Origin of the sequence: Streptomyces alanosinicus (assembly GCF_014650595.1) — a bacterium.
In the GTDB taxonomy this organism is placed as follows: Bacteria; Actinomycetota; Actinomycetes; order Streptomycetales; family Streptomycetaceae; genus Streptomyces; species Streptomyces alanosinicus.
This window is the reverse complement of record NZ_BMVG01000010.1, coordinates 113,375-170,264: the sequence shown is the minus strand read 5'-3', so window position 1 is coordinate 170,264 and position 56,890 is coordinate 113,375. Positions and strand designations below refer to the sequence as shown.

Annotated in this window: 49 protein-coding genes and 2 pseudogenes (1 of these 51 only partly in view); 28 read left to right on the top strand and 23 right to left on the bottom strand. The window is 72.9% G+C overall.

Features of this window, described 5'->3' with window-relative positions; all coding sequences use genetic code 11:
- Positions 1–49: 49 nt before the first annotated feature.
- Positions 50–1,240, bottom strand: coding sequence for a glycoside hydrolase family 113 protein (locus IE277_RS22615; protein ID WP_189955200.1), 1,191 nt, complete (start codon positions 1,238–1,240; stop codon positions 50–52).
- Between the two features lie 215 nt (positions 1,241–1,455).
- On the bottom strand, positions 1,456–2,406 hold the full coding sequence (locus IE277_RS22610) for a helix-turn-helix transcriptional regulator (RefSeq protein ID WP_189955198.1): 951 nt from the start codon (positions 2,404–2,406) through the stop codon (positions 1,456–1,458).
- A gap of 224 nt (positions 2,407–2,630) precedes the next feature.
- Between IE277_RS22610 and IE277_RS47360 the strand changes: the two are divergent.
- The 3 genes and pseudogenes from IE277_RS47360 to IE277_RS22595 all read left to right on the top strand — a co-directional run.
- A pseudogene (locus tag IE277_RS47360) lies at positions 2,631–3,143 on the top strand (Gfo/Idh/MocA family oxidoreductase); the annotation flags it as partial.
- Positions 3,144–3,148: 5 nt separating this feature from the next.
- Positions 3,149–3,930, top strand: a pseudogene (locus tag IE277_RS22600) (sugar phosphate isomerase/epimerase family protein).
- 178 nt (positions 3,931–4,108) lie between these two features.
- A complete protein-coding gene (locus tag IE277_RS22595; RefSeq protein WP_189955196.1) occupies positions 4,109–5,251 on the top strand; it encodes an acyltransferase family protein in 1,143 nt (380 codons plus the stop codon).
- Positions 5,252–5,535: 284 nt separating this feature from the next.
- Here the strand turns inward: IE277_RS22595 and IE277_RS22590 are convergent, their stop codons facing one another.
- From IE277_RS22590 to IE277_RS22575, 4 genes are all read right to left on the bottom strand, one after another.
- Positions 5,536–6,891: an FAD-binding protein gene (locus tag IE277_RS22590; protein WP_189955195.1), complete on the bottom strand. Its 1,356-nt coding sequence runs from the start codon at positions 6,889–6,891 to the stop codon at positions 5,536–5,538.
- 44 nt (positions 6,892–6,935) lie between these two features.
- Positions 6,936–7,751, bottom strand: a complete 816-nt coding sequence (locus IE277_RS22585; RefSeq protein ID WP_189955193.1) for an inositol monophosphatase family protein — start codon at positions 7,749–7,751, stop codon at positions 6,936–6,938.
- 70 nt (positions 7,752–7,821) lie between these two features.
- A complete protein-coding gene (locus IE277_RS22580; RefSeq protein WP_308433414.1) occupies positions 7,822–9,618 on the bottom strand; it encodes an RICIN domain-containing protein in 1,797 nt (598 codons plus the stop codon).
- A gap of 132 nt (positions 9,619–9,750) precedes the next feature.
- Positions 9,751–10,932: an FAD-dependent oxidoreductase gene (locus tag IE277_RS22575; protein WP_229881904.1), complete on the bottom strand. Its 1,182-nt coding sequence runs from the start codon at positions 10,930–10,932 to the stop codon at positions 9,751–9,753.
- A 194-nt stretch (positions 10,933–11,126) separates the two neighbouring features.
- On the opposite strand from IE277_RS22575, the gene IE277_RS22570 reads away from it, so the two are divergent.
- The 6 genes from IE277_RS22570 to IE277_RS22545 all read left to right on the top strand — a co-directional run bounded on the left by IE277_RS22570 (position 11,127) and on the right by IE277_RS22545 (position 17,250).
- Entirely contained in the window at positions 11,127–12,134 is a 1,008-nt protein-coding gene (locus IE277_RS22570; RefSeq protein ID WP_189955188.1) for a Ppx/GppA family phosphatase, read from the top strand.
- A 139-nt stretch (positions 12,135–12,273) separates the two neighbouring features.
- Positions 12,274–13,242 (top strand): ABC transporter substrate-binding protein, encoded by a 969-nt coding sequence (locus tag IE277_RS22565; RefSeq protein WP_189955186.1) that lies wholly within the window; start codon positions 12,274–12,276, stop codon positions 13,240–13,242.
- Entirely contained in the window at positions 13,239–14,039 is an 801-nt protein-coding gene (locus IE277_RS22560; protein WP_189955184.1) for an ABC transporter permease, read from the top strand. Before IE277_RS22565 ends, IE277_RS22560 begins: the two co-directional genes overlap by 4 nt.
- Positions 14,036–14,893, top strand: coding sequence for an ABC transporter permease (locus tag IE277_RS22555; protein ID WP_189955182.1), 858 nt, complete (start codon positions 14,036–14,038; stop codon positions 14,891–14,893). The genes IE277_RS22560 and IE277_RS22555 overlap by 4 nt, the downstream gene beginning before the upstream one ends.
- Positions 14,890–16,497 carry a benzoylformate decarboxylase gene (gene mdlC / locus IE277_RS22550; protein WP_189955180.1) on the top strand — a complete coding sequence of 536 codons (1,608 nt, stop codon included), beginning with the start codon at positions 14,890–14,892 and terminating at the stop codon, positions 16,495–16,497. The genes IE277_RS22555 and mdlC overlap by 4 nt, the downstream gene beginning before the upstream one ends.
- A gap of 3 nt (positions 16,498–16,500) precedes the next feature.
- The gene (locus tag IE277_RS22545; protein ID WP_189955178.1) at positions 16,501–17,250 is read left to right on the top strand and encodes an ABC transporter ATP-binding protein; all 750 of its coding nucleotides are present in this window, start codon (positions 16,501–16,503) and stop codon (positions 17,248–17,250) included.
- Positions 17,251–17,308: 58 nt separating this feature from the next.
- On the opposite strand, the gene IE277_RS49230 is transcribed toward IE277_RS22545, so the two are convergent.
- From IE277_RS49230 to IE277_RS22530, 5 genes are all read right to left on the bottom strand, one after another.
- Complete coding sequence (locus IE277_RS49230) at positions 17,309–17,572, bottom strand: hypothetical protein (RefSeq protein ID WP_308433413.1); 264 nt, start codon at positions 17,570–17,572, stop codon at positions 17,309–17,311.
- Between the two features lie 134 nt (positions 17,573–17,706).
- Positions 17,707–18,429, bottom strand: coding sequence for a beta propeller repeat protein (locus tag IE277_RS49225; RefSeq protein ID WP_308433412.1), 723 nt, complete (start codon positions 18,427–18,429; stop codon positions 17,707–17,709).
- 22 nt (positions 18,430–18,451) lie between these two features.
- Positions 18,452–18,667, bottom strand: coding sequence for a hypothetical protein (locus IE277_RS49220; RefSeq protein WP_308433411.1), 216 nt, complete (start codon positions 18,665–18,667; stop codon positions 18,452–18,454).
- A gap of 132 nt (positions 18,668–18,799) precedes the next feature.
- A complete protein-coding gene (locus IE277_RS22535; protein WP_229881903.1) occupies positions 18,800–19,918 on the bottom strand; it encodes a GNAT family N-acetyltransferase in 1,119 nt (372 codons plus the stop codon).
- 276 nt (positions 19,919–20,194) lie between these two features.
- Complete coding sequence (locus IE277_RS22530; protein ID WP_189955175.1) at positions 20,195–21,067, bottom strand: helix-turn-helix transcriptional regulator; 873 nt, start codon at positions 21,065–21,067, stop codon at positions 20,195–20,197.
- A gap of 141 nt (positions 21,068–21,208) precedes the next feature.
- Here IE277_RS22530 and IE277_RS22525 point away from each other — a divergent pair, with 141 nt between their 5' ends.
- The 7 genes from IE277_RS22525 to IE277_RS22495 all read left to right on the top strand — a co-directional run bounded on the left by IE277_RS22525 (position 21,209) and on the right by IE277_RS22495 (position 29,045).
- Complete coding sequence (locus IE277_RS22525; protein WP_189955173.1) at positions 21,209–21,964, top strand: SDR family oxidoreductase; 756 nt, start codon at positions 21,209–21,211, stop codon at positions 21,962–21,964.
- A gap of 56 nt (positions 21,965–22,020) precedes the next feature.
- Positions 22,021–22,236, top strand: a complete 216-nt coding sequence (locus IE277_RS22520; protein WP_189955172.1) for a 4-oxalocrotonate tautomerase family protein — start codon at positions 22,021–22,023, stop codon at positions 22,234–22,236.
- Positions 22,237–22,439: 203 nt separating this feature from the next.
- Positions 22,440–25,088 carry a glycoside hydrolase family 31 protein gene (locus IE277_RS22515; RefSeq protein WP_506005343.1) on the top strand — a complete coding sequence of 883 codons (2,649 nt, stop codon included), beginning with the start codon at positions 22,440–22,442 and terminating at the stop codon, positions 25,086–25,088.
- 143 nt (positions 25,089–25,231) lie between these two features.
- Entirely contained in the window at positions 25,232–26,446 is a 1,215-nt protein-coding gene (locus IE277_RS22510) for a carbohydrate-binding protein (RefSeq protein ID WP_189955168.1), read from the top strand.
- Positions 26,447–26,572: 126 nt separating this feature from the next.
- Positions 26,573–27,349, top strand: a complete 777-nt coding sequence (locus tag IE277_RS22505; protein ID WP_189955166.1) for a polysaccharide lyase family 7 protein — start codon at positions 26,573–26,575, stop codon at positions 27,347–27,349.
- 94 nt (positions 27,350–27,443) lie between these two features.
- Positions 27,444–27,908 (top strand): hypothetical protein, encoded by a 465-nt coding sequence (locus IE277_RS22500; protein WP_189955164.1) that lies wholly within the window; start codon positions 27,444–27,446, stop codon positions 27,906–27,908.
- Between the two features lie 180 nt (positions 27,909–28,088).
- On the top strand, positions 28,089–29,045 hold the full coding sequence (locus tag IE277_RS22495) for an SMP-30/gluconolactonase/LRE family protein (RefSeq protein WP_189955162.1): 957 nt from the start codon (positions 28,089–28,091) through the stop codon (positions 29,043–29,045).
- A 45-nt stretch (positions 29,046–29,090) separates the two neighbouring features.
- Here the strand turns inward: IE277_RS22495 and IE277_RS22490 are convergent, their stop codons facing one another.
- Both IE277_RS22490 and IE277_RS22485 read right to left on the bottom strand, forming a co-directional pair.
- Positions 29,091–32,465: a pyruvate carboxylase gene (locus IE277_RS22490; protein ID WP_189955160.1), complete on the bottom strand. Its 3,375-nt coding sequence runs from the start codon at positions 32,463–32,465 to the stop codon at positions 29,091–29,093.
- Positions 32,466–32,702: 237 nt separating this feature from the next.
- Positions 32,703–33,620, bottom strand: a complete 918-nt coding sequence (locus tag IE277_RS22485) for a hypothetical protein (RefSeq protein WP_229881902.1) — start codon at positions 33,618–33,620, stop codon at positions 32,703–32,705.
- Between the two features lie 250 nt (positions 33,621–33,870).
- Here IE277_RS22485 and IE277_RS22480 point away from each other — a divergent pair, with 250 nt between their 5' ends.
- From IE277_RS22480 to IE277_RS22470, 3 genes are all read left to right on the top strand, one after another.
- Positions 33,871–34,263 carry an NAD-binding protein gene (locus tag IE277_RS22480; RefSeq protein WP_229881901.1) on the top strand — a complete coding sequence of 131 codons (393 nt, stop codon included), beginning with the start codon at positions 33,871–33,873 and terminating at the stop codon, positions 34,261–34,263.
- A 29-nt stretch (positions 34,264–34,292) separates the two neighbouring features.
- Entirely contained in the window at positions 34,293–35,459 is a 1,167-nt protein-coding gene (locus tag IE277_RS22475) for an iron-containing alcohol dehydrogenase family protein (protein ID WP_189955158.1), read from the top strand.
- A 100-nt stretch (positions 35,460–35,559) separates the two neighbouring features.
- Positions 35,560–36,717, top strand: coding sequence for a PP2C family protein-serine/threonine phosphatase (locus IE277_RS22470; protein ID WP_189955156.1), 1,158 nt, complete (start codon positions 35,560–35,562; stop codon positions 36,715–36,717).
- An 82-nt stretch (positions 36,718–36,799) separates the two neighbouring features.
- Here the strand turns inward: IE277_RS22470 and IE277_RS22465 are convergent, their stop codons facing one another.
- The 3 genes from IE277_RS22465 to IE277_RS22455 all read right to left on the bottom strand — a co-directional run bounded on the left by IE277_RS22465 (position 36,800) and on the right by IE277_RS22455 (position 39,375).
- The gene (locus tag IE277_RS22465; protein ID WP_189955154.1) at positions 36,800–37,306 is read right to left on the bottom strand and encodes a hypothetical protein; all 507 of its coding nucleotides are present in this window, start codon (positions 37,304–37,306) and stop codon (positions 36,800–36,802) included.
- A 324-nt stretch (positions 37,307–37,630) separates the two neighbouring features.
- Positions 37,631–38,446, bottom strand: a complete 816-nt coding sequence (locus tag IE277_RS22460; RefSeq protein ID WP_189955294.1) for an SAM-dependent methyltransferase — start codon at positions 38,444–38,446, stop codon at positions 37,631–37,633.
- 53 nt (positions 38,447–38,499) lie between these two features.
- Positions 38,500–39,375 carry a Sco1979 family transcriptional regulator gene (locus IE277_RS22455; protein WP_189955152.1) on the bottom strand — a complete coding sequence of 292 codons (876 nt, stop codon included), beginning with the start codon at positions 39,373–39,375 and terminating at the stop codon, positions 38,500–38,502.
- Positions 39,376–39,690: 315 nt separating this feature from the next.
- Between IE277_RS22455 and IE277_RS22450 the strand changes: the two genes are divergently transcribed.
- The 4 genes from IE277_RS22450 to IE277_RS22435 all read left to right on the top strand — a co-directional run bounded on the left by IE277_RS22450 (position 39,691) and on the right by IE277_RS22435 (position 43,063).
- Positions 39,691–40,434, top strand: a complete 744-nt coding sequence (locus IE277_RS22450; RefSeq protein ID WP_229881900.1) for an ATP-binding protein — start codon at positions 39,691–39,693, stop codon at positions 40,432–40,434.
- Positions 40,435–40,851: 417 nt separating this feature from the next.
- Complete coding sequence (locus IE277_RS22445; protein ID WP_189955150.1) at positions 40,852–41,514, top strand: GNAT family N-acetyltransferase; 663 nt, start codon at positions 40,852–40,854, stop codon at positions 41,512–41,514.
- A gap of 146 nt (positions 41,515–41,660) precedes the next feature.
- Entirely contained in the window at positions 41,661–42,398 is a 738-nt protein-coding gene (locus tag IE277_RS22440; protein ID WP_189955290.1) for an SAM-dependent methyltransferase, read from the top strand.
- 113 nt (positions 42,399–42,511) lie between these two features.
- Positions 42,512–43,063 carry a GNAT family N-acetyltransferase gene (locus IE277_RS22435; RefSeq protein ID WP_189955148.1) on the top strand — a complete coding sequence of 184 codons (552 nt, stop codon included), beginning with the start codon at positions 42,512–42,514 and terminating at the stop codon, positions 43,061–43,063.
- Here IE277_RS22435 and IE277_RS22430 read toward each other — a convergent pair.
- The 3 genes from IE277_RS22430 to IE277_RS22420 form a co-directional block, all read right to left on the bottom strand.
- Entirely contained in the window at positions 43,032–43,346 is a 315-nt protein-coding gene (locus IE277_RS22430; RefSeq protein WP_189955146.1) for a hypothetical protein, read from the bottom strand. The genes IE277_RS22435 and IE277_RS22430 overlap by 32 nt on opposite strands.
- A gap of 34 nt (positions 43,347–43,380) precedes the next feature.
- Positions 43,381–45,444, bottom strand: coding sequence for an acetoacetate decarboxylase family protein (locus IE277_RS22425; RefSeq protein WP_189955144.1), 2,064 nt, complete (start codon positions 45,442–45,444; stop codon positions 43,381–43,383).
- 244 nt (positions 45,445–45,688) lie between these two features.
- Positions 45,689–46,147 (bottom strand): flavodoxin family protein, encoded by a 459-nt coding sequence (locus IE277_RS22420; protein WP_189955142.1) that lies wholly within the window; start codon positions 46,145–46,147, stop codon positions 45,689–45,691.
- Positions 46,148–46,251: 104 nt separating this feature from the next.
- Here IE277_RS22420 and IE277_RS22415 point away from each other — a divergent pair, with 104 nt between their 5' ends.
- Both IE277_RS22415 and IE277_RS22410 read left to right on the top strand, forming a co-directional pair.
- Positions 46,252–47,277, top strand: a complete 1,026-nt coding sequence (locus IE277_RS22415; RefSeq protein ID WP_229881899.1) for a GNAT family N-acetyltransferase — start codon at positions 46,252–46,254, stop codon at positions 47,275–47,277.
- 87 nt (positions 47,278–47,364) lie between these two features.
- Positions 47,365–48,069 (top strand): lipoprotein, encoded by a 705-nt coding sequence (locus IE277_RS22410; protein ID WP_189955140.1) that lies wholly within the window; start codon positions 47,365–47,367, stop codon positions 48,067–48,069.
- On the opposite strand, the gene IE277_RS22405 is transcribed toward IE277_RS22410, so the two are convergent.
- Positions 48,063–50,099 (bottom strand): DUF1996 domain-containing protein, encoded by a 2,037-nt coding sequence (locus IE277_RS22405; RefSeq protein ID WP_189955287.1) that lies wholly within the window; start codon positions 50,097–50,099, stop codon positions 48,063–48,065. The two genes, IE277_RS22410 and IE277_RS22405, sit on opposite strands and share 7 nt — an antisense overlap.
- A gap of 384 nt (positions 50,100–50,483) precedes the next feature.
- Here IE277_RS22405 and IE277_RS49590 point away from each other — a divergent pair, with 384 nt between their 5' ends.
- Positions 50,484–52,241, top strand: a complete 1,758-nt coding sequence (locus IE277_RS49590; protein ID WP_373310848.1) for a C40 family peptidase — start codon at positions 50,484–50,486, stop codon at positions 52,239–52,241.
- 24 nt (positions 52,242–52,265) lie between these two features.
- Here the strand turns inward: IE277_RS49590 and IE277_RS22395 are convergent, their stop codons facing one another.
- Positions 52,266–53,303: an NAD-dependent epimerase/dehydratase family protein gene (locus IE277_RS22395; RefSeq protein WP_189955138.1), complete on the bottom strand. Its 1,038-nt coding sequence runs from the start codon at positions 53,301–53,303 to the stop codon at positions 52,266–52,268.
- Positions 53,304–53,432: 129 nt separating this feature from the next.
- Here IE277_RS22395 and IE277_RS22390 point away from each other — a divergent pair, with 129 nt between their 5' ends.
- Complete coding sequence (locus IE277_RS22390; RefSeq protein WP_189955136.1) at positions 53,433–54,797, top strand: FAD-dependent oxidoreductase; 1,365 nt, start codon at positions 53,433–53,435, stop codon at positions 54,795–54,797.
- 132 nt (positions 54,798–54,929) lie between these two features.
- Here the strand turns inward: IE277_RS22390 and IE277_RS22385 are convergent, their stop codons facing one another.
- On the bottom strand, positions 54,930–55,931 hold the full coding sequence (locus IE277_RS22385; protein ID WP_189955134.1) for a hypothetical protein: 1,002 nt from the start codon (positions 55,929–55,931) through the stop codon (positions 54,930–54,932).
- Positions 55,928–56,317, bottom strand: a complete 390-nt coding sequence (locus IE277_RS22380; protein ID WP_189955285.1) for a PadR family transcriptional regulator — start codon at positions 56,315–56,317, stop codon at positions 55,928–55,930. The genes IE277_RS22385 and IE277_RS22380 overlap by 4 nt, the downstream gene beginning before the upstream one ends.
- Before the next feature lie 420 nt (positions 56,318–56,737).
- On the opposite strand from IE277_RS22380, the gene IE277_RS22375 reads away from it, so the two are divergent.
- Positions 56,738–56,890 carry the start of a hypothetical protein gene (locus tag IE277_RS22375; protein ID WP_189955132.1) on the top strand. 1,083 nt of this gene lie beyond the right edge of the window, so only the first 153 of its 1,236 coding nucleotides appear in the window; its start codon is at positions 56,738–56,740; its stop codon lies off the right edge, out of view.

The window sequence follows — 56,890 nt, the reverse complement described above, 5'->3', positions numbered from 1 at the left end:
GCGGGCGGGGTCCGGCCCCTCGTCGACGGCCCGGCCGTGCCTTCGCGGGTCAGTGGGCGTGGCCGCGGCCGGTACGCGCGCAGCGGTAGCGGTGGGCCAGGGCGTGGAAGGCCTCCTTCGGTTCCCAGTGCCAGCCGGAGGCGGGGTCGTCCGGGCGGTCCTTGACGGTCCTGGTGATGGCGTAGCTCGCCAGGTCGAGATCGTGGCGGGGATCGTCCGGCCGGTGCGGGGCGTCGGGGGTCACGAACTCGAAGGCCATCGCCGCGTACAGGTTCATCGAGGAGAAGACGTCGAGGAGGTGCGTGAGATACGTCGCCTGGGTGCGCTCGCTGCGCACCGGGTGGCCCTTGATCTCCGGGGGGTTCTTGTCCTGGTCGACGATGTCCCAGCCCATGCCGGCGGTCTTGGGCGCCCCGACGTACGCACAGGTGCCGAACTCGGTGATGGCCAGCGGCTTGCCCCAGCGCAGATGGCGGCTCAACTCCCTTGTGTAGTCGGCCTGGTGGGGGAAGTACGAGTAGTAGTCGATGCCCACGATGTCGAAGAGGCGCCAGTCGACCTCGTCGTCCTGGGCGGCGGCGTAGCTCAGCGGGCCGTGGAAGACGGAGCGGCCGACCGCCGCCGCCTTCGCTGTGAAGCGGTCCAGACGGCGCTGCATCGCGATGGGGTCCACCGTGCCGTCGAGCAGGTTCCGGATGCGTTCGAGGACGGTGTCACCGGGGATGATGCCGGGCACGTACAGCCAGAACTCGCAGCCCACGCTGAGATCGACGGCGGCACCGTGCCTGCGCAGCCGCTCCGCGAACCGGCCGGTCTCGGCGAGGTGTTCCAGGATGTCCCGTTCGGGGGCGTCACCGAGCGTCGGCTGGAGCCAGATCCGCAGCCCCTGTTCGGCCGCCTCCGCGGCGGTGGCCGTGAGCCGTTCCACGCCGTCACCTGTCACGTCGACGGTGTCGGCGCACAGCTCGTCACGGATGGCCCGGATGTCCTTGCGCATCCGGCTCGCGCTGAAGGCCGTCCCCGGCGTCTCCCCCTCGCCCACGGTGTACACGACCCCGTGCCGACGCAGCCCGCCCCGCGCGGCACGGGTCCGGCTCGGGCCGCCCCGCACGGCGCGTATCCGGCCCGGGCCCTCCTGCGCGGCGTGGGCCCGGCCCGAGGGCAACACGGCCGCGGCGAGCCCCGCGGACGCCATACCGGCCAGGAACTGTGCGCGCTTGATCCCCTTGGTCCTCTGCATACGGCCACCCTGCCGGGCCCGGCCGCACCGGCGCCCTCCGCCGACGGTCTACGGCGTGGGGCCAAAGGATGGGAGCCCGTCGCCGAAGGTTGGACATCCGGCACCGAAAGTCGCGGCACGTCCCCTTCCAGTGGCACCGAGTGACCCCCGTGGCACAGAGTCCCCACGGCAAGCAGGAAAACAGCTCCTGCCGATCGCCGGCCCAGTGCCGCACGTCAGGAACGCGAGGTGGGCGAGCGCTCAGCGCCGGGCGCGGTGGAGCCGGCGGCGGACTCCGGACCGGTGTCGGCGTCGGCCGCCTCCCGGTCGGGGGTGGCCGGCCACGGCGGCGGCGCGGACGGGCGACCCGTCTCGGTGGCCGCCGTCGAACCGAGTGACTGGAGGGCGCGGGCCGTCGCCGAGCCCGCCTCGGCGTGGTAGATCGCCAGGATCTGGCCGCCGGAGTCGCTGAGGGGCAGTTTCTCCCGGCGCAGTTCGAGCATGCCGGCGCGCGGGTGGCGCAGCCGCATCGAGCCGCCGGCCAGCGGGGAGACGTCGTGCCGGGCCCACATCCGCCGGAACGGTTCGCTGGCCAGCGACAACTCGCCGACCAGCTGGACGATCCGCGGATCGTCGACCTCGCTGCCGACGGATGCGCGGAACCCGGCGACCAGACCGCCGGCCGCCTGTTCCCAGTCCGGGTGGAGTTCGTGCTCGTCGGGGTCCAGGAAGATCGCGCGCAGCCGGTTGACGCCCGGCCGTATGTTGGGCGATACGGCGGTGGCCAACCGGTTCGCGGCGAGCACCTCGAACATCCGGCTCTCCACGAACGCCGGCAGGTTGATGACGTCGAGGAGCTGCCGGATCCCGGTCGGCACCACCTCACGGCGCGGCCGCCGGGTCGCGGCCGGGCGGGCGGTGGACAGGCTCAGCAGATGCTGTGTGGCGGTCGCATCCAGCCGGAACACCCGGGCCAGGGCCTCCAGCACCTGAGGGGAGGGGTTGCGGTCGCGGCCCTGCTCCAGGCGGAGGTAGTAGTCGGCGCTGATCCCGGCCAGGGTGGCGACCTCCTCGCGCCGCAGCCCCGGGGTACGGCGGACGCCGACGACCGGAAGCCCCACGCCCGCCGGGTCGGTCAGCTCGCGTCGGGCCCGAAGGTACTCCCCGAGCGCGTTCGGCCTGCTCATACGGCCGATCCTACGAGCCCGAGCGGCGCCGCGCCTGGCCCTGTCACCCCCAGGCTGGGGCGCCCGCCCCCGATCGAGCCGCCCCGCCACGGGCGACCGCTGGACGGGGAGGGAAGGTCAGGCCGGCGGCGAGCCGCTCGTGCCCCGCACCACGGGCTTGGGGTCCAACTCCTCCGCCCTGGATCCCAGTTCGGGATTTACGGCGAACCGGACGGCGTGTTCGGATGGCGGCCCTGGACACGGCGGTGCACGAGGTGGACGTCCTGCGCCGGCTGCTGGACGACGAGATCGTCTCCACCCAGGTGGTCACCCCGCGCGCCACGAGCAGGCGGTTCGCCCATCTGCGGGACCCGCAGATCATGCTCTTCGAGACCGCCGAGGGCGTCCGTCTCGACCTGGAGGTCTTCGTCAACTGCCGGTACGGCTACGACATCCAGTGCGAGGTGGTCGGCGAGGACGGTCCGGTCCGGCTGCCCGATCCCGCCGCGGTCGGCGTGCGCACCGGCGGAGCGCACAGCACCGGCGTGCCGGCGGACTGGGTGGGCCGCTTCGCGGACGCCTTCGACACGGAGTTCCGCGAGTGGATCGCGGACCTGGCCGCCGGCCGGGAGCCCGTCGGCCCATCGGTCTGGGACGGCTATGCGGCCACCGTCATCACCGGTGCGACGGTCGAGGCACTGGAGTGCGGGCGGGTCGTCGCCACGGACCTCAAGCCCCGCCCCGCGTTCTACGGAGGTGCGGAGTGGAGATCACCCTCGATCCGTACATATTCCGCTCTTTACCGATCGACGACATGGTGCGCACGGTGGCCGAACTCGGCCATGAATACATCGAGTTGTCGCCGCACGACGACTTCATGCGTGCTGCCGCTGTACCGGTGGTCCTCGCCCGACGAGCGAGCGCCAGGCGGTCGTCCGCTACTGGAAACGGATGATCGAGATCACCGCCGAGCTCGAATGCCCGCTGATGAACTCGGAGTTCAACGGCCGGCCCGGGCAAGCCGCGCAGAGCGAGGCCGCGTTCTGGCGCTCGCTGGAGGAACTGTTTCCACTGTTCGAGCGGGAGGGCATCGCGCTGAACCCGGAGGCGCACCCGGACGACTTCCGCGAGGAGAACACCGCCGCGGTCGGCCTGGTCCGCGCCATCGACAAGCCATGGGTGAACTACCTCTACCGCGCCCCGCACACCTTCCATCTGCCGGGGGCGGACCCGACGGCGGACATCGCGGCCATGACGCGCTACGCGGGCGACAAACCGCATCATGCACACATCGCGGACACGTTCGACCACAAGGGTTCCCCCGGGCTGCGGTACATCCTCAACCCGCCCGGCACCCCGGCCCGGATCCGCCGGCATCCGGACATCGGGCAGGGCGAGATCGACTGGGCCGCGTTCTTCGATACGCTGCGGGAGCTGAAGTTCGACGGCGTGGCCACTGCCTGTGTGTTCGCATGGGATGAGCGGGCCCGGGATTCCTCGGCGTTCATGCCGGAGCGGATCTCGAAGGAGCTGCCCGCAAGCTGATCAAGGCGGTGCACGGGATGTCACTCGTACGGGTGCACCCAGTCCGGCCTTCCGTGGCATATGGGAGGGTCTGTCGTTCGGCAGCAGTGTGATGTTTGCCATGTGACGTAATGGATCTGGGGTAAACGGGCATCCTTCCCCGTCATGCCCCAAGCCAACCCTCTGCGCAGGTGATTCGATGACCACGGCGACGACCCGGGCGCTCCGGACGACGCCGCCCGCCCGTACCGGCGATACAGCCGGCCGGGACTCCCCAGCCGCCGCCATGCCCCCGCTCCCGTCCCTGACGGGACTGCGGTGGATGGCGGCGCTGCTGGTGTTCGGACTGCATGTGAACAACTTCGGCTATTTCGGAGGTACCGGCGGCCGCCTCGTTTTCTGGGGATTCGGTGCCGGTGCCACCGGAGTGTCGTTCTTCTTCGTGCTGTCCGGATTCGTACTGACCTGGTCGGCCCGGCCCCGCGACCGCGCGCTCGCCTTCTGGAGACGCCGTATCGCACGGGTCTACCCGGTGCATCTGGTCACCCTGATCGTGGCGCTGGTCATGGCGTACACGCTGGCGCACCAGCCGGTGCCGTCGCACAGACAGGCCCTGTCCAATGTGCTGCTGCTCCATTCCTGGTGGCACCCCTGGTGGCAGACCCTGAACCCGGTGAGTTGGTCCCTTGCCTGCGAGGCGTTCTTCTACGCCTCCTTCCCGCTGCTGATCCTGCTGCTGCGCCGGGTCGGCGTGCGCGGTTCGGCGCTGCTGGCCGGTCTGTCGGTGGTGGCGGTACTGGCGCTGGCCTGGACGGACGCCCACCACTGGTGGACCTACACGCTGTACTCGTTCCCCGCCGCCCGGCTCCCCGAATTCGTCCTCGGCGCGGCGACCGCGCGGCTGGTGCTGCTCGGCCGCTGGCGCGGGCCCGGCCTGGAGGCGTCGCTGGCCCTGGCGGTCATCGGCTATTTCCTCGTCCCTCAGGTCACGCCCGGCTACTCCGCCACGGTGTGCACCATCGCCGGGTTCGGGCTGCTCATCCCGGCCGCGGCGGTCGCGGACGTCCAGGGGCTGCCCTCGCTGTGGCGGCGCCGGCGGCTGGTGCGGCTCGGTGAGCTGTCGTTCGCCTTCTACATGATCCATCTGCTGGTGCTGCGTGCCGGTACCGAGTTGCTCGGGACGAAGCCGCACTTCGGGCTGCTGGCGGGGGTGGCCGTGACGACGACCGCGTTCGCGGTGTCGCTCGGGCTGTCCTGGGTGCTGTACGAGGCGGTGGAGAATCCGGCCAGACGTCTGCTGCTGCGTCGCCGGCGGCGTCCGGCGCCGGCGAAGACGCCCTGACGGACGGGCCGGGAAAATGCCCTCGGCTCCTCGGCGGCAGGCCTCGTGCCGACGCGCCACGAGGCCGTGAGGGCCCCCGGCCACCCTCTGAGGGGAGCGACCCCCGGCTCCCCTCCCCCGCCGCCCCAGGCATCCGCCGACGCCCTCGGGCCCGCCCCGACGCCCTCGGGCCCGCCCCGACGCCCTCGGGCCCGCCCCGGCGGCCTGGCTCCCCGACGCCGCCGTCCACCACGAGCCGGGCCTGCACGGCGGGCTCGCCGACACCCGGGTCACTGCGCGGGCCTTCAGAACCGCATGCCGTGCCCCCGCGCCAGGACCAGGTGGGGGTCGTGGCGCCGTTTGGCGTCGGCGAGGGCCGGCCAGGCACTGCCGTAGTGGTCCCGCCAGTCGGCGTCTGTCATCGGCAGGGCGTTGACGGGGTAGGCGACGGCGCCCTGGGCCCGGGCGAGTTCGTAGGCGGCGCGGTTGGCGGCCACCATCGCGGCGGCCTTCTCGGGGCTGCCCGGCTCGCCCGTGCGCAACAGGGCGAGAAGGTAGAGGACCCGACCGGGCGGGCGGCGGAAGAGGGGGGCGCGCAGCCGGTCCGAGAGCAGCGGGTACAGCAGGACCAGGCCGGTGTCGCGCAGGTCGGCGAAGGCCGGGTCGGCCAGTACGGCACGGACCACGGACTCGGCGCTGTCCTGCGGCAGCAGCAGGTTGAGCCATGGGTGCGGGTGGTGCCACTCCCCCGTGGCCCGCAGGACCTCCTCGTCCGTGTCCACACGACGGGCGAACTCGCCGTGTTCGAGGTCCTCCGTCTCCACGGCGGCGGGGTCGTGCGCGAGTCCGTCGAGCAGGGTGGCGTCGTCGGGCGGATACGTCCCGGCGTGCGGGGCCACGGCCTCGATCATGTACTGCCAGCCCTGTGCGCCCGCCGGCCGGGCCTGGCCCTCCAGATACGCGAAGCGCTGCTCCTCGGCGAGCCGTCGCTGGTCGGTGAGGTAGCGGGTGAGGTCGGCGTAGTACAGGCAGTAGCGGCGGATCCGGGTGGGCGCGGGCACCAGTCGCAGGGTGACGGCCACGAGAACGGCGCACTGGCCGAGGCCGGCGAGTACGCAGTGGAACAGCTCCGGATCCCGGTCGGGTGAGCAGACCCGGTGCTCCCCCGCCCCGGTCACCACCTCCAGCTCCAGGACCTGGTCGGCGACCAGTCCGTGCCGGTGGCCGGCGCCGCCGAGTCCGCCCGCCGACAGCACACCGCCGACACCCGCGCCGAGATAGTCGGTGAGGACCGGCGGGGTGCGCCCGTGCGGCAGGGTGGCGGCCAGTACCTCCCGCCACAACGCGCCTGCCTGGACGGTCACTTGGCCGTCCGCCACGGGACCGACCCGGTTCAGTGCCCGTAGATCCAGCACGATCCCGCCGCCCGCCTGGCCCTGCCCGTACATCGAGTGACCGCCGCCGCGCACGCTCACCGGGATGCCCCGGGGCCCGGCGAACTCCAGCAGCGCGGCGATCTCGGCGGCGGACCGCGGCCGCAGGACACCGAGCGGCTCGGCACGCACGAGGTGGCCGAAGTCCTGTGCGGCCTCGTGGAGGGTCTCGGGCCGGGTGTCCAGGGCCGGTCCGAAGCGGGCGGCGAGATCGTGGGCCGTCGTCATGCCGGAATCACATCAGAGGGGCGCGGGGCGCGTCGAGATCGCCCTCAACTGCCGTGCGGTGTCCGGTTGTCGACGAGACTGAGGAGTGTGGCGTGAGTCTGCGGATCGGCCGCGGCGATCAGTCCGTCCGCGCCGGTGAGCACGGGCTCGCCGTGCAGACCGGTGACCGTGCAGCCCGCCGCCCGGCACAGGGCGATCCCGGCCGCGAAGTGCACGCTGTCGCGCAGGTCGCCGTCGGTGACATAGGCGGCCCGGCGGCCGGCGGCGACCCAGGCCACGGCGAGCGTGCTGGAGATCACCCGGGGCCGGAACCGTTCGGCGAAGCCCGGGTCGGCGAGCAGTCGGGCGGGGTGGAATCCGGGCGCGTTGGGGAAGGGCGGGTCGAGGTTGACGTCCACCAGCGCGGATCCGGCCGAGGGCGTCAGCCGCTCGTCGGCGTCGTCCCCGCGGACCCAGGCCGCCTCGCCGTCGGTCCAGAACACCTCGCCGCTGAACGGGTCGGCGGTCGCGGCAGCCGTGGTGTCGGGTCCCGTGCGCAGGGCGACGTTCACGCCGACGAGCATGGTGCGGACGGCGTAGTTGAGGGTGCCGCACAGTGGGTCGACGAGCCAGCGGCGGTGGGCGTCGGCGGCGCCGGAGCGCCCGCTCTCCTCGCCGGTCACGGCGTCGTCGGGGCGGGCGGTGCGCAGCACGTCCAGGATGGCCCGCTCGGCGGCGAGGTCCGCCTCGGTCGCGAAATCGCCGGCGGACTTGTCATAACGTGCGAGCCGGCTGCCGTAGAGGTCACGGACCACGGCGGCGCCCGCCTGGGCCGCGGTCAGCGCAAGGCGGGCGTCGGATTCCCCGTTGATGATCGACATGGGCGCAGGGTAGCCGGAAGTTCCCTGACCGCTTGAGGGGTTGGGCGGCGGTGTGGCCGAGGCGGAGCCGCTACGCCACGGCGAAGGACAGGTTCTGTTCCGCGGCGGAGCGTCCCGATCCCACGGAACTCCCGCTGTGGTCCGTCCAGTTGCGCGCCGGTGTGGTCTCGGCGAGCCGGCCGGAGCTGCCGGACAGGCCGAGCACGAGACCGCTGTAGCGGTTGACCAGGCGGTAGCCGCCACCGGAGGAGTTCGGGAGCACGAACCACTGCTGCCCGGCGGTCGGCCCGCCGGCCGGTGCCCTGGTGACCGTGGGCCTGGCACCCCAGGCACGTCCGGCGGCGGAGGAGGAGTCGACGCCGAGCAGCCGGCCGCTCGCGGAGTTGGCGAGGGTGAAGGCGCCGTCGCCGGTCGGGGTGAACATCCAGGTGTCGCGGCCGGATCCGGTGGGCCTGGCGAGCGAGGTGGTGGCGGTGCCGCCGGCGGTCTGGGCGAGGATGCGGCCGGCGCCGCTCGCGATGCGATAGCGGCGGCTGGTGTCCATGGGCGCGGCCGCGGGTTTCCCGGTGTCGACGGTGAGGTCGACATACTCGCCGGAGGCGTCGTGGGAGCAGCCGAAGGCGCAGTAGGAGCGGAAGGACTTGCCGAGGATCGTGGAGCTGGTGCGGTTGGCGCTGTCCAGGAACCAGCGGTACCAGGAGGCGTTGGTGTAGCTGCCGGTGTCCCCGATGAGGTGCCACTTCTGGGTGGTCAGGTCGTCGGTGGCATAGAGGTACTGCGGCGAGTCACCGCTCTGGTCGACGGCCTGCGGTTCACCGATGTACAGGCCGAGATAGGCGTCGTAGGCGATGTTCATGACGAACAGCGGCGAGGTCGGGGGCATTTCGCCGGCCGCGATCTGCTGGGCGGCGGTGCCGGTGTTGGCCGGGTCGTACTCGGCGGAGGCGGGGGTGTGGCCGGTGGGGTGGCCGGCGTCGACGGGGACGATGTTGCTCTCCTTGCCGCCGGTGCCCGGCTGGGACCAGGCGCCGTCGTACCACTTGCGCCAGGAGCCGGGCGCCATCTTGGCCGAGATGGGGGCGCGGGCCACGTGCTCGTAGAACGCCTTCCAGCCACCGCTCTTGTCGATGATCCGGGAGCCGTAATAGACGTAGAAGTAGCCGGAGGCCGTGTCGACGAAGAGGCGCTGGTCGCCGTCGCCGTAGGAGTACGTCTGGTTCGGGAAGGCGGTGGTGTCCCCGCGCCCGGTGCTGTATGGGGAGGTGATCGCGTGGTCCTTGACGGTCCAGGTGCGGCCCCGGTCGGTGGAGACGGCGTAGTCGACGGCGTCGTAGTGCAGTCCGTCGCCGAAGGGCTGCGGGGTGAACTCGTTGTGGACCAGTCCGTACCAGTCACCGGTGTCGGGGTCGACCCACACCCCGGACAGGTCGCAGTAGTTCTTCTGGGCATAGCCCGAGCCGCTCGGGGCGTAGGTGGCCCGGCGGCCGGTGGGGCTGTTGTTGCAGCGCCAGGTGGTGTCGTCGTTGCGGTCGGCGGAGTTGGCGGGATTCACCGCCTTGCTCAGGGTCTTGTCGAAGCTCGCGGAGTCGAAGTCCTTGCCGGTGTAGAAGTCCCAGGTGCGCGGGTCCTTGGCGCCGTACAGGGCGGCGGACTGCTGGTAGTGGAAGGTGCCGTCCCGGTCGAGGTAGGGGACGGCGGGGGTGTCCGTGGGGTGGGTGAAGGGCACCGGGATCCCCACGGTGACGGTGTAGGCGGCGTCGGCGGACGGCGCGGCCGGCGCGGCCGGCGACGGGGAGGCGAGGGCGCCGCCCAGGACCAGGGCGGCAGTCGTCGAGAACATCGCCAGGGCGCCGTGTGCTCTGCTCAAGAGTCGCAACTGTGCTCCTTGTTGCCGAAGGGCCGGTTGCACGGAACGATCCGGCTGCGGTGGTTTCCCCGGCAATGGACTGCGGTGCTCCGCCTCTTGCACTTTCGCGGGCGTCCGCCCGGCTGCGGTCGCTCAGGGCTCCTCGGGCGGGGCGGCGGGCAGCGGGGTGTCCCAGTCCAGCTGGCGGATCAGGGCCTCGTCCGGCGCCGTCGGACGGGCCAGGACGGGTCCGGGGCGGGACGGGGTGCGGCTGCCGCGGGAGATACCGCCGCTGACGCTGATGTTGCGCTCGACCCGTGGGCGGCGGTGCCGTTCGTAGGCGTCGAACGCGGCCGGCGCGTCGGGCTGGTCGCGCAGCGCCTTGGCGAGGACCACGGCGTCCTCCAGGGCCATCGAGGCGCCCTGGCCGGTGGCCGGGGAGGCCGCGTGGGCCGCGTCGCCGATCAGCAGGATCCGCCCCTTCTGCCACAGCGCGCCGAGCGGCATCTCGGTGGCGTTGGTGACCATGACGGGGCCCTGGGAGGCGGCGACGATGTCCGCGGCGGGTGCGGAGTCCTTGCGCAGCAGCGGCAGCAGTTCCTCGCGCCAGGGGGCACGGTGCGCGGCCCGGCCGGCGGGCAGGGGTACCGTGCTCACCCGGGCGAACCAGTACGTCTGCCCGGCCGGTGACACCGCGTACCCGAACGCGGTGTCGCTGCCCCGGACGAAGGTGATGACACCGGTGCCGTCCGCGGCGGGCGCGGTGCCGGAGTAGCCGTAGAAGACCCGCTGGCCGGCGTAGGCGGGCCGCACCGTGGGGGTGAGGGTGCGGCGCACCGCGGAGTTCAGCCCGTCGGCGCCGACGACGAGGTCCGCGTGGGTCGCGCTGCCGTCGGCGAACCCGGCCGTGACGCCGTAGGGGCCGTCCGTGACCGTGACCAGACGGGCGCCGTGGCGCAGCCGGATGCCGCGCCGGGCCGCCTCGCCCTGGAGGGCCGCGTTCAGCTCGCCGCGGCGCAGACAGCGATAGCGCAGCCGGGGGTCGGACACCTCGCCGAGCGGGGCGTGCGTCAGCTCGGTGCCCTCGTGGTCGAGCAGCCGCAGCGACGTCAGCGGAAAGCCCGCGGCCGTGACGGCGTCCGTGGCGTCGAGCTGGGCCAGGGCGCGCATCCCGTTGCTCGCCAGGGTCAGGAACGCCCCCGCGTCCTCGGCCGTGTCGGGGTGTGCCTCGTACACCGTGACGCCGAATCCGGCCTTGTGCAGCCCGAGCGCGGCCGCGGTGCCCGCGATGCCGCCGCCGATGACCAGTACCCTCGTCGCTTGCGTCCCGCTCAAGTGCCGCTCCTCGCGCCGACAGTGGTGGTGACCATCTAAGGGCATCGAAGGGCGGGGCGCGGGCCCGCGCGCGGCCGGGGCGCCGGGATCCGGACAGTGTGCGGCCGGGGGCGGCGCGGCTCGCCGGCCGGTCTGTGCGCGGAAGCACTGCCGGTATGACGGGTTCCTGGCGGTGGAGTGGGTAATCCCCGGCCATGCGGGTGAGTGTGGTGGACGCGGGGTCGAGGACGGTTCGGTTGCTGATCGCGGAGGTGCGGGGCGGTGTTCCGCTGCCGGTGCACACCGTGAAGTGGAAGCTGCGCCTGTCCGAACACGTCGCGGCGGACGGCACCCTCGCCGACGAGGCGGTGGAGCGGCTGGTGAAGGCGGTGGCCGCGGCCGGGGCGACGGCCCGCACCTGGCATGCGCCGCAGCCGCTGGCCTTCGCGACCGAGGTGGTGCGCGGTGCCCCGAACCGGCGGGAGGTGCTGCGCCGGGTGGCGGCCGGGACCGGGATCCGGATGTGCACCCTGCCGGGGGAGACCGAAGCGGAACTGACCTTTCTCGCGGCCCGGCGCTGGCTGGGCTGGCAGGCCGGACCGCTCACGGTGCTCGACATCGGCGGCGGCTCGCTGGACGTGGCCTTCGGCCGGGGCCGGCTGCCCGACTTCGCCGTCGCCCTGCCGCTCGGCGCGAGCCGGCTCACCCGTGAGTATCTGGCCGGCGAGGGCCCGCCCGCGCCCGGGGAACTGAAGGAGCTGCGCCGCCGGATCCGCCATGAGCTGCGGGACGTGTCCTCGCGGATCCGCTGGGAACGGCCGCGTACCGCCGCGGTCAGCTCCCGTACGTTCCAGCAGCTGGCCCGGCTGTGCGGAGCGGCGCCGGGGCGCCACGGCCCGTTCGTGCGGCGGGAGTTGCGCCGCCGGGAGCTGCGCGAGGCGGTGCGCACGCTCGCCGCGCTGCCCGCCGCCGAGCGTGCCCGGCTGCCCGGCATCTCCGCGCCGCGCGCCGCGCAGAGCCTGGCCGGGGCGGTCGTCGGGCACACGGCGCTGAAGCTCATGGGGCTGCGCGGCGCCGTCGTCAGTCCGTGGGCGATCCGCGAGGGTGTGCTGCTGCGCTGCGTCGAGGACGGCGCGGACTGGTGGGCGGATGTCTCCGCCGCCGGCGACGCCGCGTCGCCGTCCCCCGCGGCGGGCCTGCGCGTCGCGGGCCCCACGGTCTGACCGGCCGAGCCGGCACCGGCAGGACGCCCGCGGATCTGTCCGAGGAGCCCGAAGCTTCGAAGACCCCGAAGTTCCGAAGACCCGGAAATCCGGCCGCGATCTGTAGCGATCATGACAATGGGTGGGTAGTCATGCCGGTATGGCATTACGTCGATCACGTCCGGGAACGCAACGGCTCGCCGCGCTCGCGGCCTCGGCCGCGCTGGTCCTCGTGGGCTGCGACAGCGGCTCTCCGTCCGCCTCGGCCGACGGACGGCAGCAGCTGACCGTCGCGGCGCTGCCGCTCACCGACTCCGCCGCGCTCTATCTCGCCCGGGACCGCGGGCTGTTCGCCAAGGAGGGCCTGGACGTGCGCATCCAGCCCGTCCAGCAGAGCATCCAGGCGCTGCCCGCGCTGCTCAAGGGCCAGGTGAACGTGATCGCGAGCGCGAACTACGTCACCTACTTCCAGGCGTACGAGAAGGGCACCCTGGACCTGCGCATCCTCGCCGAGGGCGTGCGGATCGCCCCGCACATGATGGACGTCCTCGTGCCCAGGGACTCCGCCCTGAAGTCGCCCGCGGACCTCGCGGGCAAGAAGGTCGCCGTCGCCGTCCTCAACAACATCCAGTCGCTGACCCTGGACGCGATCCTCGACGCCCGCGGCGCCGGCCGGCCCGTCTACCGGCAGATCCTGTTCCCGCAGATGGGGCCCGCCCTGGAGCGGGGCCAGGTGGACGCCGCCCACGCGGTCGAGCCCTTCGACACCGCGATCCAGGGCGAGTTGGGCGCGCGGGTGCTGCTGGACGGCGGTTCGGGTCCGGCCCGGGGCCTGCCGGCCAGCGGGTACATCACCACCGGCGACTTCGTGAAGAAGCACCCGAAGGCGGCGGAGGGCTTCCGGCGTGCCGTCGAGGCGGCCTCCGAGCTCGCCGCCAGGGATCCGGGCGCGGTGCGCGCGGAGCTGCCGAAGTACGCCAAGGTGAGCGCGGACCAGGCCCGGTCGATCCACCTTCCCGGCTATCCGGTGACCGCCGACCCGGCCGCGCTGCGCCGGCTCGTCCGGCTCATGCGCACCGAGGGGCTGCTGAAGAAGGACGTCGACCCGGCGCCCCTGCTGGTGAAATGACCCGGCGTCAGGACATGTCGCTCGGCCTGCTCGGCGCGGCGGCGGCCTTCGGGGTCTGCGAGGCGCTCTCCCGGGCCGGGATCGTGCGGCGCGGCTATCTGCCGCCGGCCTCGGAAGTCCTCGCCCGCGCCGCCCGGCTGGCGGGTGACCCGGCCTTCGTCGACGGGATCGGGGTGACGCTGCGGGCGTGGGCGCTCGGTCTCGGGCTCGCCTGCGCGATCGCCGTACCGCTGGGGCTGCTGCTGGGCGCGGTGCCCGTCGTGGAGGCCGCCGTGCGCGCGGTGATCGAGTTTCTGCGGCCCCTGCCGTCCGTGGCGCTGATCCCGCTGGTGTCGCTGCTGCTCGGCTCGGGCACCCGGACGGAGGTGACACTGATCGCCTACGCCTCGCTCTGGCCGGTGCTGTTCAACACCGTCTACGGCCTCGCCGAGACCGACCCGCTGGCCAAGGACACCCTGCGCGCCTTCGGGTTCGGGCGGCTCGCGGTGCTGCTGCGGGTGGAGCTGCCGGCCACCGCCCCGTTCATCGCGGCCGGGGTGCGGATCTCGGCCGCGGTCGCCCTGGTCCTCGCCGTGGCCACGGAGATCCTGTCCGGCTTCGGCCAGGGCCTCGGCGTCTTCATCGCCCAGGCCCAGACGGACCCGGACGGCACCCGGGACGTGCTGGCCGGGGTGGTGTGGGCGGGCGGGCTCGGGCTGGTGATCAACGGCGTACTGGTCGGCGCGGAGCGGCGGTTGTTCGCCTGGGCGCGGCAACCGGCGCCGGCGGTGCGCACGTCGCGGCGGAGCCGGTCATGAAGGCGGGACACGGGGAGCCGGTCATCAAGGCGGGACGCGGTGCCGCGCCCGGTGCGTCCCGCGCCGCCGCCGTCCCGTTCCTGCTGCGCTGGTCGGTGCTGACGGCCGCCGTGGTCTGCTGGGAGCTGGCCGCCCGGGCGCGGGGCAGCGTCTACTTCCCGCCGCCGCTGCGTATCGCCCGGCACGCCCGCGACCTGTGGTTCTCGGGCCCCGCCGGCCATCTGTTCCTCACCTCGGCCGGCGCCGGCACCATCCTGCCGAGCCTTGGCCGGATGGCGGCCGGGTTCGCGCTCGCCGGGGTCGCCGGGATCGCCCTGGGGATCGCGGTGGGCCGCTCACGGCGGGCGTACGCGCTGTGCAACCCGGTGCTGCAGTTCGCGCGGGCCGTGCCGCCGCCCGCGCTGGTGCCGGTGTTCGTCGTCGTCTTCGACTTCGGTACGCCCATGCAGGTGGCGTCGATCGCGTTCAGCGCCGTATGGCCGGTGCTGGTCAACTCGGCCGAGGGTGCCCGCGCCACCGACCCGTTGCGCCTTCAGGTGGCGGCCGTGCTGCGGCTGACGGCGCCCGAGCGGCTGTGGTTCCTGATCCTGCCCTCGGCGCTGCCGCGGATCTTCGCGGGGCTCCGGCTCAGCCTGTCGCTGTCCCTGATCCTGATGGTGTTCTCGGAGCTGCTGCCGGGCAGCGACAACGGTATCGGCTTCACGCTCACCGACGCCCAGACCCGCTCCGACCTGCTCACTGTGTGGTCGGCGCTGCTGTTGCTCGGCGCGCTCGGGTATCTGCTCAACACCGGTCTGCTGGCGGTCGAGAGACGGCTCGTCGGCCCACGGACGTCCGCGGGGAGGACGGCATGACGGCGACCACGGTCCGCGACGCGGTCGTTCGGCTGCTGCGCGACACCGGCATGACGACGGTGTTCGGCAATCCGGGCTCCACGGAACTGCGGATGTTCCGCGACTGGCCGGAGGACTTCACCTATGTGCTGGGGCTGCAGGAGTCCGTCGCGGTCGGCATGGCGGCCGGACACGCGCTGGGCACCCGCCGGGCCGCCTTCGTCGGCCTGCACTCGGCGGGCAGTGTGGGGCACGCGCTCGGCGCCGTGTTCAACGCCTTCCGCGACCGGGTGCCGCTGGTGATCGTGGCGGGGCAGCAGGCGCGCTCGCTGATCCAGCTGCGGCCGTTCCTCGGCGCCGACGAACCGGCCGTGTTCCCGCGCCCGTACGTGAAGTGCGCCCGCCAGCCGGAGCGGGCCGCGGACGTACCGGCCGTGCTCGCCGAGGCGTACCGGATCGCCATGACCCATCCGCGCGGCCCGGTGTTCGTGTCCGTGCCCGAGGACGACTGGGACCGGCCCGCCGAGCCCGTCGCGCCCCGCACGGTGCACTCGGCGTTCACGGCCGACCCCGAGGCCCTCGCGGCGCTCGCCGAGCGGCTGGCCGGCTGCGCGCGCCCGGCGCTGGTGGTGGGTCCGGGCGTGGACGACGAGGACGCGCTGGAGCAGGTGCGGGCGCTGGCCGAGCGGATCCGGGCCGGAGTGTGGATCAGCCCGCTCTCCGGCCGCTCCGGATTCCCGGAGTCCCACCCGCTGTTCCAGGGGTTCCTGTCGCCGGTCGCCCGTCGACTGGCCGCGCGCCTCGCCCCGTACGACGTGGTGGTCGCGCTCGGCGCGCCGGTGTTCACCTACCACGTGGCGGACGACGGACCGCCGCTCGCGCCCGGCACCGAGCTGTTCCACCTGGACTGCGACCCCGGTCAGGCCGCCTGGCTGCCCACGGGCACCAGCCTCGTCACCACCCTGCGGCCCGCGCTGGCCCGGCTCACCGGGCTGCTGCGGGAGCCCGACCGCGCTCCGCCGCCGCCCCGGCCGGCCCCCGCCCCGGCCCGCGCGGAGGGGCACATCACCCCGGAGCTGTTCTTCGATCTGCTGCGCGCCCGGCTGCCGCACGACCGGGTCCTGGTCGAGGAGGCGCCGAGCCACCGCGACACGCTGCACGCGCGCGTGCCCATCGAGCTCAGCGGGGGCTTTCTGACCACGGGCAGCGGGGCGCTCGGCTGGGGCCTGCCCCTCGCCGTCGGCCGGGCGCTCGCCGACCGGCGCCGGCTGGTGTGTGTGGTCGGCGACGGTTCGGCGCTGTACTCGGTGCAGGCGCTGTGGAGCGCGGCCCGGCACCGGGCTCCGGTCACCTATGTGCTTCTGGACAACGGCGGTTACGCGGCCGTCCGTGCGCTCGGCCGCCGGATCGGCGTCGCGCCGGTCCCGGGGACGGACATCACCGGCATCGACTTCGCCGCGCTCGCGGAGTCCTTCGGCTGTCCCGCGGCCCGCGTCGAACACGCCAAGGAGCTGCCGACCGCGCTGGAGCAGGCTCTCGGCCGCGGCGACGACGCGGGCCCCTTCCTGCTGCATCTGCGGGTCACCGGCAGCGCCGGCACCCTGTACGAGCCCTGGGCGGGGTGAGGGATGCTCCGCCTCGACTCCGTCAGCCGGCACTTCGGCGACCAGCACGTCCTGGACGGCATCAGTCTCACCGTGCCCGACGGCCAGCTGCTGAGCGTGGTCGGGCCCTCCGGCTGCGGCAAGTCCACGCTGCTGCGCACCATCGCCGGACTGCTGCCCGGTGAGGAGGGCACGGTCACGCTCGACGGGACACCGGTCACCGGCGTACCGGACCGCCTCGCGGTCGTCTTCCAGGAGTACGGCCGCTCGCTGTTGCCCTGGCTCACCGTCCGCGACAACGTGGCCCTGCCGCTGCGCCGCCAGGGCCTCGGGCGCGCCGCCCGCCGGGCCGGGGCCGAGGCGATCCTCGAACGGGTCGGGCTGCACGGGGTCGCCCGGCGCCGTCCGGGCGAGCTGTCCGGCGGTATGCAGCAGCGCGTCGCCCTCGCGCGTGCCCTGGTGTGCCGGCCCGCCCTGATGCTCATGGACGAGCCGTTCGGCTCGCTGGACGCCGGCACCCGGGAGGATCTGGAGGACCTGCTGCTGGAGGTCCACCGGTCCGACGGCACGACGATCGTGTTCGTCACCCATGACATCGACGAGAGCGTGTACGTCGGTGACCGCGTCGTCGTCCTCTCCCCCGGTCCCGGTTCCCGTGTCGTGCGGGACCTGCCGGTCGGCCTGCCGGCCGAGCGCGACCAGATCACCACGCGGAGCCTGCCGGACTTCGTGGCGCTGCGCACGGAGGTGGGGCGGGCGGTGCGCGGGACGTAGTACGGGCAGGGGTGGCCCCCGGTTGCCCAGGGGCGACCCCTGCGGTGCACTTTGGCGGTCAGCGCAGCTCGCGCACCTTGATGGTGCAGATGCCCCGGCCGTGCGCGGCGGCGTACAGCGTGCCGCCGTCGGTGGACTCGAAGACATGGCCGACGCCGGCGCCGGGGCCCTCGGTCCAGTGCCGGGAGAAGCCGTTGACGGCGAGGAAGATGTGCTCGGCGTCGTGCGGGTCGACGGCGAAGCCGCTCAGGTGCCGGTTGGGCACGGTCCCGTCGACGGGCAGGCTGATGTCGTGCCAGCCCGTGCCTCCCCCGGACTTCATCCGGAAGGTTCCCCCAGCGTTTCCCACGGCGATGCCGCGGGCGAAGCCCTGGTTGTTGCAGGGGCCGCACCAGGCCGAGTAGATCCTGCCGCCGGAGGCGGCGACGGAAGTCGCGATGCGGCCGGCGCCGTTCTTCAGGTCGGTGGCGAGCGGGGCGATGAAGCGGGCCTCGCTGGTGACGTTGTCGGGCGGGGCGACGGAGCACGAGGTGGCCTTGCCCGGGTCGGTGCTCCAACTGCCGTCGTTGACCGCGCAGTTCTGGGTGACCTGGACGGCGAGGTAGACGTATTTCTGCGTTCGCCCTGGTGGAGAAGCCGTCGTAGTCGTCGCCGCCGCGCCGGCCGACGGCGAGGACCACCTTGGCCGCCGCCGACGCGCAGCTCGTGGATGGTGGTGCTCTCCAGCTCGTCCCCGCCGACCCGGCTGCGCACGGAGAAGGTGCCGTGATGGGGGTGGGTGAGGACGTGGACGCCGCTGCCCAGACAGGCGTCGGAGTTGGTGGTGGCCTCGCCGGTGCCCAGCCGGAGCCGGCTCGCGCCGTCGAGGGCGAGGGCGCCGGTGGACTGGGCGGGCAGCCCGTCGCTGATGGGCTGCCCGTGGCCGCCGCCGGTGTGTGAGCGCCATACTCCGCCGCCGGCGCTGCCCGCGTAGACGTAGCCGTCGTCGGCGGCGGCGATCGCCGACACCCGGCAGGTGACGTCGCCGCTTCCGCCGCTGGAGTTGGAGTCGATGTCGCGGTAGCGCGGGTCGTCGGAGACGTACGGCAGGTCGGTGATGCTGCGCCATCTGCCGCCCGTGCTGCCGAGGTCGGTGAGGTCACGCCAGGCGGCGCCGCGCCTCGCCCGGTGCGACCACACCGGGCGAGGCGCGGGCCTTGGCCTACTGGTCCGCGCCCTCGGCGATCTCGTCCGCCTCATCGCCGTCGTCATCGTCCGCCGCCGTGTGCGGGGACATGGCGCCCACCGACTGCGCGCGTTCCTCGGCGAGTCGGTGGAGGGCGCGGACGCCGAAGGGGCCCGGCGGGTGGCCGAAGGCGGCGGACGGAGGATCGCGACGAGGGCGGCGGAAGCGGTGAGCGCGCAGAGTGTGAACCACCGTCTTCTGCAGGTCGGTACGGACACCAGGGACCTCCCCGGGTGCATCGACACTGCCGATGCAGGAGGCCCGACCGCTCCGGCGCGAAAGCGTCCGCCGCTTGGCCAATTCTTGACGCGAACCTGCCAGTAACTACCCGCCCGGGGACTGGCTCCTCCGGGCGGCCGCCGGCTCGTCCTGGGTGCGGAACCGGCCGACCGTCCTCAGCAAATGGTCGGCGGGATCGCGCAGGCCCGGATGGGCCAGCACCGTGTTGCGCAGCCCGCGGACCGGGCGGCGCCACAGCCGCTGGGCCAGCGCCACCGGATGGGCGCGGGCGGCGAAGCCCTCGGCGACCCGCAGTTCGCGGGTCTTCAGCCAGTCCTTGTACTCCTTGTCGCCGCGGCCGAGGTCGACCAGGGTCACCCCAGCCCGCGCGGCCGCCTCGGCGGTCCGCAGATGCATCATCAACCCCGGTGAGTAGTAGTGCAGTTCGGGGTCGTAGGCGGTGAACCAGGCCGCCAGCACCGTGCTCGACCGGGGGCCGAAGTGGGCCGCGACGGGCCGCTCGCCCGCGTACAGCACGGACAGCACCCCGGTGAAGTGCTCCTCGTGGACGCGGAAGAGATGGTCGACCAGTGCGACGATCCACGGCCGGGCGAACCGGTCCATGCGGCCGGTCCTGCGGTACTGCGCCGACTTCCACCGCATGAGCGTGCGCAGCATCTCCGGGTCCCGCTCGTCGAAGACGAATCGCACCTCGCCGATGTCCCGGCCGAGCCGTCGCTCCTTCTTCAGGGTCGTCTTGGCCAGCCCCGGGTAGGTGCCGCGCAGCCACTCCGGATAGCCGCCGTCGCCGGGTTTCACATCGATCACCGGTGAGGCGAAGGAGCCGGTGACATGGGGGGCGAACGGCCGCTGTTCCTGGACGAGATGATCGAACTCGAAGATGCTGAGCCCGCAGGCCCGCAGCAGTTCCCCGGGGTTCCAGGTGACTCCGGGACGGTGCACGAGGGCCTGGCAGTCGGACAGTCCGAGCCCGATGGCCCGTCCGGTGCCGAACGGCCCCCGCTCGTACGGGAAGAAGCCGGCCGGCTCCCCGCCCTCGCGCAGGACCGCCACCCGGGCCCCGGGCCGGTACCGGCCGACGCCGACGGCGAACTCCGGCGCGAGGAAGGGGTTGGCGTACTCGGGCGACTCGTCCATCGCGCGGTGCCAGGCCCCGCGCAGTTCGGGCGTCAGCTCGCCCGGTCTGTGGATGGTGATCTCCACCTCAGTTCGACCCCCCTTCCGCAGGCTCCGCAAGCGGTGTGCCGGAGCCGGCGCGGGCCGGTGAGGCGTATGGATCATGGCTGTTGGATCGCATCGGCGATCGCTCCCCCCACGACGCGCCGGGCGCGTCCTGCCACTGGTTCCGATGTGCCCAGAAATCCCCTCCGTGCGCCACTGCCCAAACCTCGCGAAACAGTACGCACGCCGTCAAGGGTGCCTCAGTCGGCGGACGGTCCGCCACGGGTCTGCGGACATCGGTGACAAGTCCCCGTTACGTCAGCGGGGCCGGTGCCCCAGGTCGTCCTCCGTGGCACTCAGGTCCTGCGTGCCGATCACCGACAGCAGTTCGAGCTGGGCGGCGCCCTCGGTGCCGGGCGGGGCGCTGAACCACAGCAGCCGCTGGCAGTTGTCCTCGCTGAAGAGGCTGTGGCAGTCCAGCTCGATGACGCCGAGCGAGGGGTGGACGATCCGCTTGTGGTCACTGCGCCGCAGGGCCACCTCCCGCTGCTCCCACAGCCCGGCGAACTCCGCGCTGCGCCGGCGCAGCGTCGCCACCAGCCGGGTGACATCGGGGTCCTTGGCACGCCGGGCCGCCACCGCCCGCAGATCGGCGGTGAAGACACGGGAGTGGTGCGGATGGTCCTCGACCGGGTACAGGTCGCGGGCGGCGGGGTCGGTGAACCAGCGATGGACGAAGCTCCGGTGCGCCCCCCGTCCGGGCGGCATCGCACCGAGCAGCGCCCTGGCCAGGGGGTTCTGCACCAGGGGCTCATGCAGATCGGTGATGACCTGGGCGGGGGTCGTGGTGAGCCGGTCCAGCAGGCCGAGCAGGGCGGGCTGGACGAGCGCGGTGGGTCCGCTCGCGGCGGGCGGCAGCGGGCGGTCGGCGAGATGGAAGAGGTGGTCGCGTTCGTCGCCGCTGAGCCGCAGGGCGCGGGCGAGGGCGGCCAGCACCTGTCCGGAGGGCTGGGCGCCGCGGCCCCGCTCCAGCTCGGTGTAGTAGTCGGCGGACAGCCCGGCCAGCTGGGCCACCTCCTCGCGGCGCAGGCCCGGCACCCGGCGGCGGGGGCCCGTGGGCAGGCCGACGTCGGCGGGACGGACCCGGTCGCGCCGGGACTTCAGGAAGGCGGCCAGCTCGGCATGGTTCACGCCGTCCATCGTCGCGCCTCGCGGCGCGCGTAACCAGGGGTCGCCGACCCCAGGGTGAGCGCAGCCGTGGTCCGCTCCGGCGCGGCGGCCGAGGGTGGAGTCATGCACCGGGCGCCACGCCCCACAGCCACGGGAGATCTCATGTCCATCGAAGCACGCACCCCCTCGGCACCGCGGGTCGCCGTCGTCACCGGAGGCTCGCGCGGCATCGGCCGGGCCACGGCGGCCCGGCTGGCCGCGGACGGCTTCGCCGTGGTGATCGGGTACGCGGGCAACCGCGACCTGGCCGAGGCCGCCGCCCGGGAGGTCACCGCGGCCGGCGGCCGCGCGGTCGCCGTGCGCGCCGACATCGCCGACGAGGAGCAGGCCGCCGCGTTGTTCGAGGCGGCCGCGACGGAGTTCGGCGGAGTCGACGTCGTGGTCCACGCGGCGGGCCGGATGTATCTCGCGCCGATCACCGAGCTGGATCTCGCGGAGCTGGACGCGATGCACCGCACCAACATCCGCGGCACGTTCGTGGTCGCCCGCGAGGCGGCCCGCACGCTGCGCCGGGGCGGCGCGTTCGTCGGGTTCTCCAGCTCCGTCGTGAGCCTGGCGTTCCCCTCCTACGGCGCCTACTCCGCGAGCAAGGGCGCGGTAGAGGCGCTGACGCTGGTGCTGGCCCGGGAACTGCGCGGCCGGGACGTCACGGCGAACACCGTCGCCCCGGGCCCCACGGCCACCGATCTGTTCCTGGACGGCAAGGACGAGGAGACCGTCGCGCGGCTGGCCGCGCAGCCGCCGCTGGAACGCCTCGGCACGCCCGCGGACATCGCCGAGGTGGTGGCGTTCCTCGCCTCACCGGCCGGCCACTGGGTCAACGGCCAGGTCGTACGCGCCAACGGCGGCATCGTCTGAGCCGCTGCCGGGCCACATCGCAATATCTGACACACCATCACCGAAGGAGCACATCCATGCCGTTCGCGAACTTCAAGGTCCCCGCCGGAACCCTGGACGACGAGCAGAAGGAGCTGATCGTCACCCGCACCACCGAGTTGTACGTCGAGATCTACGGCGAGCGGGCCCGCGCCACCACGATGGTCCTGATCGAGGAGGTCGCCGACGGCGGCTGGGGCATCGGGGGCGACGTACTGACCCTGGCCAAGCTGCGGGAGCCGTCGCGGGATTGACGACCGACCGGCGCTGATCCCCCCTGACCTGGTCGCCTCAGCCGCGCGCACCCCCCGCTCTTGACATGAACCTGCGCCAGCCCCGAGTCTTCGTGCGTGAAGTTGCTCGATTGAAGCTCTTTTCAAGCGCATCCGAGCATCAACCGCAGGAATCAATCGCAAGAACAGTCAGTCCGCAGTGCTGCGAGGGGAGCTGTTCCGCCGTGCAAAGACCGCGAAGACCGCGCCGCCGGGTGCCATGGCCGGCCTGGATACCGCTGGGGCTGGCGACCGCCCTGGCGGCGACCGTGCTCACCGCCCCGGCGGCCGCCCAGGCCGCCACCACCCCCGGCGCCGTACTCGACCCCGCCCACGGCAGCGTCAGCTGGCAGAGCCCGGCCTACGCCAAGGGCACCGGCGGGGGCACCGAGAGCTGCCCCGACGCCGGCGCCGACCCGGACAACAAGGTCTGTGACCGCTTCGACCTGACCGTCTCGGTGCCGGACGGCTACTGGGACGACAATCCCGAGGGCGGCGTACCCCTGTCAGTCACATGGGAGAAGCCCTCCGACGACTTCGACCTGTACGTGTACGACGACCACGGCAGGCAGGTGGCCTCCAGCGCGGGCACCGCCGACCCGGAGGCCACGGTGATCCCGCGGGCGTCGGGGACGTACCACGTGCTGGTCGTGCCGTACGACGTGCACGACAACTCCTTCACGGGCACCGCGTATCTGCCCGCCACCACGGACGTCGGCGATCTCACGTCGTTCTCGGGCGGCGACGGCACCTACACCATCGGCGCCGGACGGCTGACCGCGCGCGCCGACTTCCTGACGGGTGGTCAACTGCGGCTCCAGGCCGACCCGTCCGGCTCGCTCAGCGATCCCGCGGGCACCGCGATCGTCCGCAGGCAGCCCGCCGTGGAGCGGCACACCTCGTCCTTCGACGCGGGTGACTACTACGGCATCCGCTCCCCGCAGGCCGTGCTGCGCGTCTACAAGAAGCCGCTGCGCTTCGGGCTGTACAGACCCGACAACCGCACCCGGATCTGGCAGGAGGACAAACCGCTGCGCTGGTCGACCGGCGGCATGCGGCAGAGCCTCACGCGCGGCGCCGACGAGCAGTTCTTCGGCGGCGGCGAGCAGAACGGCAGCTTCTCGCACCGCGGACAGACCATGTATGTGTCCAACAGCTTCGACTGGGACGAGGGCGGCTACAACAACTCCCAGCCGTTCTACCTCTCCAGCGCGGGCTACGGCGTCTTCCGCAACACCTTCGCGCCGGGCGTGTACACCTTCGGCACGCCGGTGACCACCGGCCAGCAGGAACGGCGCCTGGACGCGTACTACTTCCTCGGTGACGCCAAGCAAGTGATCGGTAAATACACGGCGTTGACCGGCAAGCCGTTCATGCCTCCGGTGTACGGCCTCGAACCCGGCGACTCCGACTGCTATCTGCACAACGCCAACCGGGGCGAGCGGCACACCCTGGACGCACTGAAGGTCGCCGACGGGTACACCGAGCACCAGATGCCGCTCGGCTGGATGCTGGTCAACGACGGCTACGGCTGCGGCTACGAGAACCTGGAGCAGACGGCCAAGGGACTTGAGGACCATCACGCCCGGCTCGGCCTGTGGACCCAGGACGGCATCGACAAGCTCGCCGACCAGGTCAGGGCGGGCCAGCGGGTGGCCAAGCTGGACGTGGCCTGGGTCGGCAACGGCTACAAGTTCGCACTGGACGCGTGCGACGCCGCCAAGAAGGGGATCGAGGACAACAGCGACGCACGCGGTTTCGTGTGGCTTCCGGTGTCCTGGGCGGGCGCCCAGCGCTGCGGGGTGCTGTGGAGCGGCGACCAGAAGCTGTCCTGGGACTACCTCCGCTGGCAGATCCCGACCTACGCCGGGGCGACCATGTCCGGTATCGCCTACAACACCGGTGACGTGGGCAGCATCTACCGCCACGACCCGAAGATGTACACCCGCGACCTCCAGTGGAAGGCGTTCCTGCCGGCCATCATGACCATGGACGGCTGGGCCAGCGACCTGACCACCGGCAAGCCCGCCGACCAGCAGCCCTGGCTGGACGGGGAGCCGTACACCTCGGTCAACCGCACCTATCTGCAGCTGAAGGAGCGGCTGCTGCCGTACATGTACACGCTGTCCGCCGAGGCGGCGAAGACCGGGGTGGGCGCGGTGCGTCCGCTGTGGCTGGAGTACCCGGACGACCCGGGCACCCTCACGGACCAGGCGAAGTACGAGTTCCTGTCCGGGCCCGACTTCCTCGTCGCCCCTGTCTACCAGGGCTCCGACACCCGGGACGGCATCTATCTGCCGAAGGGCACCTGGACCGACTACCGGACCGGCCGCACCTACCGGGGACCGACCACGATCAACGGCTATCACGCCCCGCTCGACACGCTTCCGCTGTTCGTGCGCGAGGGCGCGATCGTGCCCATGTGGCCGAAGGGAACGACGAGTTGGCAGACCCGGGACCGGCATGAGCTGGACTGGGACCTGTATCCGGCGGCCCACGGCACGAGCCGTTACACCCTGTACGAGGACGACGGGGTGACCCGTGACTTCGGCAAGGGCGCCGCCGCCACCCAGCGGGTGTCGATGCGGGCAGACGGCTCCGGGACGACCGTGTCGGTGGGCGCGAGCAAGGGGGACTACGCCGGCAAGGCGGACTCCCGCGCCTACCGGTTCACCGTGCACGGCGACCCGGCGCCCCGTCAGGTGCTCCTCGACGGCCGCCTGTTGCCCGCCTCCGCCTGGTCGTACGACGCCGGCACCCATGTCACGACCGTCACCACACCGGGGCTGTCACTGGACCGGGGCTTCACCGTGCGCCTGGTCGACGAGAGGTAAAGGAATCGCATGGTCTAGTCCAAAGAGGCCGCTGGTCTAGTCCAACTTATTGACGTGACCGCAACACCTCCCGGAGGGTGGGGCTCCCCGCGACAGGGACCTCATCGCGGGGACTCCCCACCCCCACCCTCTGGAGGCACGCAGTGAGACGTCTTCGGGCATGTCTGGGCGCGGCGGCCGCCGTCACGCTCGCCGCCGCCGGCACCACGGCGCTCGTCGCGAGCAACGCCTCGGGCGCGACCACCGCGCTCGGCAACCGGTGGTACGCCGCCGCCCCCTATCTGATGCCGCTGGACAACGACCCGCCGGACCCGGCCGCCATCATGGACGCCACCGGCCTCAAGGCCTTCCAGCTGGCCTTCGTCCTCGCCCCCGACGGCGGCGGCTGCTCGCCGACCTGGGGCGGCACCGCCCCCGTCGGCTCGGACACGGCCGTGCAGTCGGTGATCAACACCATCCGCGCCAAGGGCGGCGACGTGTCGGTCTCCATCGGCGGCTACGGCGGCACGAAGCTCGGCCAGGCCTGCGCGGACGCCGCGTCCACGGCGGCGGCCTACCAGCAGGTCATCACCAAGTACGGGCTGCACGCCATCGACTTCGACCTGGAGGAGCCGGAGTACGAGAACACCGCGGCGATCCACAACGAGATCGGCGCGGCCAAGATCCTCCAGCAGAACAACCCCGGGCTGTACGTCTCCGTGACGACGGCCGGCACCGCGGACGGCACCGGCTGGTTCGGCAAGCAGATGCTGCTGGAGGCCAAGTCCCAAGGCTTCACGCCGAACAACTTCTCCATCATGCCGTTCGACGGCGGCTTCAACGGCGCGGCGAGCCAGACCAGCGCCCTGACCAACTTCAACTCGATCCTGCAGTCGACCTTCGGCTGGGACCAGGCGACCGCCTACGCCCACGAGGGCTTCTCCGGCATGAACGGCCGCAGCGACTCGGGCGAGTACTTCAGCCAGGCGGACTTCCAGACCGTGCTGGACTACGCGACGAGCCACAACATGGACCGGTTCACGTTCTGGTCCCTGAACCGCGACCGGCAGTGCAGCCCGCCCGACAACGGGGGCCGCACATCCGGGACGTGCTCCAGCGTGGCACAGACCTCCTGGGACTTCGCCAAGTACTCCGTGCGGTTCGCCGGAGTGACCCCGCCGACCACGACGCCGACCCCCACTCCGACGCCGACACCCACCCCCACCTCCTGCAAGACCGCCTGGAGCGCCTCGGCGGTGTACACGGGCGGCGACGAGGCCTCGTACGCGAACCACAACTGGAAGGCCAAGTGGTGGACCCAGAACGAGGCGCCCGGCGCCTCGCAGTGGGGGCCGTGGCAGGACGAGGGCGCCTGCTGAACCTCTTGACGTGTCTGGTTCAGACCTCTAGCTTCTCGGGTCACCGAACGACCAAGGATGCGTTCAGCGTTCAGCATGTTGAACGCATCCGCCGGTCCGACATCCGGTCCGACGAAGGGACCCCCCATGACCCGAACCCGGCTCCTCGCACTGCCGACGGCCGCGGGCCTCGCCTTCGCCCTCTTCCTGCTCGGCAGCCCCAGCGCCCTCGCCGCCCACCCGCATACCGCCCCCGGCGGCACCTTCGACCTGTCCGTGTGGGAGCTGCAGGAGCCCGTCGGCTCCCCCGGCAGCCCGACCACCATCCCGTCGTCCCGGCTGCGGGGCGCGAACGGCTACCAGGACGCGTACTTCTACACCGACACCCACGACGGGGCGATGACCTTCTGGGCACCGGAGAAAGGCGTCACCACGCCGAACTCCGACTACGCCCGCTCCGAGCTGCGCGAGATGAACCGCGACGGCAGCCCCGCCGACTGGGCGCTGTCCGGCGCGCACAGGATGAGCGCGACCCTGCGCGTGGTGTCCGTGACGAAGAACGTGTGCGTCGGGCAGATCCACCTCGGCAGCGGCGGCTCCTCCACCAAGCCGCTGCTGGAGCTGTACTACCACGCGAACGGTGACATCGTCCTCGGCACGGAGAACTCGCCGTCCGGCGGCCAGACTCCGCACACCGTGGGGCATGTGCCGACCGGCAAGACCTGGAGCTACAGCATCGCCGTCTCCGGCGGCAACACCATCGATCTGACCGTCAACGGCACCGTCACCCACTACGGCATCCCGTCGTCCTTCAAGCAGTACAAGCAGTACTTCAAGGCCGGCTCCTACAACCAGTCCTCCTCGGACAGCACCACGAACGGCGCCCGTGTCGCGTTCTACGGCCTGACCGTCAAACATGGCTGACACGCGGTCCGACCTGCGCGACTGGTGCAATCGGGCGTAGGGTCGTAGCGTCAGGTGAACGCGGTCGGACACAGCACAAACGGTGGGAGCGACCATGCGCGGATCAGTGATGGGAACGGCGGTCACCCTGGCAGCGGGCACCTTGCTGACAGCGGCGATGACGACGACAGCGGCGGCCAGTCCGCCGACCGCGACCACCACACCTGTCAAGGCCGCTCAGACACACACGGTGCTCGTCGACTGCTTCTTCCATCGCAACGTCCGCCCGGAGGACTTCATTCTGGCGTGCGGCGACGGCAACAGCCGGCTGGTCGACCTGCACTGGACCCAGTGGGGCCCGGACGGTGCGCAGGCCTTCGGTCTGAACATGGTCAACGACTGCAAGCCGTACTGCGCGGCCGGGACGTTCCACGCCTACCCGGTCGTCATCCGGCTCAGCGGACAGAAGACGTGGCAGCGGCATCCGTCCTTCGAGCGGTTCGCCAACATCAGCCTGACCTACACCAACGCCAGGCCGGACACGTTCAAGCAGGTCATGACCTACCCTCTCTGGGACTGACAGCTCCTCTGACGGACAGCTCCGCTGCGGGACCGACAGCCGGGCACCCCGCCACCGGCCCCGGCCGGTGGTCCACTCGGGCGATCTTCCGCCCCGGCTCCCCGGATCGGCGGCCCCTGCGCCCTCATCTTGGTGTGACCCTGTCCGCGGCGCCGCGTGCGCCGTCCGAAGAGAGGTCACATGCCCCGACTCCACCGCCTGGCCGGTGCCGCCACAGCCGTGCTCGCGCTCGGCCTGCTCGCGGCGGCTCCGGCCGCCGGCCAGGAGCCCCACGTCGGCGACGCACACATCGTCGCCCACTTCGCGCTGAACGCCGGTCAGACCCCCGAGAACATCGCGCTCGAAGCGGACGGCTCCGCCGACCTGACCTTCGCCTTCGCCCGTCAGGTCGCCCATGTCGCCCCGGACGGCGGCACACGGATCCTCGTGACCCTGCCGGACGTGCCCAACCCCGCCAACCCGCTGGTCCACAGCGCCATCGTCACCGGAATCGCCCGCGCACACGACGGCACGCTGTACGTCGGCTACGCCACCGGCACCAGGAAGACCGGCATCTGGCGCCTCGTCCCCGGCGAGGCGCCCGAGCAGATCACCGAGTTGCCCCCGACCGGGTTCCCCGACGGTCTGGCTCTCGACGAACACGGCGGCGTCCTCTACGCCGCCGACTCGGTCCTCGGCACGATCTGGCGCATCCCGCAACAGGGCGGCCCCGCCACGGCCTGGGCGAAGGGCGCGGCCCTCGATCCGCTCCCGGAACCCGCCCGCGGCTTCGGCGCCAACGGCATCAAGGTCCGCCGCGACGCCGTATGGGTGTCCAACACCGACCGCGGCGCGCTGCTGCGCGTCCCCGTCCGCGCGGACGGCACCGCCGGCCCGATCGAGACACGGGCCACCGGGCTGGACGGCATCGACGACTTCGCCTTCCCCGGCACCGGAACGACCGTGCTGGCCGCCACGAGCACCACCGACGCGCTTCTTCTCGTGCGGCCGAACGGACGCTCCACGGCGCTGCTCTCCGGTCGCAACGGGCTGTCCAACCCGACGTCCGTGGCCGTCGGCGGCGGCACCGTGTACGTGACGAGCGCGGCGTACTTCACGCAGCGGGATCCGAATCTGGTGCTCGCGCGACTCCGGTGACGCGGTCAGCCGTCCGCGGGTGCGTCGTGGCCGGTCGCGCCGGGCTCAGGTCAGTTCGACCAGGAGGTCGCCGCCCTCGACCTGTTGGATGCGGTTGATGGCCAGCCGGGACACGCGGCCCGCCTTGGGGGCGGTGATGGTGGCTTCCATCTTCATCGCCTCGATCGTGGCGACGGTGGCACCGGCGGCGACCTCGTCGCCCTCGGCCACCGCCAGGGTCACCACGCCGGCGAACGGCGCCGGTACATGGCCGGGGTTGGCGCGGTCGGCCTTCTCCGTCACCGGGACGTCCGAGGCCGCGGCCCGGTCGCGGACCTGGATGGGGCGCAACTGGCCGTTGAGCGTGGACATCACGGTGCGCATACCGCGTTCGTCGGCCTCGCCGATCGCCTGCAGTTCGATCAGCAGCCGGACGCCGGGCTCCAGGTCGACGGCGTACTCCTTGGCCTGGCGCAGGCCGTAGAAGAAGGCCTTGCTGTCCAGGACGCTGGTGTCGCCGTAGGCCTGCCGGTGGGTGTCGAACTCCCGGGTCGGGCCGGGGAACAGCAGCCGGTTGAGGGTGGACCGGGGGTCCTTGGCCAGTCCCTCCCGGTCCTCGGCGGACAGTTCGGGCGCCGGCTTGGCCGCGGCCCGGCCCTTGAGCGCCTTGGTACGGAACGGCTCGGGCCAGCCGCCGGGCGGGGTGCCCAGCTCGCCCCGCAGGAAGCCGATGACCGAGTCCGGGATGTCGAACTTGTCGGGCGTCTCCTCGAAGTTCTCCGGGGACACGCCGGCGCCGACCAGATGCAGCGCCAGGTCGCCGACCACCTTGGAGGACGGGGTGACCTTGACCAGGCGGCCGAGGATGCGGTCCGCGGCCGCGTACATGGCCTCGATGTCCTCGAAGCGGTCGCCGAGGCCGAGCGCGACGGCCTGGGTGCGCAGGTTGGAGAGCTGGCCGCCGGGGATCTCGTGGTGGTAGACGCGTCCGGTCGGGGAGGCGAGGCCCGCCTCGAAGGGGGCGTAGACCTTGCGGACGCCCTCCCAGTACGGCTCCAGGTCGCCGACGGCTTGGAGGTCGAGTCCGGTGGGGCGGTCGGAGTGGTCGGTGGCGGCGACGAGCGCCGACAGCGACGGCTGCGAGGTCGTCCCGGCCATCGAGGCCACCGCGCCGTCCACGGCGTCGGCGCCCGCCTGGATCGCGGCGAGGTAGGTGGCGAGCTGGCCGCCGGCCGTGTCATGGGTGTGCAGGTGTACGGGCAGGTCGAACTCGCGGCGCAGCGCCGAGACGAGCTTGGCCGCGGCCGGGGCGCGCAACAGTCCGGCCATGTCCTTGACGGCGATGACATGCGCGCCGGCCTCGACGATCTGCTCGGCGAGGCGCAGGTAGTAGTCGAGGGTGTAGAGGCGTTCGGCCGGGTCGCCCAGGTCGGCGGTGTAGCAGAGGGCGACCTCGGCGATCGCGGTGCCCGTCTCGCGTACGGCCTCGATGGCGGGGCGCATCTGGCCGACGTCGTTGAGGGCGTCGAAGATACGGAAGATGTCGATGCCGGTGGCGGCGGCCTCCTGCACGAATACGTCGGTCACCTCGGTCGGGTACGGGGTGTAGCCGACGGTGTTGCGGCCGCGCAGCAGCATCTGGAGGCAGATGTTGGGCACGGCCTCGCGCAGCGCCGCCAGCCGCTCCCAGGGGTCCTCGGCGAGGAAGCGCAGCGCCACGTCGTACGTGGCGCCGCCCCAGCACTCCAGGGACAGCAGCTGCGGCAGGGTGCGGGCGACGACCGGGGCGACGGCGAGGAGGTCCTTGGTGCGCACGCGGGTGGCCAGCAGCGACTGGTGGGCGTCGCGGAAGGTGGTGTCGGTGACGCCGAGGGTCGGCGACTCGCGCAGCCGGCGGGCGAAGCCCTCGGGGCCGAGGTCGACGAGGAGTTGACGGGAGCCGGCCGGGGGCTCGCCGGCCGGCAGCGACGGCAGTTTGGTGAGCGGGTCGAGCAGGTCGGGGCGTCCGCCGTGCGGCTTGTTCACCGTCACGTCGGCGAGGTAGGTGAGCAGTTTGGTGCCGCGGTCGGCGGAGGTGCGGGCGGTGAGCAGATGCGGACGCTGCTCGATGAAGGAGGTGGTGACCCGGCCCGCCTGGAAGTCGGCGTCGTCCAGCACGGCCTGGAGGAACGGGATGTTGGTGGCCACGCCGCGGATGCGGAACTCGGCCACGGCACGCCGGGCGCGGCCGACGGCGGCCCTGAAGTCCCGTCCCCGGCAGGTGAGTTTGACCAGCATCGAGTCGAAGTGCGCGCTGATCTCCGTACCGGCGTGGGTGGTTCCGCCGTCCAGGCGGATGCCGGAGCCGCCCGGGGAGCGGTAGGCGCTGATCCGGCCGGTGTCCGGGCGGAAGCCGTTGGCGGGGTCCTCGGTGGTGATACGGCACTGCAGTGCGGCGCCGCGCAGGGTGATGGTGTCCTGGGCGAGGCCGAGGTCGGCGAGGGTCTCGCCGGCGGCGATCCGCAGCTGGGCCTGGACCAGGTCCACGTCCGTGACTTCCTCGGTCACGGTGTGCTCGACCTGGATGCGCGGGTTCATCTCGATGAAGACATGGTTGCCGGCGGGGTCGAGGAGGAACTCGACGGTGCCCGCGTTGCGGTAGCCGATCTCGCGGGCGAAGCGGACGGCGTCGGCGCAGATGCGGTCCCGCAGTTCGGGGTCGAGGTTCGGCGCGGGGGCCAGCTCGATGACCTTCTGGTGGCGGCGCTGGAGCGAACAGTCGCGTTCGTAGAGGTGGATGACGTTGCCCGCGCCGTCGGCGAGGATCTGCACCTCGATGTGGCGCGGGTCCACGACGGCCTTCTCCAGGAAGACGGTCGGGTCGCCGAACGCGGAGGCGGCCTCGCGGGAGGCGGCCTCGATGGACTCGCGCAGCTGGGCGGGGTCCTCCACGCGGCGCATACCGCGCCCGCCGCCGCCCGCGACGGCCTTGACGAACACGGGGAAGCCGATCTCCTCGGCGGCGCGCACCAGTTCGTCGACATCGGTGGAGGGCTGGGAGGAGCCGAGCACGGGCACGCCGGCCGCCCGGGCGGCGGCGACCGCGCGGGCCTTGTTGCCGGTCAGCTCCAGGGTGGCGGCGCTCGGGCCGACGAAGGTGATGCCCGCCTCCTCGCAGGCGCGGGCCAGTTCGGGGTTCTCGGACAGGAAGCCGTAGCCCGGGTAGACGGCGTCGGCACCGGCCCGGCGGGCGGCGCCCACGATCTCCTCGACGGAGAGATAGGCCCGCACCGGGTGCCCCGGCTCGCCGATCTCGTACGCCTCGTCGGCCTTCTGCCGGTGCAGTGAGTTGCGGTCCTCGTGCGGGAACACGGCGACGGTGCGCGCACCGAGTTCGTAGCCCGCCCGGAACGCGCGGATCGCGATCTCTCCACGGTTGGCGACCAGCACCTTGCGGAACATCCTGGATTCCCTTCAGCTGCCTGCCGGCGACGAACACCATGGTGTCAGCCACGCCCTGCCGTACCTCGCGGCAACCCTAGGGGGTGCCCGCTCGTGTCGACGTGCGAAAACCATCACATTGACGGGGTGGGCAGCGCCACAGGGCGGTGCGCCGGGATCAGCGGGATCGAGCCGGATCCAAGGGGATCCAGGGGAATCCGAGGGATCCGGGGAGGGATCCGAGGGATTCCGGTGCGATCAGCGTTCCAGGGCCGTCATCGCCGCGTCCGGGGAGCGGCCGGCGGCCGCCCGCGGGGGCACGGACCGGTGGGGTGCGGGCGCCGGCAGCACCGACGGCCCCGAAAGCTCCGGCGCCGCCTTCGCCGGGGGCCGCGCGGGCGCGGGGATCACCGCCGGCCCGGCGTGCGCGAACCCGCGTTCCCGCACGCGCAGCAGGATCCGCAGACGTGCCTGGAGGTGTGCGCGGCGACCGTGCAGAAGGCCGAGGACGATCGCCGTGCCCACGGCGATCAGATGCTCGCGGCCGGCCAGGTTGGGGACGGCGACGGACTCCCACACCATCGAGCCGCCGGTCATCGTGAACACCACCGGGGCGCGTCTGATCACCGACAGATAGGTGAACAGGCCCACGACGGCCGCGGAGGGCCCGGTGTCGAGGACGTGTGCGCACGCGGGCGGCAGTCCGAGGCCCCACCAGCCGGGACCCGCCGCGACCATCACGCGGGCGGCGAGGGTGCCCGCCACGGTGGTGGCGTAGGCGATCGCCAGGGTGCGGGCGCGGCCCAGGACGGCTTCGGCGAGTGCGAAGGAGAGGAACAGCGTGGTGATGCCCGCCCAGACGGGCAGGTCGAGCGCCGGGACGTACAGCGACACCGGGGAGCGCAGCAGGGAGAGCCACAGCGGCAGATCAGCCCTGACGCCGCCGAGCCGGGTGACCCAGAGGGCTCCGGCCGGGTGCTGGGCGATGTCGTGGAAGAAGACGACTCCGAACGCGGCCACGAACCCCAGCAGGAGCCCGGACAGCCCGCGGCGCACGAGGCGGTGCACCGGGTCGACGACGATGGAGTGCCACTCGGCGCGCAGGATGCGGCCGGTGAAGCGGGCGAACCGTGCGAGCAGCGAGCAGCACCACGGGACGGGCCCTTCAGTCGTCATGAGACACGGCAGCCCGTCGCCTTCGGCTCCCCCGACATGTCCATCGCCCCCTCCATCCCGGGCCGGGCAGTCCGGCCGCAGGACGCATTTCCGTCATCCGCCCGTTTGGGTCGCCATCGTATAGATGTACGGATCTTCCCTCGCCGGCCCACCCCTCCTCCGGTGTGGGGCTCTGCGGTGGTGAGGCCCGATCGGTGACAGTTCAGCGAGCCGGGAGGCGGGCGTCAAGATCCATAGCGCAAGCACGCGGGTGTGGGAAGACCCACAGGTCCACGGAGGGCGGAATCCGGGGCGGGAGGGAACCTCACCCCCCTCGGATCCGTCTTCCCCCGCAAGCCCCTGTACCGCTCTTCGGCCGAAGGCCTTCTCCTCCGTCGTCCTCGCCGACGGCGACTACGACGACTCCTTCGCGATGGCGCTGGCCTGCAAGGATCTCGGCCTCGCCGTGGACCTCGGCCGCGATCTGGGGGTCTCCACGGAACTGTCGGCGCTGGTCGAGCAGGTCTACCGCCGCGCCAAGGCCCAGCACGGCGCTCTGGCGGGCGAGATGAGCCCGGTGCGACTCTACGAGGCGCTGGCCGGGCGGGAGTTCAGGCTGCCGCCCCCGACCGCCACGCTCGACGCCGCCCCCGTCACGGTCTGACGCCACCGAGTCCTTCCAGGAGCCGCACCATGACCGACAGCCTCACCCCCCTGAGCCTGGACACCGTCTGCCGGGTCGAGTTCGGCCCCGGCCGCGTCGAGCTGCTGCCCGAGCTGATCGCGGACACCGGTCATCACCGCGCGTTCGTCGTCACCGACCGGGGACTGCGCGCGGCCGGGGTCGCCGACCGCGTCCTGAAGATCCTGGACCTGGCGGGCGTGGAGTACGCCGGCTACGACGACGTGGCGCCCAATCCGTCCACCGGGAGCGTCGACGCGGGCGCCGCGCGAGCCCGTGCGTTCGGTCCCGCGGTGCTGATCGCGCTCGGCGGCGGCTCGGTGCTGGACGCCGCGAAGGGCATATCCCTGCTGGTGGGGAACCCGGACGCGGTCGCCGCCGACGCCGACCACCTGTGGGAGGCGGCGGACGGGCTGCCGTTGATCGCCGTGCCGACGACCTCCGGGACCGGCGCGGAGACCAATGGCTTCGGTGTCATCGAGGACGCGGCGGCCTGCCGCAAGGTGTACATCGGCCACCCGTCCGTCACACCCCGCATCGCCCTGCTCGACCCGGAGCTGACGCTCGGCCTGCCGTCGGCGGCGACGGAGGCGACGGCGGCGACCGGCATCGACGCGCTCGTCCACGGCATCGAGTCGCTGGCCTCGCGCGGCGCCAACGCGTTCTCGCCGGCGTACGCCGCCCAGGCCGTGGGCATGGTCGGCCGTGCGCTGCCGCGCGCCCATCGGGACGGGTCGGACCTCGACGCCCGTGCCGAGCTGATGATGGGCGCGCATCTGGCGGGCCAGGCCCTCACCCTGTCCGGGCTCGATCTGGTCCACGGCATCGGCCACGCCCTCACCGCCCACACGGGCACCCCGCACGGCGTCGCCCTCGCGGCCGTGCTGGAGGAGGTCATGGAGTTCAGCGCACCGGCGGCGCGGGAGGCGTACGAGCAGACGGCGCGGGCGCTGAGGGTGCCGCCGCCCGCCGACGGCGACGGGGCGCGGGCGGCCGTCACCGCGGTACGGGAGCTGTCCGGCGCCCTGGGCATCAAGGGGCCGCTGCGCGCCCTGGGCGCCGACCGCGCTCTGCTGCCGGCGGTCGCGGCGGGCTCGGTCGCGGACGCGGTCACGAAGAACGCGCCACCGCTGCCGCGGGAGCAGAAGGTGCCGGCGATTCTCGACGAGGTGTACTGAGCCCGGCGCTCCGCCGGGACCGCTCCTCTTCTTCCCGCGTGACGTGCGTCTTCCTTCCGCGTGACGTGCGTCGCGTCCGCGCGGGGAGCACGCTGTAGGAATGAGACCCCGGCTCAGGGCGCTTCCGCGGCAGCCGTGGCAGTCGACGCACGCTCTGCTGCTGCTCCCGATCACGCTGATCGTGGTGATCACGGTGGTGGACATGCAGGCCCCCTACAACGTCCACCTCGGTCCGGCCCTGGTGATCGCGCCCGCGCTCACCCCCTCCATCGCCGGTCCCCGGACCACGGCGGCCATCGGGGGGCTGGCGCTGGCCGCCCAGATCCTGATCGGGGTCACCCATGGCGGAATCGGCACCACGAACCACGTCGTGCAGATCATCACCCTCGCGGTGCTGTCGGTGATTCTGGTCGTCTACAGCGCCCTGCGCGAGCGCCGGCAGGCCCAGCTGGCCCAGGTCCGCACGGTCGCCGAGGCCGCCCAGCATGTGCTGATGTGGCCGCTGCCCGAGCAGATCGGCCCACTGCGGATCGCCTCGCTGTATCTGGCCGCCGAGGACGAGGCGCAGATCGGCGGCGACCTGTACGCGGCGACCCGGACGGAGAGCGCCGTACGGGTCCTGATCGGCGATGTGCGCGGCAAGGGGCTGTCCGCCGTCGGTGAGGCCGCACTGCTGCTCGGGGCCTTCCGGGAGAGCGCGCACCGGCACATCCCGCTCGTGGACCTGGCCGCCCTGCTGGAGCAGAGTGTGACCCGGTACGCGGCGGAGCTGGACCCGCCGGAGTTGGCGGGCGAGCGGTTCGCCACCGCGCTGCTGGTGGAGATCCCGGACCAGGATCCGGTCACCCGGATGACCAGCTGCGGCCACCCGCCGCCGCTGCTGCTGAGCCCCGGCCACGCGGTCACGGTGCCGAGCCTGCACCCCTCACCCCCGCTCGGGGTGCACGCTCCGACCGAGCACACGCTGGACGTGTTCTCCTTCGAGCCCGGCGACACCCTGCTGCTCTACACCGACGGTGTGGTGGAGGCGCGGGACCCCCGCGGCCGGTTCTATCCGCTGGCCGAGCGTGCGGTGCGCTGGACCGACGACAGTCCCGAGGCGCTGATGCACCATGTGCGGCGCGATCTGCTCACCCATGCCGGGGGCCGGCTGGATGACGACGCCGCGCTCATCGCGCTGCACCGCACGGCTGCCGAACGGCGCCGCCACCACGGGCACGGCCGGGTCGCCGACGTGAACGCCCTCCACCACGGCTGACGCCTCCCGGGCCGCGGCGGTTAGTCATGGCAGGCGTGAGCCCCGCCCCGAGTGGGGCGGGGCGGGGCCGCACGCCCCCCGGTCAGCGGACCGACCTGAGGTCGGTGATCTTCAGGGTCTTCAGATCGGACTGGACGTCGATCTTGCTGACCTCGGCATGCGGTCCGTCGCCCCAGGTGAGCGTGACACGGCTGGTGGCATGGCCGGAGCCGGAGCCGGAGCCGGTGTAGGCGACCTTCCACTTCACCGGCACGTTCTGTGCGAAGAGGATGCCGTCGGCGTGCTCCTTCTTCTCGAAGGCGGCGACCTTCTTCTGGGCGGCCGCGGAGAGATAGAAGGCCCGCAGCGCGTCGGCGGCGGCACCGGCGGACTTGTCGTCGGTGGCCCAGACGGCGTCGATGTAGGCGCCGTAGAAGTCGGCCACGTGCTGGGTGGCATTGCGCGGGTCGCCCTGGGCGGAGGACACGGCGGTGGCGCGGGTGGTGTGGCTCGCGGCGGTCCCCGCGAGGGCGGGCGTCACGGCGGCGAGGGTGAGTCCGCCGGTGAGGGCCACGGCGGTGATCAGGGTCTTATGACTGCGAACGGACATACGTCTCATTCCCCCGGTTTCCATCACGACCAGGCCGAATCCCGGCCTTCGACGGACTTTAAGACCGCATTTCCCTCGCGCCGGTTCCGCTTCTCCAGGTTTTTTTCCACGCAATTCCCGGAACATGAGGCATCGGAAAGGTTGGGCTGAATTCCGGACGTGTTTCCACGTCCTTTCGGTCATTTCCGTCACCCGGCATGCGGGGGCCGCCGGTCCCGCCGCGTGGAAATGAGGAGGGGCCGGGGTCCGGGAGGTGGGTTCGGACCCCGGCCCCTGGTCTGTGCGGGCCTGACGGCCGGCCGGTGCGGGCCTGTCGGCGGGTGGTCAGGGTTTGCGGGCGACCGCCCCGTACATCGCGATGTCCTCGTCGCGGATGCCCTGCTCACCGGTGCCGTCGGGGTGCCACTTGTGCACCTGGACGATGCCCGGCTCGACCAGCTGGAGCCCCTCGAAGAACGCGTGGGCCTCGTCGAGGGTGCGCAGCCGCATCGGCATGTTGCGGGCCGCGTACTCGCGGGCGACCCGGCCCACCTCCGCGGGCGCGAACTCGGCGGTGCCGATGGACATCGCCAGGTAGCTGCCGGACGGCAGCGGCTCCAGCAGCCGGCGTACGACGCCGACCGCGTCGTCCTCGTCGAGCATGAAGTGGACGATGGCGATGACCGTCAGGGCGACCGGCCGGTCCAGGTCCAGGGTCTCGCGCAGCTCCGGGGCCTCCAGGATGGCCGCCGGGTCACGGAAGTCGGCCTCGATGTAGGAGGTACGGCCCTCGGGCGCGCTGGCCAGCAGGCCCTGCGAGAGGGTGAGGACGATCGGGTCGTTGTCGACGTAGACGACCCGGGACCCGGGGGCCACGGACTGGGCTATCTCGTGCAGATTGGGCGAGGTCGGGATGCCCGTGCCGATGTCCAGGAACTGGCGCATGCCCGCCTCCTCGGCGAGAAAGCGCACGGCGCGGTTCATCCAGTCGCGGTTGGCGCGCATGTGCACCGGGAGCGCGGGCCACTCCCGGGCCATGGCGTCGCCCGCCTCCTGGTCGGCGGGGTAGTAGTCCTTGCCGCCGAGGATGTAGTCGTAGATGCGGGCTGAGTGGGCGTTGTGGGTGTCGATCCGGTCGGCCGGCCATCCGTTGTCGGGCAACGCCATGTCTCCCATTCGGGTCGGGGGCGGGGGCTTGCGTACGGGCAGGTGCGTCACAGCTCCTTGCGGATCGCGCCCAGCAGTGACTCGGTCTTCCTGGCCGGCGCGGCCTGCGCGCCGAGCCGGTCCAGCGCCTCGCGGTACACCACGACGTCGCCGGCCTTGTCGAGGTAGACGGCCCCGACCAGGCCGTTGAGGTAGACGATGTCGGGCAGTTCACGGGCCCGGAACCGGAAGAGGTGGTAGGCGCCCGCCCGCATCGCCGGGTGCGGGCCGTGCGCGAACGGCATGAGCTGCAGGGTCACCTGGGGCAGCCGGTTGACCTCGACGAGGTGGTCGATCTGCGCCCGCATCACCCGCGTCCCGCCGACCGGCCAGCGCAGCGCGGTCTCGTCCATCACCACCCACACCCGGGGCGGCGTGTCGCGGGCCAGCAGCTCCTGGCGGCGCATACGCAGCGCGACCCGGCGTTCGGTGGCCTCGGCGGAGGCATGCGGATTCTCGGCGGCGAGCAGGGCGCGGGCGTAGTCCTCGGTCTGCAACAGACCGTGCACGAACTGGTTCTCGTACGCGCGGATCTGCAACGCGGCCTGTTCCAGACTCAGATAGGCGGCGAACCAGTCGGGCATCACATCGCGGTAGGTGTGCCACCAACCGCGCTTGTTGGCCTCGCGCACGGACTGCAGGAAGGTGTCGATCTCGTCCCGGTCGCTGACGCCGTAGACCTGGAGCAGCTTCTCGGCGTCCGTGAGCCGCAGCCGGGCCACCTTCGCGGCTTCCATCCGGCGGATCGTGGAGTGGCTGACACCGATGGCGGCGCCCGCCTCGTCGTAGCTGAGGCCGGCCCGGGTCCGCAGGTCCTCCAGCTGTCGCCCGAGGATCATGCGCAGGACGGAGGGTGCGCCGCCCCAGTCGGTCTCCGCGGTCACCCCCACACCCCCTCACCAGGTCGCCCAAGGACACTGTCGCCCTCGATCTCTTCCCCGAACCATTCGATCACGTTCCGGCCGAAGCAGCATGCACTTGGCCACTTGCAAATTTCAACTTGCCGGTTGCGGAGCGTTGTCGGCAGATGGGACAGTGGACGCGCCGCTCCGGCCGACCAAGGAGCAGGCGGCGTGGCCGGGTAGGGGGAGACCGGGCCGTGGGTACGGCCTCATCGGGGGCGGTGTGCCGTCTGCTGCACGGCGCGGTCGGCCCGGAACGACACCCCCCACGTGAGGCCGGACGAAAGGCGTACGGCGATGGCTCCGCCCTCCCTCCCCCGACCGCTCCCCCCGTCCCCCGAGGAACCGCGCCTGGCCGTCGGCGCGTTACGGCTGCCCGCGGTGCCCCGTCAGCACCGGTCCGCGGCCGCCGGCCCGGACGGGACGCCGGACTCGCTGGAACACCCGGACCGGGCTCCCGCCGAGGCGGACCGGCCGCATCGGTTCCTGGACGGCGCGCGGCAGTCCCGCCCCGCCGGTGACAGCGCGGAGCATCCCCACCGGCCGCCGGTGACGGCCGGTGTCCGCAGACCACCCGGAGGCGAGCGCCTCGGTCGACTCCCTGGGCCCGTCGGCCCCGACCGGCTCGCCTCCGGGGTTCCGCCGCCCCGCGCCGCCGCGTTCGACCTGCCGGCCCAGCCGGCGGCCGTGAGCACGGCCCGCCGTGTCGTACGGGAACTGCTCGCCGCCTGGGGCGTACCGGACGGTCCCCGTGCCGACGCGGTCCTCGTGACCTCGGAACTGGTCACGAACGCCCTCGTGCACACGGCCGGTGACCGGATCGTCTGCCGGCTGCACGACACGGCGGACCGGACCCGGATCGAGGTCGAGGACCGGGAAGGCGGCCCGGCGCTGCCCGTAGCCCGCCGCCCCGGCCCCGAAGACCCGCACGGGCGCGGACTGTTGCTGGTCGAAGCGCTGAGCCGCGACTGGGGTGTGACGCCGATACCCGGTCGGCCCGCCCGCGTCGTCTGGGCCGAGCTGGCGCCCGGCCACGACTGACACCACACCCGCCGACCCGCCCGCCCCGCCCCGTCCCACGGACCGCCCCCCACTCGTCCGAAGGAATCGCATGCCCCACACCGCACCCGTTCCCGCCCCCGCCCCCGCCCCGGCCGCCGACCCGTCGTGGACCCGCACCCGCCCCAGGCCCGGCTCCCAGGAACGGCCCGTCTGACCCCGAACCCCCGCTCGGGCGCGGCACTCCCCCGCTCCCCGCGCCGACCCCTGACACCCCTGACACCCCTCCCCGCACCCCCGTCCCCACGCTGTCCCAAAACCGCCTCCTCATCCGCCCCTTGCACCCCCGAAGCCCGGTACATTCGCCGCCGGTGCGGGTCATCCGCATCCCGTGGGGAACCGGGGGCCGGTACGGACTCCGTGTTCGCCGCGCGGGCCGCTGCGTCGGGGGTGTGCAGGGTGGTGTGGTCGCTGATCCGCCGGCGCCGGGCCGCGTCCGCTCCTCCCCTGCCCGGACACTGCCGGCCCGAGGCCGGCCTGCATGTCCTGGCCACCGAACGGCTGTTGCTGTTCACGCCCCGTACCCGGCTGGACGTCGCCGCCGCACTCGCCGCCTGCGCCGACGCCGAGGCACAGCGCTGGCTCGGCACCCAGGCGGACGAGGTGCTGCCCGATGCCCGCACCCGCAGGGCGCTTCTCGCCTGGCGGCCGGCCGGTGACGACGGCCGCCGGGTGCCACGGGAACTGGCCCGGCCCTATGCGCCCGGCCCGGACGGCCCGCTGCTGCTGGTCTGTGTGCGCAGATCCGACCTCGGCTATGCCGGCGCCCTCGAACTGGAGCACCGCACGGGCGAGATGGGCGGCTGGCTGGCCCCGGCCTGCCGCGGCCAGGGTCTGGGGGCGGAGCTGTTCCGCGCGGGCGTGACGCTCGCCCACACCCATGCCGGGCTGAGCACGGTCCGGGCCGGCGCGGAACCCGGGAACACCGCGAGCCGGCGGGCCCTGGTCCACGCCGGCTTCGTACCGGACGAGGGACCGCCCCGGCACACCCTGCCCGACGGCCGGGTGGTCGAGGCCGTCTGGCACCGCCACGACAGCGCGGCGGCCGCCCGGTGCCGCTGACCGCCAACCACCGCGGCGCGTGACCGGCGCCGCGCCACCCACACCCCGACCTTTCACGGAGAGCCGACGTGACAGACACCGGATCCAGCACAGACAGTGGATTCAGCCCGGAGCGCATCGACACCGGCAAGCCGCACTCCGCCCGGATGTACGACTGGTTCCTGGACGGCAAGGACCACTACGCCGTCGACGCCGAAGCGGCGGGCAGGGTGCTGGAGCTGTTCCCGGGCGTCAAGGACTCCGCCTGGGCCAACCGCGAGTTCATGCACCGGGCCGCCCGCTTCGTCGCCCGCCGGGGCGTCGACCAGTTCCTGGACGTGGGCACCGGCATCCCCACCGAGCCGAATCTGCACCAGATCGTGCAGGCGGTCACCCCGGGCGCACGGGTGGTGTACGCCGACAACGACCCCATCGTGCTGCGGCACGCCGAAGCCCTGCTGCACGGCACGCCCGAGGGCCGTACCACCTATCTGCACGCCGACGTCCGCGAGCCGGAGCGGATCGTGGAGTACGCCCGCGAGCACCTGGACCTCAGCCGGCCCGTCGGGCTGTCGCTGATCGCGCTGCTGCCGTTCGTCACCGACGAACATGATCCGTACGGTGTCGTCCGCGCGCTGCTGGACCCGCTGCCCTCCGGCAGCCACTTGACGCTGTCCCACGGCAGCGGCGAGTTCGATCCGGCGCTGCGGGAGCGGATCGAGGCGGTGTACCGGGCCGGCGGCACCCCGGTCCAGGCCCGTTCGCTCGCCGACGTGACCCGGTTCTTCGACGGCCTGGAGCTGTGCGACCCGGGTGTCGTGCCGGCCACGAGCTGGCACCCCGAGCCGGGCATGCGGGTGCGGCGGGAACAGCCGGTGTATGTCGGGGTGGCCCGCAAGCCCTGACACGGCGAGCCCTGACGGGGCATGCCCTGACGGGGCCGGCCTTGGTGCGGTCGGCCGTGCCGGACCGGCGGAGCGGACATATGCTGCGAAATGCCGCCTCGAAGGGAGTGCCCATGGCCGCCGTCCCGCCCACCTCCGAGGAGCTGACCGTGCAGCCCCTCGGCTTCGAGCACCTGGCCGCCGTCCTCGACCTCGGTCACCGCGTGTACGACACCGACGCCATGCCCTACACCGGCTGGTCGCTGTCCGCCGTGGCCGAGCACCTGGACGCGCCGGATTCCGCCTGCCTCGTGATGCTCGACGGCGACCGGGTGGCAGGGTTCGTGCTCGGTTCGCCCACCTTCGAGCAGCGCGCCGACTGGAGCTATCTGGAATGGATCGCCGTCGACCCCGCCTACCAGGGGCGCGGGGTGGCCTCCCGGCTGGTGAAGGAGTGCTGTGCGCGGCTGGCGGCGGCCGGGGCGGTGTGCGTGGTCACGGACGTGGAGCGACGCAACACCGCCTCCGCCGGGCTGATGCGCCGCAACGGCTTCACGGAAGAGGCCACCGTCAGCCTCTTCGTACGGCCGCTCGCCGAGGGCACCGCGAGCGGCTCGCGGCGGGCCCGGGACGCCTCCGCGCCGCGCCGGCATCTCACCCGGGCGGCGGCGGAACGGGTGCGCTGAGGCCGGCCGGGGTGAGGGGTCGGCTTCCGGCCCGCGTATGGGTGTCCAACGCCTCGGCGGCGGTGCGCAGTCGCCTCGCCGCCGTGAAGCACGCGGCGGCCTGCCGCTCCAGTACGGCCCGGCTCCAGCCGGGTGCCGCCGGGCAGCCGCTCAGCGCGGCCGCGGTGGCGAGCAGCCGACGGGCGTAGCCGTCCATGAGGCCGGCGTCGGCCCGCAAGGTGTTGACGTGTGCGAGGAGTTCACCGGCCGGGGCCGTGCTCGCTCGGGGGGACTCGGTCACCATGGCGGCTCCCACTCGACGGGACAGGGACAGGGCGTCAGCGCGGCAGGACGGCGCCGGCACTGCGGTGGGCCATGAACTGGGGGCAGGCCAGCACGAACAGGGGCCGGGCGGTGTTCATGCCGAGCCGGCGCAGCTGTCCGGCGAGGGGTTCGGCCGCCGCGGTGTCCAGCCGCAGCCGGACCCCGGTGCCGGGGTGCAGCCGCGGCCTGCCGTGGGCCCGGACGAGGGTGCGTACGGTGCTCCCGCCCCGGCGGCCGTAGAGGACCCAGTCGGCCTCCGGGCAGCGGATGCCCGGTCCGAGCCGGCCCGCGACGGTGAGCCCGAGGTCCCGGGACCGCACCTCGATCTCCCGGCCCGTCAGATCGGCCTCGGCGGTCGTCCGCATCGCGGACTGGCCCCAGATCTCCCGGGCGACCACACGCGCCTCCTCGCTGGTCACGGCGAGGGAGAGGACGTAGCGGCCGGTGCGGCGCAGGTCGGGGCGGCGCAGCAGGTCCGCGGCGATGTCGTACCGGCGGGGCCGCCACAGGTCGTCGACCAGGACGGACAGCGCGATCTCGGTGTACGGGCCGATGGTCGTGCTGCGGTGCTCGTGCAGCGAGAGCACGGCGAGGGCGCGCCGGCCCAGCAGGCTCGGAGTCAGCCAGCCGACATCCGGGAGCAGGCGGCGCGCCGTGTCGGCGCAGACGGGGAAGCAGAGGTGGGCGGCGGCGGAGTCGGCGTAGCGCACCGGCACGTCGACCGGGCCGACGGTCGTCGGGACCGAGCGGGTCGGCAGGGTGAGGAACGGGTAGCCCTCGGGCGGGCGGCCGCGGTCCCTGAGCCGGTAGGCCTGTGTCCGCACGATCGGGCCCCGGTACGGCGTGAGCGCCTCGTCGACGTCCGCGCGGGCGCCGGGAACGACCGTGCGCAGATGCTCGATGTACTCGCGGAGCAGGTGGCACAGCGGGAACTCGCGGGTGGGCCCGGCGTAGTCGACCTCGTACCGGTTCGGGCGCGGGTCCCCCGCGGAGCCTGCGGCCCGGCCGTCCCGGAGGTCCTGCCCGTCCCGGCCGGGCATGATGTCGTGCTGGTTGGCGATGGTGGCGATCCAGGTGTGCGGGTCGGCGGGTTGTACGTCGTGGGCCCGGGAGCCGACGGCCACGACGTGTGTGACCCGGTAGGTGCGGCAGAACTCCTCGTCCTCGGCGAGGTGCAGCATCGCGAGCCCGCCCTCGCCGTGTCCGATCAGCGCGAGGTCGGCGCCGCGCGGGATGCCGTGCTTCGTCAGGGCGAGCAGGACCGAGCGGAGGTAGGGCGGGTGGGCCTCGGACAGGCCGCGCCCGGCGCCGGCGGCGAGGTCGTGCGGTGCGTCGTCGCGGGGACGGCCGGGTGCGATGCCGGGCGTCTGGACGACATAGCGGACGACACCGTCGGGACCGCGCACGTTCTGCACGAGGATCCGCCCGCCGGCGGACAGCACCTCGATGGTGCGCAGAAAACCGAGGAAGGAGCCCTCGGTCGCGATGAACTGCTTCTCCTGGTCGGCGAGTTCGACGGCTTCGGCCGCACCGTCACCCGGGCCCCCGTCCGGCGGACGAGCGTCCAACAGAGCGCGCACGGAGGGGAGTTCGGCCATCAGGGGGGTCAGCCCGGACAGGGCGCGCTGGGCCCCCTGGTCGCGGAGCAGGGTGCGCAGGGCCCGTACCGCCCCGAGGCCGTGGCCGGCGACGGCCTCGGCCAGCCGGCGCATGCCCGGGTCGCGCGCGAACTCGGGGTGGTCGACCAGTACGGCGGCGATCCTGAGCCGCAGCGAGGTGACGGCGACCAGCGCGGCGAGGCTCTCCCGGCCCAGCACCGCACCGACCAGGCCCTGTCTGTCGGTCAGGGCCCGCAGCAGGGCCCACTGGGCGGCGAGGCCGGTCCGGGGACTGCGGCGCGCACCGGCGAAGAGGTGCGGCGCGAACAGAACGGTGCTGGTGCGCGCGGACACCGCGCGGATGCCCTCGGCGACGTCCACCACGTCCCGCGCGCACCGGCGCAGCAGTCCTCTGACGTCCTGGCCGGCGTCCCGGCCCTCGGGTGTGGACCGTCCGGGTGCGTGGCCGTCCGCTCGCATCCGACGCTCCCTCACTCGATGACGCACGACGACGTGTGCCCGGCCACGTGCCACGTGCCACGTGCCACGGGCCACGGGCCACGGGCCCGGCCACGCCGACGGTTCCCGGCCCGGTCCCATCGTCGGCCAGGGACACCGGGCCCGCACCTCCATCCGTCCGGGCAGCCGGTGCCTGCGCCCTCCCGCCGGCGGCGCCGGTCCCCCGTCCGGCCCAGGGCGCGCGGCGTCCCGGCCGGCCCGGCGCTCAGCTGTCGGGCATCAGACCCGCGGCGACCGCGGCTCCCAGCTCCCAGCACGCCTGGGTGTCGGACTTTGCGGGCTCGCCGGTGACGGTCACCGGCTCGGCGGCGCGCCGCCAGCCGAGGCCGGTGGTGACGGCCTCGACGGCGCGGACGGCGCCCGTGACGTCGTTGCCGCCGTGGACGTAGTAGCCGAACGGCCGCCCCCGGGTCTCGTCCAGACAGGGGTAGTAGATCTGGTCGAAGAAATGCTTCAGCGCTCCGGACATGTAGCCGAGGTTCGCCGGTGTGCCGAGCAGATAGCCGTCGGCTTCCAGGACGTCGGAGGCGGTCGCGGACAGGGCCGCGCGCCGCACGAGGCGCACACCTTCGATCTCCGGTGTGGTGGCGCCGGAGACCACGGCCTCGAACAGCGCCTGGCAGTGGGGCGACGGGGTGTGGTGGACGATCAGCAAGGTAGGCACACCCCGCACCCTGCCGTGCGCCGGCGGCGCCTCGCAAACGGCGGGGCGTGGCAGCCGGCGCGCCGGGGTAGAGGCTGTGCACGAGAAGGACGGGAGGGGCTGCCGTGACCAGCACGGGTACACATATGACGGCTCTTCGCCCGCCGTGGCTGCCGGACGGCTACCGGTGCCGCGCGGCGGCCCTCGCGGACGTGGCCGCGATCCACCAGTTGGTCGCCGCGTACGAACGCGAGCTGTACGGCCGTCCGAGGACCGGCCCCGGCCGGCTCGCCGCCGAGCTGTCCCTGCCCGGGCTGTGCCCCGAGTCCGACACGCTGCTCGTGCACGACGGCGCGGGCGGTCCGGCCGGCTTCTGCTGGGTGAAGGGGCGGCGGGCCAGGGTGCATGTGCACCCCGGTCACCAGGGGCGGGGGCTGGGCAGCGGCCTGCTCGGCTGGACCGAGGACCGCGCCCGGAGCGCCGGCGGCGACCGGCTCGCGCAGACGGTCTCCGACACCGATCACGCCGCGACCGCCCTGCTCCGGGCCGGCGGGTACGCCCGGCTGGTCACCGAGTGGCTGCTGGAGATCGCGCTGCCGCACGAACCGTACGTGCCCGAAGCGCCGGCGGGCATCAGCGTGCGCCCGTTCCGGCACGGTGACGAACAGGCCGCGTACCGGCTCACCGAGGACGCGTTCGACGAGTGGCAGCCGCGCCGGAAGACCTACGCGGAATGGGCGCGGCGCACCGTCGAACGCCCCACGTTCCTGCCCGCGGCGTCACCGGTGGCCTTCGCCGGTGACGAGATGGTCGGGGCCGTGCTGTCGCTCGACGTCCAGGGCCACGACGGAGGGCACGAAGGGGACCGCGACGGGGACGCGGAGGGCGGTGCCGGGGGGTACGGCGAGGGGTACATGGAGGGGTACATGGAGGGCTACGTCGAGCGGGTCGCGGTACGGCGCGACCACCGCGGTCGGGGCATCGCGCGCACGCTCCTGTGGCAGGCGTTCCGCACCTTCCATCGGCGGGGCAGGTCCGCCTGCACGCTGTGGACGCACTCCGGCACCGGTGCGTTCGCGCTGTACGAGCATCTCGGTATGACGGTCCGGCGCAGCTCCACGGTGTACTGCAAGGCACTCGTCGCCGGCTGAACCGGCCCGGCCCGCACGGGACATGGTGTGCCGCGCTGTCGGTGCCCTCGGTCACAGTGTCGCCCCTCGACGAGAGGGGAGTAAGAAGTGCAGGTCAGGGTGGGGTCCGTGCGGGGCAGAGCGGTCGTGGCGGTGACGCTGGCGGCGCTGCTCGGCGGGTGCGCTGGATCGGCGGACGGTGCGGGGGAGAACGCCTCGGGCGGGTCGCCGAGCGCGTCTTCGGGCGCCGGGGGCAAGGGGACGGCCGCGGCGAGCGGCGGCTCGATCGGCGCGGCCGGGTCGGACTGTGCGCTGCCCGTCCGTTTCGACATCGCCCGGCACTGGAAGGCCGAGGCGATCGACGCGAGGACGGAGCTGTCGAAGGCCTCGAAGGGCTCCGGCGGCGACCTGAGCGGGGCGCTCGCCGACGCCGTGCTGCGCCAGGGACCCGTCACCGCGGCCTGCGAGATCGACGCCAAGCCGGCCGGCCACATCGGCTTTCTTCGGGGGTGGACCGGCAAGCCGCAGCACACCGACGCGGGGGGCGTGCTGCGGCAGTTCGTCGCCGCGGAGGGCGATGCCGGCAAGGAGCGGTACCGCTCCGTCACGACCGGCGGCGGTCTGCGCGGCGTGGAGGCGGAGTACCTGTACACCAGCAAGCTGCTCGGCGAGACCAAGGCGGAGACCGCCCTCGCCGTCAGCACGCCCGACGGGCCGGTCGTCCTGCACCTCGGTGGCATGGACACCGAGGAGCACGACGCCATGCGGCCCGCCTACGCCCTCGCCGAGCAGACGCTCGCCTTGCGTCAGTAGCGCAACCGCCTCGCCCTGAGCAGCATGATCAGGCCCGACAGGGCGAGCAGGGTGCCGAGGGCCGCGGGCCACAGACGGGTCCCGGTCTCCGCGAGCGAGCCCTGCGAGCCCTGCGGTCGGGGCTGCGCGGCGGCGGGCGGAACGGATCCGGTGGCGGTGGCCCGAGCGGTCTGGGCGGCGGCGGACTCGGTGGGGGCGGCGGACCCCGCCGACGGGCCGGACTGCGCCGACCGGGCGGACGCGGCGGGCGAGGGGGTGCCGGATGCCGTCGGAGCGGCGGATGCCGCCGGGGCGGGACGGCCCTGCCGGGCGCCTCGGTGCCGCTTGGCGGCCGGGGGCTGCTCGGTGGCGTGGTTCTGCTCGCCGGTGCGGGTCGGTGTGGTCGTCGCGTCGGTCCGCGGTTCGTCGCTCGGCCGGGAGGCCGAGGGTGCCGGGGCAGGGACGGAGGTGGCGGTGGCACTGGCAGTGGCGGTGGCAGTCGCGGTGCCGCCGGGCTGCGCCGTCGCCCCGTCCCCCGGGCTCACCGTGGGCGCCGTCGTCGTTCCGGAGCCGTCGCCGTCGGGACCGCATGTGCGGCCGGAGTTGATGCAGTCGACCATCTCGCGCATCAGGCCGTCGTCGAAGACGTTGACGAAGTCGCCGTGGTCGGTGACGGGCTTGTGCAGCTGCTCGGGGAAGGAGTCGACCGCGAAGAGCGGGACCGTACGGCCGCCGTCCTGCACGCTCGGCGCCGGGACGTCGTAGACGATCCGCTGCACCAGCTGCGGAATGGCGCGGAAGCCCGCCGGGCAGGCGCCGTCGGCGTCGGTGAAGGCCACATGGGTGCGGTGGTTGGCGCTGTCGATGTTGCGCCCGTCCCAGCAGCTCTGGAAGCGGAAGGTGCGTACGACGTCGCTGCCCGCCGGACACAGCGGGTACTTGTCCTTCAGCTGCCGGTTCTCGTAACCGGTGCAGCTCCAGGAGGCGTTGGCGTTGCCGGGACCGTTGACGAAGGCCTTGGCGTCGCCGGTGATGATGCGCAGCAGGCGCGGCATGGCGGTGACCTTGCCGCGCGGGTTGCCCTCGAACGTCAGCGTGACCTGCCTGGCCGTGACGATCTGGCCCGCGTTGCCCTCCGTACCGCCGCCCGGGGAACCGGCGTCCCGTTCCTGGGTGCCGTTCTGCAGGCGCAGCACCGGCCAGTAGTACGAGGACTTGTCGCCCTGGTCGGCACAGCTCGTCCCGGCCTTCGCGAGATCGTCGTCGCTGGCGAAGGCGTTGTTGCCCTGGTTGCCGACGTAGTCGTGGAAGTGATGGGCGCCATTGGTGACGCCGGGAGCGACGATGACGTTGTCCGAGTTGAACAGGCCGTTCGCGTTGACCCCGCAGTCGGAGGTGAAGCTGCCGCGCGAGGCGTCGGCCTGCTGGGGCGGGGTGGAACCGTCGGGCTGTACGGAGGTGATGTCCACGTAGTCGGAGACGACGGGTCCGTTGCCGCCCTGGCCGGCGCCGTTCTGCTGCGCGCCCTGGCCCGGGGAGGCCGTGGCGGTGGCGGTGGCCTGGCCGCCGTTGCCGGTGCCGTCGGCGCCGGGGCGCAGCGTGCAGGCGGCCAGGGCGTCGAGGCCCTGCGGGCGCTGGCCGGCCCGGTCTATGGCGTCGGATATCCGCCCGATCGCCGCGGCCCGCTTCTCCTTCAGCGGGTTCATGATCGTGTCGTCCACGGAACCGGAGACGGAACTGGAGGTGGAGCCGGCACTGGGGGTGGTGGAGCCGGCACTGGAACCGGAGCCCTGGCCGGTGGGCTGTCCCGCCTGCTGGAGCTGCTGGTAGGCCGCGGCCGTCTGGCGGTCCAGCAGGGCGAGTTCGCGGTCCACGTCGGAGCGGGACGCGTCCGGTACGTCCGTCAGCCGGCTGCCGACATCGGGGCAGTCGATCGTCGCCATGCCCGCGGACAGGACGTGTCCGGTTCCGTTCGTGCCGGACCCCGCGCCCGAGCTCTCGGTCGCCGAGGCGTAGACGTTCGCCGCGACGAGGCCGCCTCCGCCCAGCATCAGAGCCACCGCTGCGAAGGTCGCGCGTCGTGCGCCGGTCGGGCGTCTGCGCCTGTTGCGTACCAAGGTCGTCCCCTGTAGGTGTGCGCCGGTCGTACGGAGGCTCCGGTCGGACATGGAGCACCCCGGCCCCATACGGAAGGCGGTGCCGGTGCGTTCAACAGGATCGCGAATTCACCCGGAACTCACAGGAAAACGTGAGCGGCGCCCCTTCCCTGTCGAACACCACCGCGAACATCACAATTACGTATCGGACATTCCGCACCTCGACCTTCACACGAGGTACACACCTTGGCTAGGTTGACGCGAGGCCGCCCGGCGCTCGAAGGAGTCCGGACGCATCGGCCCAACTGCCCCTCGGGGCAAGGAAGGAGCGTGTCTTCCATGGCGCCGGAGAGCCGCGACGAGGTGGCCTCGCGGGACGAGGTACGACAGCGGATCGAGTCCCTCTACGACCAGGCCGAGACCGCGACCGGGAACTACAACGCGACCCGGGCCATGGCCTCGGCGACGCGCACACGCGGCGTGCCGTCGGCCAAGCGGTCGGGCCGACGGGCGGATCCCGTGCTGGACGAGGTCGCCCGGCCGTGGTTCGACGGGGCACGGGCCAAGCTCGGCCCGACCGTCCCGGCCGTCCTGCCCGCCGACCGGCTCCCCGACCGCCCGTCGGCTCCGGGGCGTTCCGGTCAAGGCAGGGGTGACGGCCTGCCGGACGGCGTTCGCGGCGCCCTGGGGTCCGGCCCGTCCGCTCGCCGGCCCCCGGCACTGGAGCGGGCCGTGGACCGGGTGGTGGCCGAGCTGGCGGCCGGCCGGGCGACGGACCCGGAGAGTCTGGCCCTGGCCGCGCGCCAGCCCGGACGCGCGGCCCTGCCAGGCCGAACTCGCCTCGAACTGCCCATCGGGAACCAGGAGTTGACCGCAGCCGACGACCCGGGCACACCGGACCTGACGCTGCCCGACACGACGGCGGCCCTCCCGGTACCGGCGCGGCCCACCCCCGAGGGCGCCCCGGCCCCGGAACCGAGGACGCTCCCCGGCGCCACGACGCCGGCCCGCCCCTCCCCCGGTACGTCCAAGGCGAACAACCAGCGCAAGCTGGCCGCCGCGAGCGACGTGATCTCCCGGTACGCCGCCCAACTGCTGTCGTCCGCCGCGGCCGTTCAGTCCGCGCCCGTCACTCCCCTCCCCGCCGCGCTCATCACGGCCGAACCGCCCCCGCCCGCACAGACCGACCCCGGGTTCACAACCGGTGAGTGGCAGCAACCGCAGTGGACGACACCCACCGACCCGGCGACCCCACCACCCACCACGGACACCTGGCCACCCCAGGCGACCTCCACCCCCTTGTCCGCCATCCCGACGTCCTACACCGCCACGCCCTCCACCCAGACGGCCCCCGTCCTCACGCCCTACGCCCCGGCGGCCCCCGTCCCCGCGCCCTACGCACCCACGAACTCCGCCCCGGCAGCTTCCGCCCCCACAACCTCCGCCCCACCGAACTCCGTTCCCGAGGCGTACGCCCCCGCAGCCCCCGCCCCGACGGCCTCCGTTCCCGAGGCGTACGCCCCCGCAGCCCTCGCCCCGACACCCTCCGACACCACGGCCCCGACCCCGATGCCCTCCCTCCCCGAGGCCCCCGTCACCACAGCCTCCACCGCGATGCCTTACGACCCCATAGCCCTCGTCACCACGGTCCCCGCCCCCGCCCCCGATCCCTCCTCCCCCGACCTGCCCTCCTCCCCCGACACCGGCGTGCTCCCTCCGAGCGTCGGGGCGCCGGAGGCGGTCCGGGTCGGCAAGGCCGTCGCGTTCGCGCGGGCGCAGATCGGGAAGCCGTGTGTCTGGGGTGCGACGGGGCCGGACTCCTACGACTGTTCCAGCCTGACCCAGGCCGCCTGGCGGGCCGCCGGGGTCACGCTGCCGCGGGCGGCGCATCAGCAGGCACTGGCCGGCGCCCCGGTCACCCTCGCCGGGATCGAGGCCGGCGATCTCGTCCTCTTCTTCGACGACGACCGGCACGTGGGCCTCCATGTCGGCGGCGGCATGATGGTGCACGCCCCGGGCCCGGGGTCGTCGATCCGCGAGGAGTCGATCTACGGCGCCGGGGAGTCCGCGATCCACCGGATCGTACGGCCCGCCTGACCGGCCCGCGCACCGGAGCCGAGGTCAGCCACGGTGCCGGTGCGCGCGCCGGCTCTCGTAGTGGTCCAGCAGGGTCTCCTCCAACGGCCGGTAGGTGAGGCCGAGTTCGCGGACACCGCGGCTGTTGTCGACCCGGAAGCGGATGCCCAGGTGCCCTCGGATGTAGTCCTGGGTGAGACCGAAAGAGGGGCCCAGGACGCGCACCGGCCAATGCGGGAGCCTGGTGCGCGGCAGCCGGAGGTCGCGGGGGTGGCGGGCGAGGACGATCCGGGACATCTCGTGGAACGAGGTCATGGTCTCGGCGGCCACGATGTACCGCCCGCGCGCCGCCGGGTTCTCGGCGGCGGCGATGTGCGCGTCGGCCACGTCGCGCACGTCCGTGGTGAAGCTGAAGTCCGGGGCGCCGTACCAGAAGCAGCCCTTGAACAGCTCGTCGAGCAGGAAGAGGCTGCCGGAGTCGGACGCGGGCGTGAAGGAGGGCCCGAGGATCAGCCCCGGGTTGACCGACACCATGCGCCAGCGGTCCTGCGCCGCCTCGGCGTCCCAGGCGGCGCGTTCCGCCAGGGTCTTGGCGTAGTGGTAGGGGTTGTTCTCGACCGTGCTGGTGGTGTTGACGTAGCGCTCGGAGAGCACCTGACCGTCCATCGCGAGCACGTCGGCGTAGTCTCCGAAGATCGCGCCCACGGTCGAGGTGAAGACCAGGGTGCGGACGTCCGGGGTGCGCCCGATGGCCGCCAGCACATGACGGGTGCCCAGCAGCGCCGGGTCCACGACGTCCCGCCGGCCGTCACGGATCCGCTCGGGCATCAGGAACGGCGAGGCCACATGGAAGACGACCGCGCAGCCACGGAACGCCGCGCCGAAGGAGCCGTGCGCCGGCAGATCGGCCTCGAACAGCTCCAGCCGGCCGGGGAACGCTTCCTGCAGCTCCCACAGCGGCCGCGTCTTCGGCGCGTCGGCCCGGTTCCGTACAGTGGCGTGGACCTTGCGGCCCCGCGCGAGCAGGCGCCGTACGAGATGGCTGCCGACGAAGCCGCTGCCGCCGGTCACCGCCACGGCCATAAGAGATCGCTGGGCATGTCATAAGATCGCCTTATGAGGTCATAGACCGGACCCGCGTACCAACTTAGGTCTGCCTTAGTTTAGGCTTCCCGATCGAGTCGACCATTCACTCGCGAAGGGAACCTGATCATGCCGCGCCCCCTGCGGGTAGCCATCGTCGGAGCCGGTCCTGCCGGGATCTACGCCGCCGACGCCCTGCTCAAGTCCGAGGTGGCCGCCGACCCCGGTGTGTCCATCGACCTCTTCGAGCGGATGCCCGCCCCGTTCGGCCTGATCCGTTACGGCGTCGCGCCCGACCACCCGCGCATCAAGGGCATCATCACCGCCCTGCACCAGGTGCTCGACAAGCCGCAGATCCGTCTCTTCGGAAACGTCGACTACCCGACCGACATCAGCCTGGACGACCTGCGCGCCTTCTACGACGCGGTGATCTTCTCCACCGGCGCGACGGCCGACCGCGAGCTGTCGATCCCCGGTGTCGAGCTGGACGGCTCCTACGGCGCCGCCGACTTCGTCTCCTGGTACGACGGCCACCCGGACGTGCCGCGCACCTGGCCCCTTCAGGCCGAGAAGGTCGCCGTGCTCGGCGTCGGCAATGTCGCCCTCGACGTGGCCCGCATCCTCGCCAAGACCGCGGACGAGCTGCTGCCGACCGAGATACCGCCGAACGTCTACGACGGCCTGAAGGCCAACAAGGCCGTGGAGATCCACGTCTTCGGCCGCCGTGGCCCCGCGCAGGCGAAGTTCAGTCCGATGGAGCTGCGCGAGCTGGACCACTCGCCGAACATCGAGGTCATCGTCGACCCCGAGGACATCGACTACGACGAGGGCTCGATCGAGACCCGGCGCGGCAACAAGCAGGCCGACATGGTCGCCAAGACGCTGGAGAACTGGGCGATCCGCGACGCCGGCGACCGGCCGCACAAGCTGTTCCTGCACTTCTTCGAGTCGCCCACGGAGATCCTCGGCGAGGACGGCGCCGTCGTCGGCCTGCGCACCGAGCGCACCGCCCTCGACGGCACCGGCAATGTCAAGGGCACCGGGGAGTTCAAGGACTGGGACCTCACCGCGGTCTACCGCGCCGTCGGCTACCTCTCCGAGAAGCTGCCCAAGCTGCCCTGGGACATCGACTCGGGCACGATCCCGGACGAGGGCGGCCGGGTCATCGAGGAGAGCGGCACCCCGCTGCAGTCGGCCTACGTCACCGGCTGGATCCGGCGCGGCCCCGTCGGTCTGATCGGCCACACCAAGGGCGATGCCAACGAGACCGTCGCCAACCTGCTGGACGACCACGCGAACGGCCGGCTGCACACCCCGTCCTCGCCCGCCCCGGAGGCCGTCGACGCCTTCTTCGCCGAGCGTGGGGTCCGCTTCACCACCTGGGAGGGCTGGTACAAGCTGGACGCCGCCGAGCGGGCGCTGGGCGAGCCGCAGGACCGTGAGCGCGTGAAGATCGTCGAGCGGGAGGACATGCTGCGGGAGAGCGGGGCATGAGTCCCCGGATGCCGTAGCAGATGCCGTAGGAGACGCCGTAGCAGATGCCGTGGGACTCAGACGGTCGGGCGAGGGGCCGGTGCCGGTGCACCGGCCCCTCGCCCCGTTCGGTCCTCGGCTGTGGAAAGCGGCTCAGCCTGTGGCCAGCTCGCGGCGGCCGGCCACCGTCAGGAGCACGGTCAGCAGGGCGAGCGCCGCTGCCTGGGCGAGGGCCCGACCGGTGTACGCGCCGGCCCCGGGGAGCCCGAGCCACGGGTAGACGGCGGCGACGCGCACGGTCAGCAGGAGCAGGCCGAGCGCGGCGAGGGCGAGGGCGCCGCCGGGCGCGGCCCGGTCCGGGCGCCGGACGCTCCACAGCAGCCGGCCGAGGGCGCCGACGACGAAGCAGCTCGCGGGCCCCCACGCCAGGTCGGCGACGCCGGGCAGCAGCACCACGGACGCGCCCGTCACCACGCACGTCGCCAGGAAGACGAGGCCGGGAGTGCCGGCGGGCAGCCGGGCCGGGGGTGCGTCGCGATGGTGGGCGGCGCACAGCATGAGGGCCGGCAGCCAGGCGAGCAGCGCCAGCGTCGTGACGAACGCCGGCTCCGGCAGGGGCACCGGGTCCGTCACCGCGCGCAGCAGCGGCCACAGGCTGGGCAGCGCGGCCACCAGGACGGCGATCCGGGCGAGGCGGCGACGGCCGCGCAGGAGGGCGAAGTAGGCGACCGTCCAGCCGAGCGGCAGGAACCACTGGGCGACGGCGATCGTCCCGGCGAGCGGGCCACGACCGGTGAACCCCGAGAGGAACATCCGCCGTTCCGCACCGCCCCGGGTGAACGTCCAGGTCAGCTGCAGCACCGGCTCGACGACCGCGTCGGCCGCCAGGAGCAGGACCGCGGCCAGCGCGAAGAGCCGGGCGGCCGAACCGAGGACGACGTAGGGACGGGGTGCCCCGGCGGCGCCCAGGCGGCTGCGCACCGCGAGGGCGGTGACGCTCGCCATCTCGCCGAGCGTGGGCCTGCTCTGGTCCAGGGTGTCGCGGTCGAGGTCCCCCAGATACGTCTCGACCATCTCCTCCTCCCGTTCGCGCCGGTAGTAGGCGGGAAGCAGGCGCAGGACGGTGCGGTAGCGGGCCTCCAGCAGCGTGGTCATGCGTAGCCTCCCGCGAGTCCGGGTGCGGAAGAGGGTTCGAGTCCGGCCGGGCCCTGCGGGGCGGGGCGGGTGGCGGCGCGGCGACCCTCGGCGATCCGCCGCCTGGCGGCCCCGGCGCCGGCGGCCATGCGCTCGGCCTCCGTGTCCAGGGCCGCCACGCCGTCGTCCGTGAGCCGGTAGTAGCGCCGCAGCCTGCCCTGCTGGATCTCTTCCCGGTCCAGCACGATCAGGCCGTCCGCGGTGAGCCGGTCCAGCACTCCGTAGAGCGTGCCGACCCGCAGCTGCACCTCGCCGTCGGACAGGTCGTCCACCTCGCGCAGGATGCCGTATCCGTGCCGTGGCTGGTCGGCGAGCGCGGTGAGGACGAAGAACGCCGCCCGGGTCATGCTCTTCGCTGTCATGCGGCCAGGATATATCGAGAGCCGATATATATCGAGACGCAGCTGAAGACGACGGGGGCTGGGCGCCGCCACGCGCGCGTGCGGTGATACGCGCATACGTGCTGACGCGCGCTGGTCTTACGTGCTGATGCGCGCCGGTCCGGTGAACGGGATCCGCCCCGCTGCGGATGGTCGGGCGGACCCCGTTCGACGGACCATTGTGGGCGCCGTACGAGGCCCCGGCCACGAGTGAACGACAGCCACCCGACGCGTATCGCGCGCGCCCCGGGTGCACGGCGCGCGTCCCGTGCGCTGGAGCGCACGGCCGTCGCCGCGCGCCGCCCACCGGCCCCTGACTGGGTTCCGCCCCGCCGAGCGGTGATACTGGAAGGCGCACTCGCCCCCGTCAGTTCAGTTGATTGGCCCATGTCGAACTCCGCCACCGACCGCGCCACCATCCCGCAGACCCTCTGGGCGGCCCGCGGCCGTCACACGGGTCCCGATCCCGAGGACCTCGTCCGCCGCACCCTGCGCCGGCACCAGGAGAGCGGGGACATCGACGACTTCACCGAGCCCGAC

Bases quoted from the DNA above. Each gene is read 5' to 3' on its own strand.
- IE277_RS22615 (WP_189955200.1), bottom strand. From the start codon at position 1,240: ATGCAGAGGACCAAGGGGATCAAGCGCGCACAGTTCCTGGCCGGTATG.
- IE277_RS22610 (WP_189955198.1), bottom strand. From the start codon at position 2,406: ATGAGCAGGCCGAACGCGCTCGGGGAGTACCTTCGGGCCCGACGCGAG.
- IE277_RS22595 (WP_189955196.1), top strand. From the start codon at position 4,109: ATGACCACGGCGACGACCCGGGCGCTCCGGACGACGCCGCCCGCCCGT.
- IE277_RS22590 (WP_189955195.1), bottom strand. From the start codon at position 6,891: ATGACGACGGCCCACGATCTCGCCGCCCGCTTCGGACCGGCCCTGGAC.
- IE277_RS22585 (WP_189955193.1), bottom strand. From the start codon at position 7,751: ATGTCGATCATCAACGGGGAATCCGACGCCCGCCTTGCGCTGACCGCG.
- IE277_RS22570 (WP_189955188.1), top strand. From the start codon at position 11,127: ATGCGGGTGAGTGTGGTGGACGCGGGGTCGAGGACGGTTCGGTTGCTG.
- IE277_RS22565 (WP_189955186.1), top strand. From the start codon at position 12,274: ATGGCATTACGTCGATCACGTCCGGGAACGCAACGGCTCGCCGCGCTC.
- IE277_RS22560 (WP_189955184.1), top strand. From the start codon at position 13,239: ATGACCCGGCGTCAGGACATGTCGCTCGGCCTGCTCGGCGCGGCGGCG.
- IE277_RS22555 (WP_189955182.1), top strand. From the start codon at position 14,036: ATGAAGGCGGGACACGGGGAGCCGGTCATCAAGGCGGGACGCGGTGCC.
- mdlC (WP_189955180.1), top strand. From the start codon at position 14,890: ATGACGGCGACCACGGTCCGCGACGCGGTCGTTCGGCTGCTGCGCGAC.
- IE277_RS22545 (WP_189955178.1), top strand. From the start codon at position 16,501: ATGCTCCGCCTCGACTCCGTCAGCCGGCACTTCGGCGACCAGCACGTC.
- IE277_RS49230 (WP_308433413.1), bottom strand. From the start codon at position 17,572: ATGAAGTCCGGGGGAGGCACGGGCTGGCACGACATCAGCCTGCCCGTC.
- IE277_RS22525 (WP_189955173.1), top strand. From the start codon at position 21,209: ATGTCCATCGAAGCACGCACCCCCTCGGCACCGCGGGTCGCCGTCGTC.
- IE277_RS22520 (WP_189955172.1), top strand. From the start codon at position 22,021: ATGCCGTTCGCGAACTTCAAGGTCCCCGCCGGAACCCTGGACGACGAG.
- IE277_RS22505 (WP_189955166.1), top strand. From the start codon at position 26,573: ATGACCCGAACCCGGCTCCTCGCACTGCCGACGGCCGCGGGCCTCGCC.
- IE277_RS22500 (WP_189955164.1), top strand. From the start codon at position 27,444: ATGCGCGGATCAGTGATGGGAACGGCGGTCACCCTGGCAGCGGGCACC.
- IE277_RS22495 (WP_189955162.1), top strand. From the start codon at position 28,089: ATGCCCCGACTCCACCGCCTGGCCGGTGCCGCCACAGCCGTGCTCGCG.
- IE277_RS22490 (WP_189955160.1), bottom strand. From the start codon at position 32,465: ATGTTCCGCAAGGTGCTGGTCGCCAACCGTGGAGAGATCGCGATCCGC.
- IE277_RS22485 (WP_229881902.1), bottom strand. From the start codon at position 33,620: ATGACGACTGAAGGGCCCGTCCCGTGGTGCTGCTCGCTGCTCGCACGG.
- IE277_RS22475 (WP_189955158.1), top strand. From the start codon at position 34,293: ATGACCGACAGCCTCACCCCCCTGAGCCTGGACACCGTCTGCCGGGTC.
- IE277_RS22470 (WP_189955156.1), top strand. From the start codon at position 35,560: ATGAGACCCCGGCTCAGGGCGCTTCCGCGGCAGCCGTGGCAGTCGACG.
- IE277_RS22465 (WP_189955154.1), bottom strand. From the start codon at position 37,306: ATGTCCGTTCGCAGTCATAAGACCCTGATCACCGCCGTGGCCCTCACC.
- IE277_RS22450 (WP_229881900.1), top strand. From the start codon at position 39,691: ATGGCTCCGCCCTCCCTCCCCCGACCGCTCCCCCCGTCCCCCGAGGAA.
- IE277_RS22440 (WP_189955290.1), top strand. From the start codon at position 41,661: ATGTACGACTGGTTCCTGGACGGCAAGGACCACTACGCCGTCGACGCC.
- IE277_RS22435 (WP_189955148.1), top strand. From the start codon at position 42,512: ATGGCCGCCGTCCCGCCCACCTCCGAGGAGCTGACCGTGCAGCCCCTC.
- IE277_RS22430 (WP_189955146.1), bottom strand. From the start codon at position 43,346: ATGGTGACCGAGTCCCCCCGAGCGAGCACGGCCCCGGCCGGTGAACTC.
- IE277_RS22425 (WP_189955144.1), bottom strand. From the start codon at position 45,444: ATGCGAGCGGACGGCCACGCACCCGGACGGTCCACACCCGAGGGCCGG.
- IE277_RS22405 (WP_189955287.1), bottom strand. From the start codon at position 50,099: ATGCTGGGCGGAGGCGGCCTCGTCGCGGCGAACGTCTACGCCTCGGCG.
- IE277_RS49590 (WP_373310848.1), top strand. From the start codon at position 50,484: ATGGCGCCGGAGAGCCGCGACGAGGTGGCCTCGCGGGACGAGGTACGA.
- IE277_RS22395 (WP_189955138.1), bottom strand. From the start codon at position 53,303: ATGGCCGTGGCGGTGACCGGCGGCAGCGGCTTCGTCGGCAGCCATCTC.
- IE277_RS22390 (WP_189955136.1), top strand. From the start codon at position 53,433: ATGCCGCGCCCCCTGCGGGTAGCCATCGTCGGAGCCGGTCCTGCCGGG.
- IE277_RS22385 (WP_189955134.1), bottom strand. From the start codon at position 55,931: ATGACCACGCTGCTGGAGGCCCGCTACCGCACCGTCCTGCGCCTGCTT.
- IE277_RS22380 (WP_189955285.1), bottom strand. From the start codon at position 56,317: ATGACCCGGGCGGCGTTCTTCGTCCTCACCGCGCTCGCCGACCAGCCA.